Origin of the sequence: Vibrio sp. 05-20-BW147, from assembly GCF_013369385.1 — a bacterium.
In the GTDB taxonomy this organism is placed as follows: Bacteria; Pseudomonadota; Gammaproteobacteria; order Enterobacterales; family Vibrionaceae; genus Vibrio; species Vibrio floridensis.
The window spans coordinates 115,343-173,013 of the sequence record NZ_SZTO01000002.1; the positions used below are offsets into that span (position 1 = coordinate 115,343).

The 57,671-nt window shown below is 46.6% G+C and carries 52 protein-coding genes, 1 riboswitch and 1 other annotated feature; of the genes, 35 read left to right on the forward strand and 17 right to left on the reverse strand.

The annotated features are described in order from the left end of the window. Positions 1 to 8: 8 nt before the first annotated feature. Positions 9 to 680, reverse strand: a complete 672-nt coding sequence (locus FC652_RS01855; RefSeq protein ID WP_176297276.1) for a DUF2982 domain-containing protein — start codon at positions 678 to 680, stop codon at positions 9 to 11. Positions 681 to 915: 235 nt separating this feature from the next. Here FC652_RS01855 and FC652_RS01860 point away from each other — a divergent pair, with 235 nt between their 5' ends. The 6 genes from FC652_RS01860 (at position 916) to FC652_RS01885 (ending at position 6,853) form a co-directional block, all read left to right on the forward strand. Then, on the forward strand, positions 916 to 1,314 hold the full coding sequence (locus tag FC652_RS01860; protein WP_176297277.1) for a MarR family transcriptional regulator: 399 nt from the start codon (positions 916 to 918) through the stop codon (positions 1,312 to 1,314). 391 nt (positions 1,315 to 1,705) lie between these two features. After that, positions 1,706 to 2,794: a TRAP transporter substrate-binding protein gene (locus tag FC652_RS01865; RefSeq protein ID WP_176297278.1), complete on the forward strand. Its 1,089-nt coding sequence runs from the start codon at positions 1,706 to 1,708 to the stop codon at positions 2,792 to 2,794. Positions 2,795 to 2,918: 124 nt separating this feature from the next. Next, positions 2,919 to 3,458, forward strand: a complete 540-nt coding sequence (locus FC652_RS01870) for a TRAP transporter small permease subunit (protein ID WP_176297279.1) — start codon at positions 2,919 to 2,921, stop codon at positions 3,456 to 3,458. Between the two features lie 10 nt (positions 3,459 to 3,468). Beyond that, a complete protein-coding gene (locus FC652_RS01875) occupies positions 3,469 to 4,755 on the forward strand; it encodes a TRAP transporter large permease subunit (protein WP_176297280.1) in 1,287 nt (428 codons plus the stop codon). A gap of 111 nt (positions 4,756 to 4,866) precedes the next feature. After that, positions 4,867 to 6,222, forward strand: coding sequence for a cache domain-containing protein (locus tag FC652_RS01880; RefSeq protein ID WP_176297281.1), 1,356 nt, complete (start codon positions 4,867 to 4,869; stop codon positions 6,220 to 6,222). Continuing rightward, positions 6,215 to 6,853: a response regulator transcription factor gene (locus FC652_RS01885; protein WP_176297282.1), complete on the forward strand. Its 639-nt coding sequence runs from the start codon at positions 6,215 to 6,217 to the stop codon at positions 6,851 to 6,853. Before FC652_RS01880 ends, FC652_RS01885 begins: the two co-directional genes overlap by 8 nt. Positions 6,854 to 6,866: 13 nt before the next feature. Here the strand turns inward: FC652_RS01885 and FC652_RS01890 are convergent, their stop codons facing one another. Further along, positions 6,867 to 7,352: a MarR family transcriptional regulator gene (locus FC652_RS01890; protein ID WP_176297283.1), complete on the reverse strand. Its 486-nt coding sequence runs from the start codon at positions 7,350 to 7,352 to the stop codon at positions 6,867 to 6,869. Positions 7,353 to 7,760: 408 nt separating this feature from the next. Between FC652_RS01890 and FC652_RS01895 the strand changes: the two genes are divergently transcribed. Together FC652_RS01895 and FC652_RS01900 are read left to right on the forward strand one after the other, a co-directional pair. After that, positions 7,761 to 9,332: a BCCT family transporter gene (locus tag FC652_RS01895; protein ID WP_176297284.1), complete on the forward strand. Its 1,572-nt coding sequence runs from the start codon at positions 7,761 to 7,763 to the stop codon at positions 9,330 to 9,332. Positions 9,333 to 9,532: 200 nt separating this feature from the next. Next, a complete protein-coding gene (locus FC652_RS01900; protein ID WP_176297285.1) occupies positions 9,533 to 11,416 on the forward strand; it encodes a methyl-accepting chemotaxis protein in 1,884 nt (627 codons plus the stop codon). A gap of 113 nt (positions 11,417 to 11,529) precedes the next feature. Here the strand turns inward: FC652_RS01900 and FC652_RS01905 are convergent, their stop codons facing one another. Both FC652_RS01905 and FC652_RS01910 read right to left on the reverse strand, forming a co-directional pair. Then, the gene (locus tag FC652_RS01905; protein ID WP_176297286.1) at positions 11,530 to 12,246 is read right to left on the reverse strand and encodes a 3'-5' exonuclease; all 717 of its coding nucleotides are present in this window, start codon (positions 12,244 to 12,246) and stop codon (positions 11,530 to 11,532) included. 3 nt (positions 12,247 to 12,249) lie between these two features. Next, positions 12,250 to 14,127 carry a DUF294 nucleotidyltransferase-like domain-containing protein gene (locus FC652_RS01910; RefSeq protein ID WP_176297287.1) on the reverse strand — a complete coding sequence of 626 codons (1,878 nt, stop codon included), beginning with the start codon at positions 14,125 to 14,127 and terminating at the stop codon, positions 12,250 to 12,252. Between the two features lie 185 nt (positions 14,128 to 14,312). On the opposite strand from FC652_RS01910, the gene FC652_RS01915 reads away from it, so the two are divergent. Further along, complete coding sequence (locus tag FC652_RS01915; RefSeq protein WP_176297288.1) at positions 14,313 to 14,945, forward strand: outer membrane beta-barrel protein; 633 nt, start codon at positions 14,313 to 14,315, stop codon at positions 14,943 to 14,945. 60 nt (positions 14,946 to 15,005) lie between these two features. On the opposite strand, the gene FC652_RS01920 is transcribed toward FC652_RS01915, so the two are convergent. From FC652_RS01920 to mprA, 4 genes are all read right to left on the reverse strand, one after another. Continuing rightward, positions 15,006 to 16,196, reverse strand: a complete 1,191-nt coding sequence (locus FC652_RS01920; protein ID WP_176297289.1) for an amino acid aminotransferase — start codon at positions 16,194 to 16,196, stop codon at positions 15,006 to 15,008. Between the two features lie 308 nt (positions 16,197 to 16,504). Beyond that, positions 16,505 to 17,959: an HD-GYP domain-containing protein gene (locus tag FC652_RS01925; RefSeq protein WP_237286925.1), complete on the reverse strand. Its 1,455-nt coding sequence runs from the start codon at positions 17,957 to 17,959 to the stop codon at positions 16,505 to 16,507. 299 nt (positions 17,960 to 18,258) lie between these two features. After that, positions 18,259 to 18,558 carry a hypothetical protein gene (locus tag FC652_RS01930; RefSeq protein WP_026050646.1) on the reverse strand — a complete coding sequence of 100 codons (300 nt, stop codon included), beginning with the start codon at positions 18,556 to 18,558 and terminating at the stop codon, positions 18,259 to 18,261. A 235-nt stretch (positions 18,559 to 18,793) separates the two neighbouring features. Next, entirely contained in the window at positions 18,794 to 18,907 is a 114-nt protein-coding gene (gene mprA / locus FC652_RS20805; protein ID WP_108653969.1) for an MprA protease, GlyGly-CTERM protein-sorting domain-containing form, read from the reverse strand. A gap of 219 nt (positions 18,908 to 19,126) precedes the next feature. On the opposite strand from mprA, the gene FC652_RS01940 reads away from it, so the two are divergent. Then, entirely contained in the window at positions 19,127 to 20,533 is a 1,407-nt protein-coding gene (locus tag FC652_RS01940; protein WP_045618879.1) for a PLP-dependent aminotransferase family protein, read from the forward strand. Positions 20,534 to 20,615: 82 nt separating this feature from the next. Further along, positions 20,616 to 20,849 (forward strand): hypothetical protein, encoded by a 234-nt coding sequence (locus FC652_RS01945; RefSeq protein ID WP_011080124.1) that lies wholly within the window; start codon positions 20,616 to 20,618, stop codon positions 20,847 to 20,849. 67 nt (positions 20,850 to 20,916) lie between these two features. Here the strand turns inward: FC652_RS01945 and asnS are convergent, their stop codons facing one another. Together asnS and FC652_RS01955 are read right to left on the reverse strand one after the other, a co-directional pair. Next, positions 20,917 to 22,317: an asparagine--tRNA ligase gene (gene asnS, locus FC652_RS01950; RefSeq protein ID WP_039554080.1), complete on the reverse strand. Its 1,401-nt coding sequence runs from the start codon at positions 22,315 to 22,317 to the stop codon at positions 20,917 to 20,919. A 175-nt stretch (positions 22,318 to 22,492) separates the two neighbouring features. Further along, a complete protein-coding gene (locus FC652_RS01955) occupies positions 22,493 to 24,118 on the reverse strand; it encodes a methyl-accepting chemotaxis protein (protein WP_045618878.1) in 1,626 nt (541 codons plus the stop codon). Between the two features lie 299 nt (positions 24,119 to 24,417). Between FC652_RS01955 and queD the strand changes: the two genes are divergently transcribed. Continuing rightward, positions 24,418 to 24,780 carry a 6-carboxytetrahydropterin synthase QueD gene (gene queD / locus FC652_RS01960; RefSeq protein ID WP_026050647.1) on the forward strand — a complete coding sequence of 121 codons (363 nt, stop codon included), beginning with the start codon at positions 24,418 to 24,420 and terminating at the stop codon, positions 24,778 to 24,780. A 72-nt stretch (positions 24,781 to 24,852) separates the two neighbouring features. Here queD and FC652_RS01965 read toward each other — a convergent pair whose 3' ends face one another. The 4 genes from FC652_RS01965 to FC652_RS01980 form a co-directional block, all read right to left on the reverse strand. After that, the gene (locus FC652_RS01965) at positions 24,853 to 25,320 is read right to left on the reverse strand and encodes a GNAT family N-acetyltransferase (RefSeq protein ID WP_045618877.1); all 468 of its coding nucleotides are present in this window, start codon (positions 25,318 to 25,320) and stop codon (positions 24,853 to 24,855) included. Between the two features lie 235 nt (positions 25,321 to 25,555). Beyond that, on the reverse strand, positions 25,556 to 26,917 hold the full coding sequence (locus FC652_RS01970) for an L-serine ammonia-lyase (protein WP_103185759.1): 1,362 nt from the start codon (positions 26,915 to 26,917) through the stop codon (positions 25,556 to 25,558). Positions 26,918 to 27,012: 95 nt separating this feature from the next. Further along, positions 27,013 to 28,266, reverse strand: a complete 1,254-nt coding sequence (locus tag FC652_RS01975; RefSeq protein ID WP_176297291.1) for an aromatic amino acid transport family protein — start codon at positions 28,264 to 28,266, stop codon at positions 27,013 to 27,015. A 290-nt stretch (positions 28,267 to 28,556) separates the two neighbouring features. Further along, positions 28,557 to 29,183: a CoA pyrophosphatase gene (locus FC652_RS01980; protein ID WP_176297292.1), complete on the reverse strand. Its 627-nt coding sequence runs from the start codon at positions 29,181 to 29,183 to the stop codon at positions 28,557 to 28,559. 67 nt (positions 29,184 to 29,250) lie between these two features. On the opposite strand from FC652_RS01980, the gene FC652_RS01985 reads away from it, so the two are divergent. Then, positions 29,251 to 29,808 carry a heme NO-binding domain-containing protein gene (locus tag FC652_RS01985; protein ID WP_011080133.1) on the forward strand — a complete coding sequence of 186 codons (558 nt, stop codon included), beginning with the start codon at positions 29,251 to 29,253 and terminating at the stop codon, positions 29,806 to 29,808. After that, positions 29,801 to 31,516, forward strand: coding sequence for an ATP-binding protein (locus FC652_RS01990; protein ID WP_176297293.1), 1,716 nt, complete (start codon positions 29,801 to 29,803; stop codon positions 31,514 to 31,516). The genes FC652_RS01985 and FC652_RS01990 overlap by 8 nt, the downstream gene beginning before the upstream one ends. Positions 31,517 to 31,707: 191 nt before the next feature. Here the strand turns inward: FC652_RS01990 and pabB are convergent, their stop codons facing one another. Further along, a complete protein-coding gene (pabB, locus tag FC652_RS01995; RefSeq protein WP_176297294.1) occupies positions 31,708 to 33,108 on the reverse strand; it encodes an aminodeoxychorismate synthase component 1 in 1,401 nt (466 codons plus the stop codon). A gap of 160 nt (positions 33,109 to 33,268) precedes the next feature. Here pabB and FC652_RS02000 point away from each other — a divergent pair, with 160 nt between their 5' ends. From FC652_RS02000 to FC652_RS02050, 11 genes are all read left to right on the forward strand, one after another. Next, positions 33,269 to 34,792 carry a fumarate hydratase gene (locus FC652_RS02000; RefSeq protein ID WP_011150610.1) on the forward strand — a complete coding sequence of 508 codons (1,524 nt, stop codon included), beginning with the start codon at positions 33,269 to 33,271 and terminating at the stop codon, positions 34,790 to 34,792. Positions 34,793 to 34,938: 146 nt separating this feature from the next. Beyond that, complete coding sequence (locus FC652_RS02005; protein ID WP_011080137.1) at positions 34,939 to 35,124, forward strand: hypothetical protein; 186 nt, start codon at positions 34,939 to 34,941, stop codon at positions 35,122 to 35,124. 196 nt (positions 35,125 to 35,320) lie between these two features. Beyond that, entirely contained in the window at positions 35,321 to 36,697 is a 1,377-nt protein-coding gene (locus FC652_RS02010) for a YcjX family protein (protein WP_176297295.1), read from the forward strand. Continuing rightward, on the forward strand, positions 36,694 to 37,719 hold the full coding sequence (locus FC652_RS02015) for a YcjF family protein (protein ID WP_176297296.1): 1,026 nt from the start codon (positions 36,694 to 36,696) through the stop codon (positions 37,717 to 37,719). The genes FC652_RS02010 and FC652_RS02015 overlap by 4 nt, the downstream gene beginning before the upstream one ends. A gap of 86 nt (positions 37,720 to 37,805) precedes the next feature. Then, on the forward strand, positions 37,806 to 39,350 hold the full coding sequence (gene tyrR, locus FC652_RS02020; RefSeq protein ID WP_176297297.1) for a transcriptional regulator TyrR: 1,545 nt from the start codon (positions 37,806 to 37,808) through the stop codon (positions 39,348 to 39,350). 1 nt (position 39,351) lies between these two features. Beyond that, a complete protein-coding gene (gene rimJ / locus FC652_RS02025) occupies positions 39,352 to 39,927 on the forward strand; it encodes a ribosomal protein S5-alanine N-acetyltransferase (RefSeq protein WP_176297298.1) in 576 nt (191 codons plus the stop codon). Continuing rightward, a complete protein-coding gene (locus tag FC652_RS02030) occupies positions 39,927 to 40,514 on the forward strand; it encodes an HD domain-containing protein (protein WP_176297299.1) in 588 nt (195 codons plus the stop codon). Before rimJ ends, FC652_RS02030 begins: the two co-directional genes overlap by 1 nt. 9 nt (positions 40,515 to 40,523) lie before the next feature. Then, positions 40,524 to 40,997, forward strand: coding sequence for a DUF2947 domain-containing protein (locus tag FC652_RS02035; protein WP_176297300.1), 474 nt, complete (start codon positions 40,524 to 40,526; stop codon positions 40,995 to 40,997). A gap of 232 nt (positions 40,998 to 41,229) precedes the next feature. Next, complete coding sequence (locus FC652_RS02040; RefSeq protein WP_176297301.1) at positions 41,230 to 42,648, forward strand: DASS family sodium-coupled anion symporter; 1,419 nt, start codon at positions 41,230 to 41,232, stop codon at positions 42,646 to 42,648. Positions 42,649 to 42,652: 4 nt separating this feature from the next. After that, positions 42,653 to 44,008 carry an ATP-binding protein gene (locus tag FC652_RS02045; RefSeq protein ID WP_176297302.1) on the forward strand — a complete coding sequence of 452 codons (1,356 nt, stop codon included), beginning with the start codon at positions 42,653 to 42,655 and terminating at the stop codon, positions 44,006 to 44,008. Beyond that, positions 43,977 to 44,453, forward strand: a complete 477-nt coding sequence (locus FC652_RS02050; protein ID WP_176297303.1) for a response regulator — start codon at positions 43,977 to 43,979, stop codon at positions 44,451 to 44,453. The genes FC652_RS02045 and FC652_RS02050 overlap by 32 nt, the downstream gene beginning before the upstream one ends. A gap of 210 nt (positions 44,454 to 44,663) precedes the next feature. Here the strand turns inward: FC652_RS02050 and FC652_RS02055 are convergent, their stop codons facing one another. Beyond that, positions 44,664 to 45,542, reverse strand: a complete 879-nt coding sequence (locus tag FC652_RS02055) for an AEC family transporter (protein WP_176297304.1) — start codon at positions 45,540 to 45,542, stop codon at positions 44,664 to 44,666. A gap of 311 nt (positions 45,543 to 45,853) precedes the next feature. Here FC652_RS02055 and FC652_RS02060 point away from each other — a divergent pair, with 311 nt between their 5' ends. Continuing rightward, positions 45,854 to 47,065 carry an HD-GYP domain-containing protein gene (locus FC652_RS02060; RefSeq protein ID WP_176297397.1) on the forward strand — a complete coding sequence of 404 codons (1,212 nt, stop codon included), beginning with the start codon at positions 45,854 to 45,856 and terminating at the stop codon, positions 47,063 to 47,065. A gap of 166 nt (positions 47,066 to 47,231) precedes the next feature. Here the strand turns inward: FC652_RS02060 and FC652_RS02065 are convergent, their stop codons facing one another. Beyond that, positions 47,232 to 47,639 (reverse strand): H-NS family nucleoid-associated regulatory protein, encoded by a 408-nt coding sequence (locus FC652_RS02065; RefSeq protein WP_176297305.1) that lies wholly within the window; start codon positions 47,637 to 47,639, stop codon positions 47,232 to 47,234. 488 nt (positions 47,640 to 48,127) lie between these two features. Then, positions 48,128 to 48,307: riboswitch (Lysine riboswitch) on the forward strand. Positions 48,308 to 48,415: 108 nt separating this feature from the next. Between FC652_RS02065 and tet(35) the strand changes: the two genes are divergently transcribed. The 9 genes from tet(35) (at position 48,416) to hisIE (ending at position 57,548) form a co-directional block, all read left to right on the forward strand. Then, a complete protein-coding gene (gene tet(35) / locus FC652_RS02070; protein WP_039448992.1) occupies positions 48,416 to 50,017 on the forward strand; it encodes a tetracycline efflux Na+/H+ antiporter family transporter Tet(35) in 1,602 nt (533 codons plus the stop codon). Positions 50,018 to 50,197: 180 nt separating this feature from the next. Continuing rightward, positions 50,198 to 50,334: a sequence feature (His leader region), on the forward strand. Positions 50,335 to 50,377: 43 nt separating this feature from the next. Next, a complete protein-coding gene (gene hisG, locus FC652_RS02075; RefSeq protein WP_011080740.1) occupies positions 50,378 to 51,274 on the forward strand; it encodes an ATP phosphoribosyltransferase in 897 nt (298 codons plus the stop codon). A 5-nt stretch (positions 51,275 to 51,279) separates the two neighbouring features. Then, on the forward strand, positions 51,280 to 52,575 hold the full coding sequence (hisD, locus tag FC652_RS02080; RefSeq protein WP_176297306.1) for a histidinol dehydrogenase: 1,296 nt from the start codon (positions 51,280 to 51,282) through the stop codon (positions 52,573 to 52,575). An 11-nt stretch (positions 52,576 to 52,586) separates the two neighbouring features. Continuing rightward, complete coding sequence (gene hisC / locus FC652_RS02085; RefSeq protein WP_176297307.1) at positions 52,587 to 53,627, forward strand: histidinol-phosphate transaminase; 1,041 nt, start codon at positions 52,587 to 52,589, stop codon at positions 53,625 to 53,627. Between the two features lie 69 nt (positions 53,628 to 53,696). Continuing rightward, a complete protein-coding gene (hisB, locus tag FC652_RS02090; RefSeq protein ID WP_176297308.1) occupies positions 53,697 to 54,770 on the forward strand; it encodes a bifunctional histidinol-phosphatase/imidazoleglycerol-phosphate dehydratase HisB in 1,074 nt (357 codons plus the stop codon). Positions 54,771 to 54,796: 26 nt separating this feature from the next. Further along, positions 54,797 to 55,411, forward strand: coding sequence for an imidazole glycerol phosphate synthase subunit HisH (hisH, locus tag FC652_RS02095; protein ID WP_060531986.1), 615 nt, complete (start codon positions 54,797 to 54,799; stop codon positions 55,409 to 55,411). Between the two features lie 12 nt (positions 55,412 to 55,423). Further along, entirely contained in the window at positions 55,424 to 56,161 is a 738-nt protein-coding gene (hisA, locus tag FC652_RS02100; protein WP_176297309.1) for a 1-(5-phosphoribosyl)-5-[(5-phosphoribosylamino)methylideneamino]imidazole-4-carboxamide isomerase, read from the forward strand. Then, positions 56,143 to 56,916 (forward strand): imidazole glycerol phosphate synthase subunit HisF, encoded by a 774-nt coding sequence (gene hisF / locus FC652_RS02105; RefSeq protein WP_060531982.1) that lies wholly within the window; start codon positions 56,143 to 56,145, stop codon positions 56,914 to 56,916. The genes hisA and hisF overlap by 19 nt, the downstream gene beginning before the upstream one ends. Next, positions 56,913 to 57,548, forward strand: coding sequence for a bifunctional phosphoribosyl-AMP cyclohydrolase/phosphoribosyl-ATP diphosphatase HisIE (gene hisIE, locus FC652_RS02110; RefSeq protein ID WP_038964470.1), 636 nt, complete (start codon positions 56,913 to 56,915; stop codon positions 57,546 to 57,548). Before hisF ends, hisIE begins: the two co-directional genes overlap by 4 nt. The last annotated feature ends 123 nt before the right edge of the window (positions 57,549 to 57,671 follow it).

Below are 57,671 nucleotides of genomic sequence, written 5' to 3' on the forward strand. Positions count from 1 at the left end.
TAAACGCGCTATGGTTGGTCTGGCTCTGCCGCGGCAAGATAGCGTCGTGTCAGGCCAACAAACTCTTCCGCAGGGCGATCTAAGTCCTGAGCCGATATAAAAATATCGTAATCAAAAAAAACTCGCTGATAGCGCATTCGGTTGGCCAGCATGGCTTGTAATCCGGTATGCTCGCGGCCTTCCTCATCAATAAATGGTGTTGCATCTAATACCATTTCTTCGAAGCGGCTTTCACATTGATGTTGTCTTGCACCTAAATACAAAAGTGCACGTTGGCTCAAAAGAACCTCTGTCGCGACGCGTGGGCACACCGCATTGAGGTAAGGAGAATAGCGCTGAAGCTTAATCCCGATCCATGGCAGTGGTTGATGCCAACCTTCGCTCTCGTAAGTACAAATGCCGATGCGCTCAACGTTGCGCCATTTCACTACCCAACCTCCCCGAAATAGATGTTGCTGGAAATGGGTTGAGGTCAGGGTGTAGGCAACGGTACTTCGTTTAATTAAGTAAAGGGCAAAAAGCGCTATGGTGATAATCAAACCGAGTGAAAGTAGGGCTTGTTGCCAGCCGGGAGACAAGATGAGCAGTAGCACGGCAACGAAGACAAAAATCACCCATAACCCTTTTACAAAGGCTGAGTTAGTGGTCAGATAGCTATTGCTGAGTTGCAGTGTTTGCATTGTGATTGATTTACCTACTTTTTGTGTTGTGTCCAGCCTGCTGGCGAAAAGTTGTACGTTGGCATAGCCAATTAAGTTCATTATCTTATTGATTAAAGAATAGTCTCTCTCCGTTCATAACGCATTTTTCGCCACTGTTCACTGCTTAAGCCTACAAATCGAGCTGAAATTTTGGTATAAAACGCGCTTCAAATTTTCATCCCTGCTGATAAGCAGTGAACTGGAGACACATTCAATGAGACTTGCTCATAAGCGTAAAGTGCAGATGAAACTGCAAAAACGCATTAAAGCAGCTGTAGCGAATTTGGCTACTGCATCAAAAACAGTTAAGCCAGCTGCAGAAAAAACCGTCATCTCTAAGTCAGTGGCTGAGAAAAAAGTCGTTGCAACTCAAGTAGCAGTACCTTCAGCAGTGAAAGCAGACATTGCACTGACGCCGAAGCAACAGCAGGTGCTGGATATCGTTGCGGCTAACGCAGAAGGTATCAATCCAAAAAGCATTGGTTTAGCTGCGGGTCAAGAAGACGCGAAAGCCGCATCTTGGGCGACGGGAGCATTGAAAAAGTTACTTGACGATAATCTCGTGAAGAAAGAGCAACTCGCGGGTAACAAAGTTCTCTACAAGCTCATTTAATTTTATTCGCGAGTAAATTGATTCAAACCCTCAGCATCGCTGAGGGTTTTTTATATCGGGTGATATGTCCTTTCACTCGTTATCCATTTTGTATCGACCTGGTCACATTTTGGACAAAGTTTGTTAAATATTACTGTTAATAATACTTAGTTGTAACTGCGTACTGCTAGCTTTCTTTCGTAGATATTAATTTCGTGTATTTCAAATGAATAGTTTGCATGTGGCGATCTGGCTACGTATTTATACTTATTTAAAGTAAGTGGCTGACCTTCTTTTCTATCGAGCGATTGCGTGTTCCTGCCGATTAACAAGTTTCGTTTTTTGTTACATGTTTAACATGAATTTCAAGTGTCAATAGAAGTGACATGAATTAAAACAAAGGACGTGAAACATGAGTCTTATCCAAAGAACGATAAAACGAGTGCTAAAAACCACTGCAGTTGCCGCTGCTCTTGCTTTCGTGGCGACATCGGCACACGCAGCTGAAAAGGTATACCGATTGAAACTGGCAGAAACTTGGGGGCCAAACTTCCCAATTTTCGGCGATGCAACAAAAAACATGGCCAAAATGGCAGAAGAGATGTCAAACGGCCGTTTGCAAATCCGGATTGATTCCGCCAACAAACACAAAGCGCCACTTGGTGTATTTGATATGGTGAAATCTGGTCAGTACGACTTGGGGCATTCTGCATCCTACTACTGGAAAGGCAAGGTCCCAAACACACTTTACTTCACGTCAATGCCTTTTGGCATGTTACCTGCCGAGCAGTATGCCTGGTTCTATCAAGGTGGCGGTATGGAGCTCATGGAAAAAGTGTATGCACCTCATAACCTGCTGTCGTTCCCAGGTGGTAACACCGATACTCAGATGGGCGGCTGGTTCCAAAAAGAAATCAACTCGGTCGATGACTTACAAGGCCTGAAAATGCGCATTCCAGGTTTTGCCGGTGAAATCCTAGCCGAACTTGGTGCAAAACCAACCAACATTGCCCCTGGTGAGCTTTATACCTCGCTTGAGCGCCGTACCATCGATGCGTTGGAATGGGTTGGCCCGTCACTTGACCTGCGTATGGGCTTCCACAAAATTGCCCCATACTACTACACCGGTTGGCATGAGCCAGGCACAGAACTCCAATTCTTGGTGAACAAACGCACTTGGGATGGTCTGCCTGATGATTTGAAAGCGATTCTGAAAGTCGCAATGAAGACTGCAGCTTATGACATGTATGTTCAATCTGTGCATGAGAGTGGTAAAAACTGGGCATCGATTAAATCTGAATACCCGAATGTTCAGGTGAAAGATTTCCCTGCATCGGTAATGACGGCGCTACGCAGTGCTAACGACAAACTGCTGAAAGAACACGCAGCGCAAGATGCACTAGCAAAAGAAATTCAAGAATCCCAAGCGGCTTACATCAAGCAAGTTCGTCCTTGGACAGACATTTCTGCACGTGCTTATCTAAATAGCCAAGCACAGTAAGAAATTCGTCAGTTCCCCCTGACGAGAAGCCCAAGATAGCTCTAGCTGAAAGGTGACGAGCATACTAAAAAGCTCCGCTGGTACTGCCAAGCGGAGCATCTTTCAAAGTTCCATGGAGTAGGGAATGAGAAACCTAATTTATATTGAGCGTCTCTTTAACCGCTTTGGCGATCTTCTAGGATGGGTTTCCAGCGTGCTGTTTATTTTGCTGCTGGCCAACGTTGTCTACGATGTCGTTATGCGTTATGTGTTCAATGACGTATCCATCGCCTTCCAAGAAATGGAGTGGCACCTGTTTTCGGCGGTCTTTCTGCTCGGTATTCCTTTTGCGTTAAAAGCGGGTGGTCATGTGCGTGTCGACCTCTTTTACGAACGTCTTTCCCACCGTGCTCAAGCGATAATCGATTTGCTCGGAACCGTATTCTTTTTATTTCCTTTCTGCCTGTTAGTGGCGTGGTTTGGTATTGATTTCGCGAAAGAGAGCTATGCGCTTGGCGAAACGTCGGGCGATCCCGGTGGCTTGCCCTATCGCTGGGTAATTAAAGCGATTATTCCACTTTCGTTTGTTTTTATGGCAGTGAGCGGTGTGGGTTTGCTGTTGCATTCACTTAATAAAATCGTTAACCCGCATCTTATGCATCACTCTTCATCAGATAAGTCGTAAGGAAATCAAGATGATCGGTATAGTAATGTTTTTTGTAGCGCTCTTTGCGTTACTGCTTGGTTTCCCTGTGGCATTTACCTTTGGTGGTATTGCGCTGTTATTTGGTGTGTGGGCAGAAGGGGTAGAAATGTTTGCCTTCATGCCGTATCGCATTCAATCCATCATGGAAAACACCGTATTGATGGCGGTGCCTCTGTTTGTGTTTATGGGCTTGGTGCTGCAGAAAACCCGTCTTGCAGAACAGCTGCTTGAATCTATGGGCAAGCTGTTTGGCAGTGTGCGTGGCGGTTTGGCGATTTCAACCGTGTTGGTGGGCGCTCTTTTGGCGGCTTCAACCGGCGTTGTGGGTGCTTCTGTCGTAGCGATGGGATTGATCTCATTGCCAGTCATGTTGAAGTACAACTACGACAAAGGGCTAGCGTGCGGCACTATTTGTGCGTCAGGTACCTTAGGGCAAATTATTCCGCCTTCGATTGTCTTGATCCTATTGGGTGATGTGCTCGGCGTGCCAGTGGGCGATCTGTTCCAAGCGGCCGTGTGGCCGGGAATTGTGCTTGTGGGTGTGTATGTTATCTATATTTTGATTTATGCAAAACTGAATCCAGAAGCTGCTCAGCCGATGGAGCGCGATGATACCATCAGCCGCAAGCAAGAAGTTGTCAAAGCGTTGAAAGCGGTGATCCCGCCATTGGCTTTGATTGTGGTGGTGCTTGGTTCCATCTTTGCCGGTGTTGCGACACCAACTGAGTCTGCTGCGTTAGGTGGTGCGGGTGCGATTGTGCTGGCTGTTTTGTATAAGCAGTTCAGTTGGGGAATGGTGTACGACTCAGCAAAAGAAACCGTGAAAGTCACCGCAATGGTGTTCGCTATTTTGCTAGGCGCGACAGCATTCTCAATGGCCTTCACTTACACTGGGGGGGATGAGCTGGTTGAAGAATGGATGTTATCAATCCCGGGTGAAAAATGGGGATTCTTGATTATTACAATGTTGGTGATACTGATCCTCGGTTTCTTTATCGATTTTGTCGAAATCTGTTTCATCATTGTGCCAATTCTTGCGCCTGTCGCTGAGATTTTGGGTATCAATATGACTTGGTTTGCCATTCTAATCGCGATGAACTTGCAGACATCATTCTTGACGCCTCCCTTTGGTTTCAGTCTCTTCTACCTCAAAGGCGTGGCTCCTGCAGGAGTAACGACGCGAGATATCTATCGTGGCGTCATGCCATTTATCGGCCTGCAGATACTGGTTTTGATTTCATTGCTGGTTTTCCCATCGTTTTATGGGATGGGTTAAAGCGAGTCAATTAACGGATTTGTGACCTAAAGGTTTCTTTATTAGTGCCGTAGTTGATAGAGTGAAACTGCTTCCAGGAAAGGAAGCAGTTTCTTTATCAGGGACTTGAATATGCCGCTGAAAGTTAAATTAATTTTGCTAACGCTTCTGCCGCTGCTGTTGGTTTCTGCTAGCATTAGTTGGATTTCTATTTATCAAGCGAGAACGCTAGGGCACAAAGAAGTGGCCATTTTTCAACAGAGCTTGATCAAATCACGAGAAAGCGCATTGAAAGACAGCGTTGATCAGGCGCTCGATGCGATTTCTTATCTCTATAACAATCCCGACCTTCCTGAGCACGAAGCGCAGAACCGTGTCAAAGCGCTGCTAACACAAATCCGCTATGGCGCAGATGGCTATTTTTTTGCTTATGATAAAAGTGGTACTAATCTCGTTCACCCAATCTTACCTGAGTTGGTGGGTCAAAACTTACTTCAACTACAAGATCAAAACGGCGACCATCTTATTGAAGCATTGCTCTATCAAGCGCAAAGTGGCGGGGGATTTCACCAGTATCTTTGGCAAAAACCATCAACAGGGGAAACGGTACCCAAACTGAGTTATGCAGCGTGGTTAGATAAATGGGATTGGATGATTGGCACTGGCCTCTACATCGAAGACATCAGTCAAGAAGTGGCCAATATGCAAGAAGCGATAAACAAGAACATTGAGACAACGTTCTTTTCGGTGGTGGTGATTCTGTCGGTCACCGTCTCTGTTATTGTCGTGCTGACTTTGGCGATTAACTTACACGAGCATCGACTCGCTGACAAAAATCTTAAGGAACTTGCCCACAAAACCGTGATGTTTCAAGAGGACGAGAAGAAGCATCTTGCGAGGGAGCTTCATGATGGTATCAATCAGCTTTTAGTCTCAAGCAAGTGTCATTTAGAGCTCCTTGCACACAAAGTTCAAGATCCAACACTGCGTGTTCATCTTGATAAATCGCAGAACTCTTTGACGACTGCGATCAATGAAGTACGACACATCTCGCATCAACTGCGCCCGAGTGCTCTCGACGACATCGGCTTGGAAGCTGCGTTATCGCGATTAATGCAAGATTTTCGAGCTCACTCAGGCATAGAAATTGACATTCTATTTGATACCCAAGATCAGCGTTTGAAGTCGGAAGTGGCGACGACTTTGTATCGCGTGGTACAAGAATCATTAAACAATATTGAAAAGCATTCTGGCGCTAAAAAAGTAACGGTGAGTTTGCAGCAACTGGGCAATGTTTTACAGTTGTTGATTCGAGATGATGGCTATGGATTTAATGTCAATGACGCTTTGCGAAAAAGAGGCATTGGCCTACGTAATATGCGCGAGCGGGTGGAATTTATTGGTGGTGACTTTGAGCTAATGAGCGAGCCCGGCTTTGGCACAGAAATTACCGTGTTGTTGAATTTAAATGGATTGATTTATGGATAAGCCAATTCGAGTGGTGATAGTGGATGATCATCAAGTGGTTTTAGATGGCTTTATGGCTCGTCTAGAAATGGAGCGTGAAATCAATGTAGTGGGTACAGCCAGCAATGGATTAGAAGCCTTGGATGTGGTGAAAAAACAGAAACCCGATGTTGTACTTATGGACATCAGTATGCCCATTATGAACGGAATTGAAGCAACTCGAATCATTAAAGCCGATTGGCCAGAGGCAAAAATCTTGATGCTGACGATGCATGACAACCGCGAGTACATTGTGAAAGTGATGCAAGAAGGGGCGGTTGGCTACATGTTGAAAGAGATTTCAGCAGAAAAAATGGTGCAAGCGATCAAGACCGTCAACCAAGGCTCGACCTACTTCTGTGAATCAGCCACGCAAACGTTGTTTACTCAAGCGATCATTCCCGCGTCTCAGCGGCCAAGTCCCTTGAGCCGTCGAGAAGAAGCGGTGCTTAAGCTCGTGGCTCAGGGCCATAGCAGCAAAAAAATTGCGACTTTGCTGAATATTAGTTATCGGACGGTCGAGACTCATCGGCATAACATCAAACATAAATTGGATGTCAGCTCGACAGCAGAGCTAGCCAAATATGCGTTAGAACAAGGCTTAATCGATTAACGCGATAGCGTGACTAAGAATCTTGTTCCGTTTTGGCGATGTTGCCAATTTCAAGGATAGGGGCAACCTCAATTTGTTCGGCACTCATCATGCTAGAAATGCGTTGCACGGAAGAAAGCAGCAAGGTCTGTTCCCACTCCTGCAGCTTTTGAAACTCTGAAATAAAGTTTTCTTGCAGTGGCATGGGAGCTTGCTGGAGCAACGCCGTACCTGACTCAGTTAAGGTCGCATGCACTTTTCGTTTATCTTCTAGGCTACGTACACGTTGTACATGGCCATTTCTCTCTAATCGGTCGAGTATGGTCGTTGCTGTTGCTTGGCTCATATTCGTATGGTTTGACAACTGACGAATTGTAACTTCCCCCAACTCATTGATGGCCCTCATTAAGATCAGTTGTGGCGCCGTTAGCCCTGACACTTTGTTGAGTTTTTTTGAATGGAGATCGATCGCTCGAATAATTTGTCGAATTGCGATCAGGACTTCTTCATGTTTTTCCACTTGCCGCCTACCAGATATTTTACTGACGTGATCTTGGACGATTTAAGCGCAGTTATCGCTTAATTTTATACTTGGCCGCTCTCATTAACTTAACAGTAGAGATTGTCTAACATTCTAATGTTGAGAGAGGAACCAAAAGTTGCCAGATTCTATCGCATAATTGAGTAAATTTCACTTCGTTGTGTAATATTTAGATGTCGAATTAATTTCCTGTATTTGCTTTCTGATTTAATGCTGTATATAGCCATTAAATCTGCTAATCATGCCGAGAATTTGCTTTCTGTACTGATTTTCTGTTAGGGTATTACTCGTTTTAAAAATATAAATGTGTTGTTCTCTAACTAATTTTTGGCTGTATTTTCAAAATTAGTTAGTGTCTTTTGAAAAGTTATCGTTAAGTGAGTGAGAATGACAAAAGGTATAGATAAGTACAGTATTGACAGTACGGACTACACCGTTGGACAAGATAATGTTCAGCGTTGGGGGTTCGATGTTCACAACCCAGTTTTCGGCATCAGTGCTGGATTAGTAGGTCTTTTTTTAGTTGCTGCATTAGTGTTGGATGCGCACACGATGAAAACCGCTTTAGACGGTATTAAATGGCAAATCATCGGCGCGTTTGACTGGTTGTTTATTTGGTCAGGTAACCTCTTTGTTGTGTTTTGTTTGGCGCTGATTGTTTCGCCACTTGGTAAAATTCGCTTAGGTGGCCGAGATGCGGTTGCGGATTACTCCTTTCTATCTTGGATCGCGATGCTATTTGCTGCAGGCATGGGTATTGGTCTGATGTTCTGGAGTGTAGCGGAACCTGTGGCCTACTTTACGGGTTGGTATGAAACACCACTCAATGTAGCACCGAACACACCAGAAGCGGCCAAATTAGCGCTAGGCGCGACCATGTTCCACTGGGGATTGCATCCTTGGGCGATTTACGGTGTTGTTGCACTCTCGTTGGCCTTTTTTACTTACAACAAAGGCCTGCCGCTTTCGATGCGCTCTATTTTTTACCCTTTGCTGGGTGATCGTGCATGGGGTTGGGCAGGGCACCTAGTTGATATTTTAGCTGTGGTCGCCACCTTATTTGGTCTTGCCACTTCCTTGGGATTGGGCGCACAGCAAGCCGCCAGCGGTATCCACCATGTGTTTGGTGTGGAAGCGGGTCTTGGCCTACAAATTGCGGTGATCACCGTGGTGACTTTGCTGGCTGTGGTTTCGGTTGTCCGTGGTATTGATGGTGGTGTAAAAGTCATTAGTAACATCAATATGCTGGTGGCGTTTGCTCTGTTAGCGTTGGTTGGCTTGATTGGTTGGGCGGTCAGTGTTGGTTCCGTTTCTACCACCTTAAGTGCCTATATTGAAAACATCATTCCTTTGAGTAATCCAATTGGTCGAGAAGACGAAGCTTGGTTCCAAGGTTGGACTGTCTTCTACTGGGCATGGTGGATTTCATGGTCACCATTCGTAGGCATGTTTATCGCTCGTGTATCAAAAGGTCGCACCGTTCGTGAGTTTATGACCGCGGTGTTGCTTGTGCCGACCGCAGTAACATTACTTTGGATGTCGGTCTTCGGTGGTTTAGCGATTGACCAAGTGATCAACGGTATTGGTGAGTTAGGTACGCAAGGGCTAACCGATGTGCCACTGGCGATGTTCCAGATGTTTGATCAGCTTCCATATGGCACTTTACTGTCGGTTATTGCTGTGGTGTTGGTGTTGGTGTTCTTTATTACCTCGTCGGATTCAGGTTCATTGGTGATCGATTCCATTACCGCGGGCGGTAAAGTGGATGCACCTGTGCTGCAGCGTGTATTCTGGGCCTTTATGGAAGGCGCGATTGCCGTTGCTTTGCTCTGGGTCGGTGGCACCGAAGCGATACAAGCACTGCAAGCGGGGGCGATTTCTACCGCGCTACCGTTTACGGTGATCCTATTAGCAATGTGTGTTAGTTTGCTTATGGGGATGCGTACTGAAAAGCAGTAATGATTCATACTGAGTTCGTTTTAAAAGCCAGTCTTTGTTGACTGGCTTTTTATTTGTCGTACGGTATAAAAATGACACTGATAAATGCATGGATAACAAAGGCTTAACGTACTCTGTTTGCTGTAATAATTAGTGCATCAATAAGGGATTCTGTGTAATATCGCAGGCGAAAATTTGTTCCCCCAACAAGACCTTACGACATGAAATTAACCCTGAAACAAAAGCTCATAGGCGCAAGCCTATCGGCGGTAGTGATCATGGCTACCGTTTTGACTTGGCTGTCTGCTGGACAGCTGTTTGATCAAACCCGTAATGGCGTTTACGCTCGAGCAGAAAGCTTGGGTGTGGCGGCTTCACAAGGCATTTCTGACTGGATTGCGATTCGTAAAGACATTGCTCGCGCGTTTAACGATTACAGTGAAGAAAGCGATGTGGTGCCGTTTTTGCAGCAAGCGCGTAAAGCCGGCGGATTTGACGACATCTTTTTAGGTACGCCAGCTGGTGATATGTACCGCTCTCATCCAGAGCGTAATCGCCCTGATTATGATCCTCGTGTTCGCCCTTGGTACAAGGATGCCACAGTCGCAGGCAAACAAATCATTACTACTGCTTATCAAGATGCGATCACCAATGCGCTACTGGTGACCATCGCAGAACCGGTCAACCGCGGTGGTAAAATGGTGGGCGTTGTCGGTGCCGACGTTTTGATCGACCAGTTGATCAGTGACGTGATTAACCTAGACGCAGGCACCAATGCTTATGCTATGTTGATCGATACCCAAGATGGTACTTTCCTGGCTCATCCGGATAAGAAGCTTGCACTCAAACCTATCAATACTTTATTGAAACAATTTACATTGCAAGATATCGAGCGCTCTGCGTCTCAAGGCCATATTGAAGAGGCGACCATCAACGGCAAAGCTAAGCTTTTCTACTTCACTAAAGTACCTGAAACACCTTGGATGTTCGCGATTGAAATGGACAGAGCAACTGAAGAAGCAAGCCATAGCCAATTATTGCGTGAAATGATGATCACCGCAGTGTTGATCACCATCGTGGTGATTGTTGCGGTTTCTTGGTTGGTGGGCTTCTTGTTCCGTGACCTAGGCCGCGTATCTAAAGCACTCGAAGAGATCGCTTCAGGTGAAGGCGACCTAACGCAACGTCTTGAGCCTCGCAGCGATGACGAAGTGGGCAAGCTGGCGGAAAACTTCAACCGTTTTGTCGGCAACATGCACACAATGGTGAGCAAGTTGAGTGCCGTGTCAGCTTCGTTGTCTGAGCAGGCGAAAACCACAGCAATGCGTGCAGAAGAGCGCAGTCAGCGCATTTCTCATCAGCAAGATGAGATCAACATGGTCGCGACGGCAGTGAATGAAATGGCAGCCGCAACCCAAGAGATCGCGGGCAATGCCGACCACACGGCGCAAAATGCGGAAGAAGCGGTTTCTGCCTGTGTTCATGGCTCTGAGCAAGTGACACAGACACAAGGTTCGATCCAAAACTTGGCAAAAGAAGTGCAAGTGGCGACCAATGTTATCCAAGAGTTGGAAGCACACGGTAATGCCATCAACACCATTCTTTCTACCATTCAAGGGATTGCTGAGCAGACCAACTTACTTGCACTGAACGCAGCGATTGAAGCGGCGCGTGCGGGTGAGCAAGGTCGTGGTTTCGCCGTGGTGGCCGATGAAGTTCGCGTGCTAAGTCAACGTACCCATGCGTCGACCAAAGAAATCCAACACACGATTGAAATGCTGCAAGGTACAACCGTTCAAGCGGTGGGCATTATGGACGACAGCCGTCAGCTTGCGGGCACCAGCGTTGATGATGCGAACTCTGCAGCGGTAAGCTTGACGCAAATCCACACCGCCGTTGAGCGTATCAGTGATATGGCAACGCAAATCGCGTCAGCAGCAGAAGAGCAGGCCTCTGTTACCACCGAGATCACGCGTAATACCGAAGGGATCCGCGACGTCTCAAACGAGCTCGCGTACGAAGCGCAGCAAGCGGCTTCTCAAGCTGCGATGCTTTCTGAGCTCTCACACGAGCTGGAACAGGAAATCCGACGCTTCAAACTGTAAGCCCTGTTTTTTACACACCAAAAAGGAGCTGGTCATTCAGCTCCTTTTTTATGCTCGAAACTTGAGGATTGTTCTACGCTCTTGGCAATCGCTGTTCTTGGTTTTTGCCTTGGCTATCGCCACAGCTCCGAAACAGGCGTTTGCAAGGAAAAATGATGGGCGATCTGTGCCTGGAATAGCTCGGCGGTGGCAATGGCATCGGTGAGTGCATGGTGCGCGGAATAATCGGGTAGGCCATAGCGACGACGACTTTGGGCTAAACGGACTGAAGGAAGCGATTTCCCTTTGAGTCGATTCAGCCAGCCACCAAATTGCTGTTTTGCCCACTGGCTTTCAATTTCCATGGTGTCGATCAGGGGAAATTCAATGCCTTCATTGATTCGCTTACGTAACGCGCTATCAAAAAATGGTCGCTCAATATGTTGGTAGTGGACCACCACCACTTTACCCGCAAGGCAATCAAGCACTTCATCCAATACGTCGATTAAGTCAGGCGCGCGCTGAACTTTGCTGTGCGTAATACCATGAATGACGACGGACTCTTCATGCAACTGGTTTTCCGGTTTGACTGTCCAATAGCGTGCTTGTTGCAGCCGTATTCGGTGTAAATCAAAGGGTACCAGCCCAATGGAAAGAATATCGTGTTGATTGGGATTTAAGCCGGTGGTTTCAAAGTCTAAGGCCACCAGTGGTGTTGAGCGTATCACTGTCTCGCCCGAGACGGGCGGTGATTGATAAAATCGGCGCAAGCGCGCATCGGCAACTCGCTGCTGCTTTTGCAGGAATTTGTGCTGCCATTCAAGCTTGGTGGGTTTGAGTAAAGAGATCATAAGCTACTTAAAATGGCTGGAGGCTTGGTAACGAAACTTCAGGAAATTCTGCGCGTTACTCAAAATCTGAAACGCATCTTTTAACGTTCGGCGTTCAAAGTCGGACAGATTTTCAGGCTCAATGTTGTTGTCGGGTTCATTGTCATTTGCCACATCAATAGCTTGATGGCGGATCCGAACCATGGAGATAAACTCCAAGGCATCTTTAAGATTTTGTGCTCGGCCAGTTGGCAAGATCCCTGACTCGATAATGTCATCAAGACGTTCAAAGGAGTTTTTCGCCGTTGAACCAACGGCGAGCGCGTGCACACGAATCAAATCGGCCAAAGGTGCGGTACCTCGACGTTTTAAGTTGATCGAGTTGTTATGTCGACCGTCTTTTTCCATCACAAAATCTTTGAAAAATCCCAACGGCGGTGTGCGATTCAAGGCGTTTCTGGCTAAACAAGCCAGAAAGCGTGGATTGCCTTTGGCACGTTTGACGACAAATTCGGTCAGTTGGTCTGCCCATGCGACTTGGCCGGACACACCATCAAGATCAAAGAAAATCGACGCGTTGAGCAGCGCTTTAGGATTAGGGGCGTCAATCCAATCGGCAAAGCAATCTCGCCATTGCGCCTTGGTCATACGCCAGATCGGGTTGGTGGCCATAATATCGCCGGTGCAATATTGATAACCGCATTCATTGAGCGCATCGCAGACGATATGAGCCAGTTGTTCAAAGTATGGGCCGTGCACGCTTTCTTGATAGCTGTTATCCAAAATAATCGCGTTATCTTGATCGGTCACCAGCAGTTGCTCGTCCCGTCCCATCGAACCCAACGCCAAAAAACAGTACCGGATGGGAGGGGGGCCCAGTTCTTCTTCGGCGAGTTCGATAATGCGCTGCTTAAAACTGCGGCCAATTACCGACATCGCACTGCCGACCATGTGAGAGTTGGCATCCTCGTTGACCAAGCGAACAAAGCTGGCTTTGACCTCTTGAGCGAGTTGTGCCAACTCATCAAAGCTTTGCTGTTGAAATATCCGGCTGACGAGCAGCAAAGAGTTTTGCGATTCATAACGGACAATGTCAGTCGCTTCAATAACGCCCAGCAGTGTCGTACCTTGCACAATCGGTAAGTGGTGGACATTGTGGCGTAGCATGGTCAACATCGCTTCATAGACGTAGGCATTGTGATCCAATCGAATCACCTGTGGTGTCATGACTGATGCCACGGGCTCGTTGGGGGATTTACCTTGAGCCAAAACACGAGTGCACAAATCTCGGTCAGTCACAATGCCTGCGATAGGATCTTGGTTTTCTTCATCGGGTGTTTGCAACACCAAAAGCGAAGAGACTTGTTCATCGGCCATTCTTTGCGCAGCGGTTTGAATGGTGGCACGGGCGTGAATGGTTTGGGCGGTCCGAGTGAGCAGGGTGCGCACTTTGGAGGTAGTAAGATCATTGGCCTCATTTACCCCTTTCACTGCTTGGCGAAGCCGTGTGGTTTGTTCCACTTCCACAAAGTCAGCAAAGCAATCGTGCTGTTCATACAACTGCTGAAATATCGCTTCAGGAATGGTGTACACCAAGCAATCTTTGATTGCCGTTACGGGGAAGCGCACGCGGTTGTTGGTCAGCAGACCCATTTGTCCAAACAGCGCCCCTTCATCGAGTCGGTTATAGAGTTCACCATTTCTTCGATACACTTCCACTATACCGCTTCTGACTAGAAACAGTTCGTGGATCTCGTCACCCGCGTTAATGATGGGGGTTTGGCTGCGGTAGTAGCCAATCTCGATGTGATGGGCGACGTGCTCCAATGTTTCATGAGGCAGTTCGCTGAAGGGCGAGTGAAGGGAAAGAAAGTGAAGAATATCGCTTAGTTCTGCTTCCATAATCAAACCTTTTGGGTTTTGAGCCTATGGTGACCCGTTGTTCGCGTAAGCGCACCATGGTAACGCAATTGTGCTTTGAGCTAAATGCGAGAGACGAAATTTATCGGAAAATGAGCCACTTCGCGTATTTCACTCCAGTTTTCGTCTACCCTTATCTTAGGATAAACGCCACAGGAAGAGGTCTCATGCTAAGACGCAGTTGTTTTTTGTTGCCATTGCTCGTTTCAATGCCGTGTTTAGCTGAAAAGATGGAAGCCCCATCCCCAATTGATGCGGCCTATAAGAGTGTGGCATTGTGGGTTGGTTCTGGAACCACGAATCAAGATTGGCTCGAAGGTTCAAACGCCTCTTTTTTTGAAGTGGAAGGTCTGCATCGTTACTCTTCAAATGTGCTGGTAAGCATCAATTACTCGGCACAATTTTTTCATCCAGAGAGTTACACCATCAGGTTGGATCGGGCGCTGATCTCAGCAGGATATCGTTATGCTCTGCATGAACAGCTTGATATTTATGCTTTTTATGGCTTGGGCGGCTTTCGCGAAGAGGAGCGACAAAATAAGACCGATACCAAACTTAACTCGGAAAAGGGCATGTTAACGGGCGGCAAAGTGGGTTTTTATTATTTCGCGACGGATAAACTCAGTGTTCAGGTCGAAGGCGAGTTTACACGGACAGATTGGGTCGATGAAGATAATGCCAAGTTATCGGTTGCTTATCAGTGGGGCAAGCGATTCGGCTGTAGCGCCTTTTACAAGTATCGGGATGCAGGCAAAAACTACATCAATGAAGCGGGCATTTCCCTTAAGTGGGTCTATTAGCGTAAGCGTTCACAAACAAAAAAGGCCGTTTGAACGGCCTTTTTATCATCATCTTGCGAATTACAGTACCGCAGCGATGGCTTTGCAAAGCGGACCCATGTTGGATTTGGTCATGCCCGCAACGCTGATGCGACCCGAACCGACGATGTAGATCGCAAACTCTTCTTTTAGACGAGCTACCTGATCTTTGTTCAAACCAGAGAAAGAGAACATGCCGTTTTGACGCTCGATAAAGCTAAAGTCAGCAGCAACGCCTTCTTCTTTCAGTGTCGCAACAAAAAGCTCGCGCATCTCTTGGATGCGATCACGCATCTCAGCCACTTCCGCTTCCCATTCCGCGCGAAGCGCTTCATCGTTGAGAATGTATGTAACCACAGCACTACCGTGCGCTGGTGGGTTTGAGTAGATAGAGCGAATGATCGCTTTCACTTGTGAGAATGCCGTTTCGGCAACGCCTTGGCTTTCTGCCACTAATGTGAATGCACCGACACGCTCGTTGTACAGACCAAAGTTTTTCGAGAATGAGCTTGCTACAAGGATCTCTTTGTTGAATTTAGCGAAGGTACGTAGACCTTGTGCATCTTCTTCAACACCTTTCGCGAAACCTTGGTAGGCAAAGTCAAATAGCGGCAGTAGGCCTTTGTCGGCAACCAATTTAGCGAGCGCTTCCCACTCTTGTGCCGTTGGGTCGATGCCTGTTGGGTTATGGCAACATCCGTGCAGCAGTACCACATCACCAGCGGCAGCTTTTTCAAGGTCGGCCAGCATAGCGGCAAAGTCTTTGTCTTTGGTTTCTGGGTTATAGTAAGCGTACTCAACCGTTTCTAGGCCTGCTGCGCGGAACACACCATGGTGGTTAGCCCAAGTTGGGTTGCTGATCCAGATTTTTACATCGCCAAGTTGGCGTTTGATGAATTCGCCTGCAACGCGCAGTGCGCCAGTACCGCCAGGTGCTTGTGCTGTTTTTGCACGTTGCGCATTGATTAGCTCAGCATCTGCACCAAACAGCAGTTTTTGAACCGCTAATGCGTATTCTGCTGTTCCTTCGATGGTTAGGTAAGATTTGGTTTTTTCGGTTTCAACAAGCGCTGCTTCCGCTTTCTTTACCGTAGCAAGAACAGGCGTTTCACCTTGTTCTGTTTTGTAGATACCCACGCCAAGGTTAATTTTCTCTGCGCGAGGGTCTTTTTTGAATTCTTCAGTTAGGCCAAGAATCGGGTCCGCGGGAGCGGCAACTACTTTTTCAAACATAATCTTCATCCATGTTAAATCGAAGGGGGTAGGTCTGTTTATGTTTCAGGGCCCAGCGAGACCATGAAACATAATCAGGCATTCACACAACAGCATTAAGCCTAACCGATAAATGTCGCGTGCGTCCGATTCTCACTCGTCGCAACCGTCTATTTATACCTTTCACACATAGTAGACACAACAGTTTGTAAGTAGAAAAGTTAAAAAAAATTTGATTTGAAACAGAAGTGCTAATGAATTGCGAGTTTTGCTAATAAAACACCCCAAAACCGCGTAGGAAATTGGGGTGTTAACATGATGTTAGAGGTCTAATGAGTTGTGGAGTCTTGATATTGTGCTGCAATACGACAAAACTGTGCTTCTACCGCTAAAAAGGCGTCGACCACCTGAGGGTCAAAATGCTTTCCTTTGCCATCAAGAATGATCTCTTTGGCTTTATCATGACTAAATGCAGGTTTGTATACACGCTTAGAAATCAGCGCATCGTAGACGTCGGCGAGCGCCATTAATCGCCCAGATAATGGAATCGCTTCGCCAGCCAGTTGATTGGGATAACCAGAACCGTCCCATTTTTCATGGTGAGAGAGGGATATCTCTTTAGCCACTCGTAAAAAAGAACTAGAGCCCATGCGTTTTTCAGCAATCGAGAGGGCATCAGCGCCAATTTGCGGGTGACCTTTCATGATGTCGAATTCTTCGTCAGTTAATTTGCCAGGCTTGAGTAGCACACTGTCTGGGATACCGACTTTTCCTACATCGTGAAGGGGGGCGGATTTATAGAGTAAATCGATGTAAGTTGGCGTCAGCAGAGAAACGTGTTGTGGGTCTTGGGCTAAATGCTCTGCCAATGCCTTAACGTATTCCTGCGTGCGAATAATGTGGGCACCCGTTTCGTTGTCGCGCGATTCGGCGAGCGCAGCGAGACTGACGATGGCCACATCTCGAGTGGTTTTTACCTCATCTTGCGACGCTTGTAAGCTATCCAACATTTTGTTGGTGAGCGCCGCCATTGAACCCAATTCATCATGCTCGAAAACGGCAAGGCGGCATCCTATTGCACCATTGGTCACTTCTTGTAGGGAATGCTCTTGTCGCAACAAAATCTTTTTCATGAGTTTCGACCACAAGAGAAGAATGGCTAGGACATACCCACCAAGTACTACGCCTAAATAGATGAACTCTTTAATGATGCTGATCTTGCCACTGCCATCGAGTAATCTCTCTGGGTTGTGCTCCAGCCAAAAAATGTCTTTCACCGCCACCATGGTCAGCATGGTGGTCAACGCGATGATAAGTAGCGTCATCATCAAAATGAGCTGTTTGATAATCGATTGTCGCTCGCCACTCAGGGTATCTTGGCGGGTGGTATTTTCCTCAAGAAGCTCAAAGCGAAGTAATTTGGCTTTGAGTTGCAGGATCAGTCCAGTAAAAAAGCCAAACAACGTCATACCAAACAGCACTTTTAAGTTGCTATCAATGGTGAAGTCATATTGGCTGTTGTAGTAGTAGGCAAGAGGTAAGCTGCCGATAAAAAACAACACGGTATCGAGCTGCGCGTGTTTTTGCTCGCGGATCCATCGGTGTTGAGCAAAGAAAAAGTGTCGTACTGCAAAGACAGCAAGAAAAGTAATAGAAACGTGCACCAGCACTTCTAGCGGTGACAGCGTTGCCAGCATAGGACAAACGCGACCGCCATAAGTACCAAAAACGATGGCAGCAAGCGCATAGAGTTTGAAAGTTAATGGCGCGTTGTAATGAGACATTGTGTAAGCCCTTGTTATTATCATTCGCAGCAAATGCGACTTGGCCAATTCTCTGCTTGATTGAACCTTCAGCATTACGCTGATTGTTCTAAGAAAAGAACCTTCTTCTCACTTTAGTGTAGAAGAGTGCCTCGCATCAGCTTGGAATATTCAAGCAAGCAAAAGCATTCTTGTTGCAAATAAAAGACCGAGCATTCTATGTTCTCATTGCAATAAAGGATACATTTTTACAACGAAAAATAAAAAAAGCACCGACGATCATTCGGTGCTTTATTCATTAGGTGATGTATCGAAAGCGTTTATTTCTTCAGGTTGATTTCTGATTCGATTGCGTTGGTTTCGATGTCAGGATTGTTTGCTAGTTTTTTCGCTGCCCAATCGTTCATATGTTTAAGAATCGCTTTCATCGCGTGTTTCTCAGTTGGCTGAGAACCCTCTTCTACGTCTAGCTCTTGTTTTGGGTGTGAGCCAGTCGCGTCTTCCGCAATGTGCAACCAATCTGGATGCCAATAGTAAGGTTGGCCAGATGGGGCAGTCCAGCTATGGACGCCATTGGTTTCGCCTTTGTATTGAATGTCATCTGAGTTGTATTTTTTCATTTTTATCATCTCTTGTTTTGCGACAGCTGTGCGCATAATCACTATAAGCTGCGTAAATGTAACAGATGCGCGCAAAAATAACGTGAAGTGAATCTCGTTGCTATCGTGCGTCTTTTTGACAATCTGTTCTAGTTCTCATTTTGAACGATTGGCAAGCTCATTGCGATGGTAAGTAAGCTATTCACCGTTGAGATGTTTGACAATCGCTTCAGCGGCGTGTTGCTCTGTGGCGGTTTCACCAGCAGGCACGTCTAATTCGCGTTTGGGATACATTCCTGTCGCGTCTTCTGCAATATGGAGCCAGTCCGGATGCCAGTAGTAGGGGTTGTCGCCTTGAGGGTGATCCCAGCTATGAACACCTTGATGCACGCCGTTATATGAAAGATCGTCTAATGTAAAAACTTTCATTGTTCCTCCTAAGAGATGCATGATTTCACTGACAGTATGGGACAAAAATGGCCAATTTGTAGCAAGAAATGTGACAACTAACTTTGAACAATTGCTCATTGCGCAAATTCAGCTCAACAAACTGTGATATGGTTGCTCGGCTTCGTTTTATGAGGGATGTATGAATCGTTATCGCCAACTGGCACAGTCGTTTAGACAGCAGATCGAAAGTAAAACTTGGAGAGCGGGAGAAAAACTGCCTTCAGTGCGAATGGCTTGCAAGCATCATGGTGTCAGTGCGGGTACCGTGTTACAGGCGTATCAATTGCTTGAAGCGCAAGGGTGGGTTATTGCAAAGCCGCAATCGGGTTATTTTGTCACCTCTGATTTGCAACGACTCACGGCACCACGAGAACCGTCCGTGAGTGCGCCACCGTCATTTAGTGACGAGTTGTATGACTTTCTGAAAGATCAAAGTGAGAGTCAGGCGGTGAAACTGGGTTCGGCTTTCCCCGATGTTCATCTTTTCCCCTTAGAAGCCCTCAATCGCAATTTAGCGAGTGCGGGGCGTAAGATGTCTGCGAATGATCTGCTCAACAACTTACCGCCAGGCAATGAAGCATTGAGACGCTTGATTGCACAGCGATATATCCAGCAAGGGATGGATTTGACCCATCACGATATCGTTATGACCTCGGGCGCAATGGAAGCGCTAAATCTGAGTTTGCAAGTGGTCACAAAGCCAGGAGATACCATCGTCGTCGAATCTCCGTGTTTTTATGGCGCACTGCAAGCGGCTCAGCGGCTTGGGCTCAACGTCATTGAAGTTGATGTTGATGAGCGTGATGGCCTGAATCTTGAGCAGTTCGAGCACGTGCTTGCTAACAATGAAGTCAAAGCGTGTTGGTTGATGAGTAACTTCCAAAATCCAACAGGCGTGACATTGAGCGAGCAAAAGAAGCAAGCGGTGGTCGAGCTCGTTCATCGTTATCAGCTTTACTTAATTGAGGACGATGTTTACTCCGAGCTCTACTATTCACAAGACAAGCCCAGCTCATTTAAAACCTATGATCGGGAAGATCGCGTATTGCATTGTGGTTCACTGTCGAAAAGCTTGTGCCCCGGTTATCGGCTTGGTTGGGTCGTGACAAGGCGTTTTAACCATGCAATCCAAAAGTTGCAGCTGACTTCTACGTTATCGGGCAGTGCACCGATACAACAAGGCGTTGCGTATTACTTGCAAAACGATGGCTATGATAAACATCTGCGCAAGTTGCGTAGCACGCTAAAACAACGACAGCAATGGATGATGAACGAACTCAGGCGACAATTGCCTGATACGGTGCAATTTTCATCGCCGACGGGCGGCTATTTTTTATGGCTTAAACTGCCTGAACCTATTCAAGCGCGTCTGGTGTACACACAACTGAAGCAGCAGGGTGTGCTATCGGCTTATGGCGGTTTATTTAGCCAAACAAAGCGGTTTGACCATTATTTACGTATCAATTGCTCATTGCCGGAAAGTGATGACCTTGTGCAAGCAATCCGATGTTTGGCGGTGACGATTAATCGTCTCGCAACTGATTAGGGATTTTTCCACACAACTGTGCCTGTAGAGAGAAGCGACGGTGTGATTCAATAAAACTCCCTGACAAAAGGAGTGATGATGGATGGCAACTGAGCGGAGCAAACAACCGGCAAAACAAGAAATTAAACTGATGATTGTCGCTATTTTTAGTGCCTTTTTATTGGTGTTTGCACACCTGATACTAGCGAAATCTTTTTCACAGCTATTTTGGACTGAATACACTGCGGCAATCATTCCCTTTTTCATGCTTGGCTTGTGCTTACTAGGCGTGAGGTATGCCTTGAATGCGGATATCGAAAATGATGCACAAGAGTAATATTGCCTTAAAAAACAAAAGCCTCCGACTTGGGAGGCTTTTTCATTTCAACGACAATTCTAAAAGATTAGAAGTTTGCGTTACGTGGTGTACGTGGGAATGGGATCACGTCACGTACGTTGCCCATGCCTGTTACGTAAGAAACAAGACGCTCGAAGCCTAAACCGAAACCAGCGTGCGGTACGGTGCCGTAACGGCGCAGATCGCGATACCAGTTCATGTGTTCTGGATCGATGCCCATTTCAACCATACGAGCATCCAGCACGTCTAAACGCTCTTCACGTTGTGAACCACCGATGATTTCGCCGATGCCCGGTGCGAGAACGTCCATCGCCGCAACCGTTTTGCCATCTTCATTCATACGCATGTAGAACGCTTTGATGTCTTTCGGGTAGTTTTTCACGATAACCGGAGCTTTAAAGTGCTCTTCTGCCAAGAAACGCTCGTGCTCAGAAGACATGTCGATACCCCATTCAACTGGGAACTCGAACTCACGGCCAGAATCCAACAGGATTTGAATCGCGTCTGTGTAATCCACTTGTGCGAAATCAGAATTCACGAACTGTTCTAAGCGATTGATGACATCTTTGTCGATGCGGCTAGCAAAGAACTCGAGATCATCACGACGCTCTTCAAGTACGGCGGCGAATACGTATTTCAGCATGTCTTCAGCCAATTTCGCGATGTCATTCAGATCAGCAAACGCGACTTCTGGCTCAACCATCCAGAACTCAGCTAGGTGGCGGCTGGTGTTTGAGTTTTCAGCACGGAAAGTCGGACCGAATGTGTAGATTTTGCTTAATGCACACGCGTATGCTTCGCCGTTTAGCTGACCAGAAACGGTTAGGAATGTCTCTTTACCGAAGAAATCTTCGTTGAAATCAACGTCACCGCTCTCAGTACGAGGTAGGTTCGCAAGATCCAATGTTGACACACGGAACATTTCACCAGCGCCTTCACAGTCAGAGGCTGTGATTAGTGGAGCCGATAGCCAGTAGTAGCCTTGCTCGTGGTAGAAACGGTGGATCGCTTGAGACAACGAGTGACGAACACGTGCAACTGCACCGATCACGTTAGTACGTGGACGTAGGTGAGCCACTTCGCGTAGGTACTCGATAGAGTGACGTGTTTTCGCCATTGGGTAGGTATCTGCATCTTCAACCCAACCCACCACTTTCACGTCAGTCGCTGCAAGCTCAAACGCTTGGCCAGCGGCAGGCGAAGCCACAATCTTACCCGTTACTTCAACAGAGCAACCCGTTGTTAGCTTGAGTACTTCGTCGTTGTAATTATTAAGATTATTTGGGACCACGGCCTGAATCGGGTCGAAACAAGAGCCGTCGTAGATGGCAAGGAAAGAGATTCCAGCTTTGGAATCACGACGTGTACGGATCCAGCCGCGTACAGTGACTTCACTGTCCACTGCCAGCTTACCGCTTAATACGTCTTTTACAGGCGCGTAAGTCATGTTTTAAATAATCTCCATTGAGGTAAACATACAACCCAATGTTTGCCAAAAACGTAAGCGTTCAAAAATTAAGCGAAACATTGGGTTGGATAGAATTTTACAGATTCATCGGAACATATTACCTGTCAATTCGTCAGCTTCAACCTTTAATGTTCATTCCAGCCAAGAAATTCTTTCATTTCGACTGAAACGAACGGTTGTTGAGGGTGAATTGGTTGATTAATTGCTCTAGATGCTCTGAAAGCTGTTCTAACTCGACGGAGATATCACGCGTATGACTCGCGGAATGCGAGGTGTCATCGGCGTGTTGGGTGATGGTGCCAATCTTGGCTTGAATCGCAAGGCTGGATTGGCTGGTTGCTTGCGTTTGCGATTGAATGTGCTTGGTGTGCGAGAGGACTTGATGCATCTCCTCAACCACTTTGCGCATGGTGTCAGACAAGGCTTCTACTTCAAGAGAGCGCTGGTGGGCATGTTCGGAGACTTGCGCCGCCGCGCGCAGAGAGTCGGAACTGCCTTGTTGGAATTGAGCGATGATCGAGCCGATATCGCCTGTGGCGACGGCAGTGCGGGAGGCTAGGCTGCGTACTTCATCGGCAACCACGGCAAAGCCTCGGCCTTGTTCTCCGGCGCGAGCGGCTTCAATGGCAGCATTCAATGCCAGCAGGTTCGTTTGATCGGCAATGGCGTGAATCACACTTAAAATTGATGAGACTTCGTCGGTTTGCGCATTCAACTGTGAAATCCGGTCTCGCACTTTATCAATATCACCGACGAGATTTTTGATCTCTTCACTGGCATTGTGCGCTTGGTTGGAGCTGGTGGTTGCCACTTCCACGGTGTGATTCACCAACTCGGTTGCATTGACGGTGGCTTGTTCGACTTCGAGCTGCTGATGTTGCATCGCTTCGATGGCGTTTTGTACATCGCTGGTTTCTTGTTGTTGGTTGTTTGCCGCAGAGTCGGTGCGTTGGGCCACATGCGTTAGGCGGGTCGCTGAGTTAGCGAGCGAGTGAGAGGTTGATTGTACTTGATTAAGGCTCTCTGTGACCGTGTCCATAAAGGAGTTAATTGATGTGGCAAGCACACCCACCTCGTCATTTTGAGCGATAGTAACGCGTTGGGCGAGATCCTTGCTTTTACTCACTTTGGTCATAAAGTGCGAGGTGGCTTGAATAGGGCGTACGATGATCTTGCGGATCAGCGTCATGGTGATCAAAAAACCCACAAAAGCAATGGAAGACATAATCGCAATGGCAAACATCGCTTGCTTATTAATCATCGAGTTGACATGGCTTAAGTTGTATTCCAAACGAATTGCACCCAAGACTTCGCCTTCTGCAGCCATATGACAGGCCACACAGTTGGTGCCTCGGTAATTCTCGCTGGATTTCATTGGCAGAGCGACGACCAAACCTTTGCCCCAATCGGCTTCCACAGGCTCGATCACCAACTCACCATTTAACGCTCTCTGATCGATGTCATCTTGTGGGGCTTGATTCGCTTGACCTGGACCATACAACTTACTCACCAACTCACTGCGTAATACACGGACTTGCTCAATACCATCTTGGGCGAGGGCTTTTTGTCGCAATGTCTCTTTCTGTGCCATCGTGCCCGTGAGCATCATCATATTTAGACTGTCGAAATAGTTACTGGCTTTGTCGTGCAGTTGTTCACTTAAAACAGAGTTAATAAGCTGTTTCTGTTGATAATATTGATAGGCAGTCGATACCGTGAGGACAAAAGTAAAGACAGTGATAAGGGCGACAAGTAATTTGAACGTAATGGTTGAGCGCATAGTTTTTATAATTGAGTTTTGGAATAGACCTCAATATTTTAAGCTGATGGATAAAGTGTCGCGATCATGAGATTTCTGCAGTGTGACCATAGACAAAATATGGTTTTTGTAAATGTGATGTGAGCACGTTGTGAACGTATTATTGACGTAATGGTCATTATTCCGACATGCAACTTAGGTCTAACCCATAGGGCTAAACGTTTGGCTGCAGATTATTGTTCGATATTCACAGCCAACGCTTGTCACTCCTATAATTAATCCTTAGTATTGCCACTCTTTGAAAAAGCCTGAGTATCGTGATGAGAACCGAATTGTATAAAGAGTTCATGTTTGAAGCTGCCCATCATCTTCCACATGTTCCTGAAGGTCATAAATGTGGTCGCCTACATGGCCATTCATTCTTAGTTCGTTTATATGTTGAAGGTGAAGTGGATCCGCATACGGGCTGGGTAGTGGACTTTGCTGAAATCAAAGCGGCGTTTAAACCGATTTATAACCGCTTAGATCACTATTACTTAAATGATATTGAAGGCCTAGAAAACCCAACCAGCGAAGTACTGGCAAAATGGATTTGGCAACAACTTAAGCCAAATTTGCCGCTACTGAGCAAAGTGGAAATCAAGGAAACCTGCACCGCAGGCTGCATCTACAAAGGTGAGTAATCTCCCTTAGCAAATTGAAACAAAGGCAAGCATAAAGCTTGCCTTTGTTGTTTCTGAGCTGGGTTAAAACGTTTATCCCAGTGGGTGGCGTAAAATCCACTCTTTTTCTACTTCGCCATAGATGACTTTATCGGTATTGGTAAAGCCAGCAGAGAGGAAAAACTGATTGGCCGTTTTGTGGCTGTTTGGCACAGTCAGGCAGAGAGAATTGCTCTCTGGATTAATGGTGTACGCATACACAAACAGCTTTTTCAGTGCCTCAGTCCCTATACCTTGACGTTGGTATTGACGATCAATCATCAGGTAGTTCAACCCCAGCTCATGGCGTTTGGCAAATGGCGCGTGCTGAGAAAACCCTTTATCAATGACCAAATAACCAACCGTCGAACTGTCCGAATAAATCGTAAAAAACGCTTCGGACTTATGGCGTTTTTGATAAGCCTGCTCAAAAGGCTTAAAAAATCCTTTTTGTTCTTCATGCACATCCAATTGCATCAAGCTGGCGAAATCTCGTAGCTTAGTAGGTTTTATTGCAATCATGACAGTAAATATCGAAACGATAAGTGCGAGGCGGCATTATAAATTCCAATCAATGCTATCGTCTAGGTGTTTGATTATATTCGTAAATATATCGATAAGATGTGAGTTTTATTTCGCGTAAATTTTATTCACGACGACAAACAAAAGGTAACCGAAGGTTTGGATAAATGGGTAGAGAAAAGCACAAAAAAGCCTAAGCGATGCTTAGGCTTGAAACTCATTGCGCTGTGAGTAGTTAGCAAATCACTTTAATGGCCAGGCCACCTTGTGATGTTTCACGGTATTTCGCGTTCATGTCTTTGCCCGTTTCCAGCATCGTCTCAATCACTTTATCCAAAGAGACACGAGGTGCAGAAGAGCGACGAAGTGCCATACGCGTTGAGTTAATCGCTTTCACCGCCGCAATACCATTACGCTCGATACATGGAACCTGTACCTGACCTGCAACAGGGTCACACGTTAGGCCAAGGTTGTGCTCCATAGCGATTTCTGCTGCCATACACACTTGCTCTGGGCTACCGCCCATAAGCTCAGCAAGGCCAGCTGCTGCCATAGAACACGCTACGCCTACTTCGCCTTGGCAGCCGACTTCGGCGCCAGAGATAGAAGCGTTACGTTTGTACAGACCGCCAATCGCACCCGATGCAGCAAAGTAACGGATGTAATCTTTCTCTGTCACTGTTTGGATGAACTTGTCGTAGTAAGCCAGTACCGCAGGAATGATGCCACATGCGCCGTTAGTTGGTGCAGTCACAACACGACCACCTGCTGCGTTCTCTTCGTTTACCGCAAAAGCGAACATGTTTACCCAGTCAACCACGGCCATAGGATCGTTCGAGGTTTTTTCTGAGGTCAGCAGCAATTGGCGAAGTGCAGCGGCACGACGAGGAACACGCAGTGGACCAGGCAGAATGCCTTCTTCGTTCATACCACGTTCCATACACTCGCGCATGGTGCGCCAGATGTTAGCAAAGTAAGTACGCGTTTCTTCATCTGAGTGCAGAGCGTGTTCGTTTTTCATCACAAGTGCGCTGATAGACAAACCGTGCTCTTTACATTGATTAACCAACTCTTCCGCTGAGGTGTACTCGTAAGGAACTTTGATAGAGCTGCTGTTGTCTTTGCCAAAGTTCTCTTCATCCACGATGAAACCACCGCCGATCGAGTAATAGGTTTTTGAATACACTTTTTCGTCATCAATCCACGCGTGGATTTGCATGCCGTTCTCGTGCAACTCAAGGTTTGTTTTGTGGAAGTTCATCCCGCCTTCGCGAGGGAATGAAACAGTATGACAGTGCATGCCAACTGGCAAACGTTCTGTCTCTTCTACACGAGCAATGAAACCTGGAATTGACTCGATATCCACCTTCTCTGGTGTATTACCAGCAAGGCCCATGATGATGGCGATGTCGGTGTGGTGACCTTTCCCTGTCAGTGATAATGAACCATAAACATCGACGGTGATTTTAGTGATGTCACGCAATTTACCCATTGCGCGGAGATCATCAATAAACTCTTTACCCGCCTTCATTGGACCTACAGTGTGTGAACTTGAAGGGCCAACGCCGATCTTATAGATATCAAATACACTAATCATTTTGATTACCTCAAAAGTAAGCCCCCCTAGAGGTGGGAGGCTTTATCTTATCGTTATGCTTTTGTCTTTATTCTCATCTTACAGGGGGAGTGAGATTAAAGAGCGCCGTAGATTACAGAAGTAATAGAAGCAAGACCACAGATAACTGTGAAAATCTGCACAGCTGCTGAAGTTTTGTACTTCGCCATCGCTGGCACTTTTTGCATTGCAAATACAGGCATTAGGAACAGGATTGCCGCAATCATTGGCGCGCCCATTGTTTCAATCATGCCTAGGATACTTGGGTTAACGATAGCCACAATCCAAGTAGTGATAACGATGAACAGTAGCGACGCTTTCTCGATCTTGCTGATAGGGCTGTTTGAACGAGATTTGATCAGACCAACTAGACCTTCATGCGCACCAAGGAAGTGACCGAAGTAGCTAGAAGTGATCGCTGCAAACGCAACCAGTGGACCAAGGTAAGAGATCAGTGGAGACTCATGCACGTTCGCTAGGTAAGAAAGTACAGAGATGTTTTGCTCTTTCGCAGAAGCCAGTTGCTCTGGAGACATAGACAGTACAACTGAGAAAACGAAGAACATCACAAAGCCCATTAGCATCATCGCTGCACCGCCAGTGATCGCATCGGTTTTCTGAACCGCTTTGTCACCATGCTGTAGGCGCTGTTCTTTAGAGAACTGAGAGATGATTGGGCTGTGGTTGAATGAGAACACGATGATCGGGATCGCTAGCCATACGACAACAGGCATAGAAGACCAATCAGGTGCCACTTGCATCATTGACGTGTTCCAATCTGGGATCAGGTAGACAGAAAGTGCAAGCAGTACAAGTACAAGTGGGTAAACCATTGCAGACGTTGCTTTTAGCATCAGTTCTTTACCAAATACCACACCAGCGGTCATTGCAAGGATCAATGCGCCAGACAGTAGCGGACGTGGAATGGATTCCATACCCATTTGGTTAACAAGGAAAGAGTCTACTGTGTTTGTGATACCAACACCGTAAATCAGAACGATTGGGTAGATAGCGAAGAAATAGGCAAAAGTAATAAGGTTTGCGCCAGTCTTACCAAAGTGCTCTTCTACAGTGTCAGTGATGTCCGCTTCAGGGTTCTTAGCAGAAAGAACGAAACGAGCGAGAGATTTGTGAGCGAACCAAGTCATTGGTGCTGCAAGTAGCGCTAGCATAACTAATGGCCAGAAGCCGCCAGCACCCGCTTTAATTGGAAGGAAAAGTACACCAGCACCTACCGCTGTACCGAAAAGGGACAGACACCAAGTGAAATCTTTGTAAGTAAACTTACTAGAAGATTGTACGGCAGGAGCCGCAGTTGAAGTTGTTTTCATTTTTGATTACTCATTTTGGGAACAGGAAATAAGTCGGCCGCAATTCTGCACTTTTTTGTTGCAAGAAAATTAGATCTAAATCATGTATTGCTCGTGCTTATTGAATGATATGTCAAAAACCTGTTTATTATCACGAAAATGATGTGCTACACGTGATTATTGCTAATGTTTGGCATTAGAAAAAATAATCTGAAGGGGTGTTTGTACAAAATATTCTCATGCCAAACGTTTGCTTTATCGGAGATTAAAATAACTAACCTGATGCTTGGCAACGAGGCCGTTAATAACTCTTAACCTCGTTTCATAATTTGTTGCTGCATGGCTTGGATTATCTGGGCAGTCATCCCCCAGATAAAATGATGCTGATAGGGAATGGCAAAGACTCGATGATGAGATTGATTCACGCGAAACTGGGCACTTTTCAGTTTCTGCGTATCAAGTAGGTGATTGGCGGGAACTTCGAACACCTCATCGACCTCATTTCTATCAATGACGATTTGATAATTTGGTTCGACAAACGCCAATATTGGTGTGACTTTGAACCGACTGACGGTAACCAATTCCGGCATTTGGCCAAAAATGGAGATCGCATCTGGTGCAATTCCTATCTCTTCGCGGGTCTCGCGCAACGCCGTTGCTTGTAAAGAACTATCACTCTCTTCGTACTTGCCACCCGGAAAGCTGATTTGCCCCGGATGATGTTTCAGATGAGAGGCGCGTTTAGTCAGAATCACATTCAAGCCTTGTTCTCGTTCAACAAAGCCAATTAACACGGCGGCATCGCGAAGCTTACTGCCTTTCAAGTGTGCAACACGTGCGGTGGACTCTGCGTGATAACCGCGAGGCAGATTGAACTGAAAAGATTGTAATAGTTGATTTTTATTAAGCTCAAACAAGGTATTACCTCTGCCCGTCATTTGATCAAACCTACTTTATACACCATGCTTATTTGGCATAGCGTCTGATTACAGGGTAGCGCAAAAAATGAAGGGCATCATTTTCACTGAATTTTTGGAATTGGTCGAAGAGAAATTTGGTTTGACTGTACTGGACGATATTTTGGACAGGGCAGGAGATGAGGGTGTCTACACCGCAGTAGGGAGCTACGACCACCGAAAACTGGTCAGTTTGATTGTGCATCTTAGCCAAGTGACGGGGCTGTCTGTTGAGCAGTTGCAAGAGGTCTTCGGTGAAGCCGTGTTCGACAACTTATTGGCGTCCATTTCTAATCGTTCAAGCCTGCATCAATGTCACTCAACCTTTCAGTTTATTCGCCATGTGGAAGAGTATATCCATGTTGAGGTGAAGAAACTCTACCCCGATGCCAAGCCACCGGAATTTATCTTCATCGAACAAGATCGAATGAAGATGGTGTTTGACTACAAAAGCGCGCGTTGCATGGGGCATGTTTGCCTTGGATTGATGAGAGGGTGTGCCAAGCATTTTGGCGAAGAACTGGCGATACAGATGGAGACACTCAACCCAACAGGTAGTCACGTTCGTTTCAATGTTGCTTTGGTAAAGGGTAAACAAGATGGATGATTCTTTGCATCTCAATCGCAAACTCCAACGCGCCATCGCCTCAAGAAAAGAAGCGGAAAGGCTGTTGGAAGAAAAAAGCTTGGAGCTTTACCAATCCAATCAACAACTCAAACTGGCGTTGAAGCAGTTAGAGTTAAAATCGGAACAACAGCTTTTCAAGTTTGAGTTTGAGCAGCAAATTGATGACACCTTAATCACGTTTGGTCGAGTCTTCATTGTCGATGGTATCGACGACTTACTATTGGCCAATCTATTGGAGCGTCTTTCTCGTGCGTCAGTGATTCGTCAAGCGTGGTTGAAGCTGGATAAGCCCATCCTAACAACGCTAAAAAGCCTTGAATATGGGCTGAAGCCGACGGGGTTTCTCTATCGAGCTGACGATACCCGAACGCGTGCTGAGTGGTTTGGCGACGCGCTTTGCATTCCCATCATTTTAGAAAGTGAACATGTTGGCAGCATGGTTTTCACCATTGATCACTTCGATATCGATCTCGATTTTATTTCCAACCAGCTTTGCCTGATCGCTGATTTGGTCAGCAATGCACTCAATCGTCAGCTCTGGATGGAGCGAGAAACGGAGCTACGCAAGCGAGCAGAAGAGTCAGAGAAAGCGACCAAAGAGTTCGTCGCGATGATCAATCATGAGCTACGCACCCCGTTAAATGGTGTATTAGGCAGCGCAGAACTGCTGGGTAACACCTACCTCAATGATGAGCAGCAACTCTATTTAAGAAACCTACGTCAGGGGGGAGAGCTGCTGCGAGTCATCATCAATGATCTGCTCGATTTCAGCAAAATGAATGCTGGCATGATGGAAATTGTGCCGAAAGTGTTTCGTTGGCGAGAGGTAGAGGAGTCCATCGTAGGGATATTTGCCGCCAAAGCGAGCGAGAAACAGATTGGCTTTCACATTGAGAAACAGGTTGGCATGCCTCGCTGCGTATGCGGAGATGTTGAGCGAATCAAACAAATTTTGGTGAACTTGATTGGCAACGCGATCAAGTTTACTCAACATGGGGCCGTTACGTTTCGCACTCATTGGCAAGACGATGTGTTGTCAGTGGAAATCGAAGATACCGGTATTGGCATCGCCGAGCAGGCCAAAAGCACCTTGTTTAACCCGTTTGTCCAAGCAGACCGCAGTAGCAAACGCAACTATGAAGGATCCGGTTTGGGTTTGGCCATATGTCAAAACCTGTGTCGCCTTATGGGGGGGGAGATAGGGTTTGAAAGCGAGTTAGGGAAAGGCTCCTGCTTCCATTTTGCCATCCCACTGCCAGCAAGTGATGAGCCGTTACTCGAACCACACACTGAACAGGTTGAGCGCCAAAAGTTGGATTGGGCAGCACTGAAAGTGCTGGTGGTGGATGACATACGCATGAATCAGGTCATCATCAATCAAATGTTGAAAAAGCTACACGTCACACCGGACGTGAGAAACAACGGTGTGGAGGCGCTTCAGGCGGTCAGTCAGCAAGATTATGATCTAATATTCATGGATTGTCGCATGCCGGAAATGGATGGTTATGAAGCGACCCACTATTTGCGAGAGCAGGGATTGGCGATTCCCATTGTGGCACTTACTGCCGGTACGACATTGGAGGAGCGGGAAAAGTGCTTAGTGAGTGGCATGAACGACATTTTGACCAAGCCCTATACCGCAGACGATGTGGAACGGATCATGCTGAAGTGGCTAGTGAGCGGATAAGCAATAGCGGAATGCATAATAAATGAAAGGGCAGTAAAGGAAAGCGTGAGGAAGACGCAAAGAATTTAATAAAGAAGAGAGAAGGCGTACCGTCTCTCTTCTTTGCATTGTTTGAAATCGCACTGTCGAACAAAGCGATACAGAACAAAAGGGCGACTTCGCGCTAATTATCCAATGTGCTGTGACGGTGATTATTGCAATGTTGGTAGAATTTTCGACAGTTTATCTAACGTCTCTTGATATTCCGCATCGCATTGACTGTCAGCCACTACACCGCCCCCAGCCCAAGCGAACAACTTACCTTGCTCCGCCACTAAGGTACGAATTGTAATGCTGGTATCCATGCGACCATGGCGACTGATGTAACCGATACTACCGCAATAGGCTGAGCGTCGATGAGGCTCAAGCTCTTCAATGATTTCCATTGCACGCACTTTCGGCGCACCGGTAATCGAGCCTCCCGGGAAACACGCTCGCAGTAAGTCAGCGGCAGTATACTGCGCTGCCAACTCAGCTCGAATCGTGCTGACTAAGTGATGCACGGCGGGAAAGCTTTCGATGTCAAACAGTTTAGGAACATGCACACTGCCCGGCTTAGCGACACGGCCAATATCGTTGCGCAGCAGATCGACGATCATCAGATTTTCCGCTTGATCTTTTTCGGCATTGGCAAGTTCCATTGCCGCCTGTTTGTCCTGTCGTTCATCATTATGACGAGGACGAGTCCCTTTGATCGGCTTGGTTTCAATGACACGTTTTTTGAGCTCGAGAAAACGCTCGGGCGATACACTTAAAATCGCCGCATCCTCCAAACGAATGAAAGCAGAAAAAGGTGCTTGGTTGCTCTGCTCTAGCTTCTGATAAGCTTGCCATTCGCTGCCTTGGTAATTGGCATGAAAGCGCTGCGCTAAGTTAATTTGGTAGCAGTCACCACTGAGCAAGTACTCTTGTACGCAATCGAACTTACTTTGGTAACCGTGACGAGTCATGTTGGATTGCCAATCACTGGTAAGGGCAAACGTCACTTCGTTTGCCTTTGTTTGCGTGCTCAGCCATCGATAAGCTTGTTCTACGTCTTGGCCAACCAGTTGCGCGGTCTGCGTCTGATGATCGACAATCAACGCCCATGTGTAGATGCCCACAGCCATGTCGGGCGCAGCAATATCTTGCGTTGCAATCTCAGGCAGTTTTTCAACGCGACGACCTAAATCGTAGCTAAAGTAACCCAGAGCGCCACCCATAAAAGGAATCTCTTCATCACAGGATAGAGATGGGGTAAAACGCTGTTGATAATGCGCAAGAAGCGTGAAAGGATCATCTTTACTTTCAATGACTTCGTCATTGGTGTTGATCTCAGTCACCGCACCACGTGTTTCTAATGTCGCAACGGGCTTTGCGACGAGAATGTCAAAACGGCTGTCAACATGTGTTGGTGATGCCGAACGCAACAGCATTGCCCAAGGTTGATGTTGGATGGCGTCAAACCACTGTTGGGCAAGGTCCGTTTGATAAGGCAGTGTTTTTGAAGAAATGGCCGTATTTATGCTGTTATTCATTTGTTTAATTTGTGACAAAGAGTTCGATTGCTGCATAGCGCGTGATGGAAAGCAAGAGTATCATAAAACGAAACAATTTCGCTTACTTAGTTCAGTCGGGAACTCATAAAAAATCGGATGGATTCTTTCGATCACTCGCTCAACAATCGATACCACTAAGTAAGTTTATGGAAGCATAACTATAACGAGGCATGCAATGACTGTAATTCGCACGCAAGATGTCATCAGCAGCGTAGCTGATGCACTTCAGTACATCTCTTACTACCACCCACTCGATTTTGTTCAAGCCCTAGAAAAAGCCTACCATCGTGAGCAGAGCCAAGCGGCCAAAGATGCCATTGCGCAGATTTTGATCAACTCACGTATGTCGGCGGAAGGGCATCGCCCAATTTGCCAAGATACCGGTATCGTGACGTGTTTTGTCAATATTGGTATGGGCGTTCAGTGGGATTCAACGGACCTCACCGTACAACAGATGATTGATGAAGGCGTGCGTCAGGCTTACACCAATCCTGACAACCCATTGCGTGCGTCGGTATTGATGGACCCTGCAGGTAAACGTATTAACACCAAAGACAATACGCCTGCGGTTGTTCACATCAATATGGTGCCGGGCAATACCGTAGAAATTCAGATCGCGGCAAAAGGCGGCGGCTCTGAAAACAAAACCAAGATGGTGATGCTCAACCCTTCAGACGATATTGCTGAGTGGGTAGAAAAAACGTTGCCTTTGATGGGCGCGGGCTGGTGTCCTCCGGGCATGCTTGGCATTGGCATTGGCGGCACAGCAGAAAAAGCGGCGGTACTGGCTAAAGAGTCGTTGATGGAGCACATCGACATCCACGAACTGATTGAGCGTGGCCCGCAAAATGCGGAAGAAGAGCTGCGTTTGGACATTTTCAATCGTGTTAACCGTTTAGGTATTGGTGCTCAAGGGCTCGGTGGGGTGACAACGGTGGTGGATGTGAAAATCAAAACCGCCCCTACGCACGCAGCGTCCAAGCCAGTGTGTATGATCCCGAACTGTGCGGCGACTCGTCACGTTCACTTCACGCTTGACGGCTCTGGCCCAGCGGAGCTGACGCCACCGAAGCTAGAAGATTGGCCAAACATCACTTGGGATGCGGGTGCAAGCGCGCGCCGTGTTAACCTCGATACCGTGACAAAAGAAGATGTTCAGCAATGGAAAACCGGTGAGACACTCTTGCTCTCAGGTAAGATTCTGACCGGTCGCGATGCAGCGCATAAACGCATTCAAACCATGTTGCAAAATGGCGAAGGCCTACCTGAAGGCGTTGACCTTAAAGGGAAGTTTATCTACTACGTTGGCCCTGTGGATGCAGTGGGTGACGAAGTGGTTGGCCCAGCAGGCCCAACCACTTCAACACGTATGGATAAGTTCACCGACATGATGCTGGATGAAACGGGCATTATGGGCATGATCGGTAAAGCGGAGCGTGGTCCAGCCACTGTTGAGTCAATCAAGAACCATAAAGCGGTGTATCTGATGGCGGTCGGTGGTGCGGCGTACTTGGTAGCGAAAGCCATCAAGAAAGCGCGTGTTGTTGCTTTTGAAGATCTCGGTATGGAAGCGATTTACGAATTTGAAGTCGAAGATATGCCAGTGACGGTCGCGGTGGATTCGAGCGGTGCCAATGCTCACCAAATTGGTCCTGATACTTGGAAAGTTAAAATCCAAGAAATGGAATCACAAAAATAAGAATGTGACAAAGTGCTGATTTAGTTAGCAAACATTTGACATAAGTGCAGCGAAAGCTGCACTTTGTTTTTGTATAATACCAACCAGTTCCATATCATCTGGTCGTTTGCTCAACACTCACTACTCAAAGCAAAAAGGAGTGCTCAATGCCTCGCTTTATTCAAATATTACAAATTATTCTCGCTGTGGTTGTCGGTAGTTTTGTCGGTTATGACTTGATCCTGCACGGCATCAGCATTTTTGATGAGAAATACGTCACCATCACTTGCGTATTGTGGCTCATTCTGGAAATCGCTCTGTTTGTTATCTACAAACTGATTGAGGACGATTAATCTCGGCATCCCTCGCGTTCTTATACTAAGCCTCTGATTTATATCAGAGGCTTTTTGTTCATCTGCGATTAATATTACTAGAGTTATGGTTCGCCCCACGCTAAAGAAGAAAATGAGATGCGCCGAGAAATCCCTTTGATTGTTGGTGTACTTTGGCGCACAGTGAATGGTGTTGTTTGACAGTAAGAGAAGGGCTATGAAGAAGATTACCCGAGAAGTGAATGATTTTATCCACCGCAGTATGGATTCCCACGTTCGTGTGGCGGTAACGGGGCTCTCCCGAGCCGGGAAGACCGCGTTCATCACTTCGCTTGTCAACCAACTCCTCCATACTTCAACGCACGACAATATGCCCCTACTGAGCAGTGCGCGAGATAAACGTCTCGTTGGAGCGAAGCGAGAGCCGCAAAGTAACATGATGGTGCCAAGATTCGCTTACGATGAAGCGATGGAGCAGCTTTGCAATGTGCCGCCTATGTGGCCTGAACCGACGCGAGATGTCAGTGAAATCCGCCTTGCCATTAAGTATCGACCAAAGAAAAAAACCAAGAAATTACTGGGCCAAACCGCGATCTTGCATCTGGATATCATCGATTATCCGGGGGAGTGGCTGTTGGACTTACCTTTGTTGGAGCTCGATTTTGCCACTTGGAGTCAGACGCAGTTTGATGCACTAAAAGGCGAGCGTTTGAATTTGGCGAGTGAATGGCTCAGTCAACTCGACAGTTTAGATCTCAATGCGGAACTGAATGAAAAACAGCTGCAAAGCATCTCTCAGGCATACACTGACTATTTGCACCGCTGTAAAGAAAAGGGGTTGCATTGGGTGCAGCCGGGACGATTTGTTTTACCGGGTGAGCTTGCTGGTGCGCCAGTGCTGCAATTTTTCCCTTGCCGCTTTGATGATGCGGACAAAACCGGCAAACACAGCAATCTGGCGATGTTGAAAAAGCGCTATCAGGAATATCAACAAAAAGTGGTGAAAGCATTTTATAAGCATCACTTTTCAACCTTCGATCGCCAAATAGTGTTGGTCGATTGTTTGCAGCCGCTCAATGCTGGCCGTGAGTCGTTCTATGATATGCGTGATGCCTTAGAGCAAATCATGCACAGCTTTCGTTATGGGCGCTCAGGACTGCTTAAGCGTCTGTTTGCACCCAAAATAGACAAAGTATTGTTTGCCGCGACCAAAGCGGATCACGTGACGCCTGAGCAGCATCCTAATTTGGTTGCCTTGCTGCAACAGATGATCCACCCCGCATGGCAAACCGCAGCATATGAAAATATCGAAATGGGTTGTTTATCGATGGCATCGGTACAAGCGACTCAGGCCGGTTTTATTGCCAATGGTGATAAGAGCACACCGGCCATTCAGGGGATGACTTTAGAAGGGCAAGCGTTAACCCTCTTTCCTGGCGAAGTGCCTCGCAAAGTGCCTGATGAGCACTATTGGCAAGAGCGAGGGTTTGAATTTACCGCTTTTAGGCCAATGCAAGGCAAGCGTGAAGAGCCTTTACCGCACATTCGAGTTGATAAAGCCCTAGAGTTTTTATTGGGAGATAAGTTGCTATGAGCGATCTAAAACCAAAACAAGTGTTTGAAGAGACGATTTTCTCTCAGCAAGACAAACCAGAGCTCACTGCGCAGCAGCAATTTGATCAGCAGCAGACGTTCATTCCAACCACGATTGAAGAGAGTGAACCTGAACTTGAAGACGCTTTGGCGCAGGTGATACGTCCATCAGGTCGTCGCAAGTGGCTAGCGGGAGGGCTGTTTGCTGCTTTCGCCGGATTGGTTGGCTGGCAAGCCGTTGATAGTGTACTCAGTGCGATGCAAAATGGCGATTGGCTTACACTCGGCTGGTCTGGGTTTATTTCCGTATTTGCTGGCTTGGGGCTTGGGGCCATGGGCAAAGAACTGTGGAAGCTGCGTCAATTGAGACACTTATTTTCCGTGCAGGAGCAAGGGGAAAAATTGTTGCAAAGTGACAGTGTTGGGCAAGGTAAAGCGTTTTGCCAGCTAGTGGCGAAACAAAGTGGTGTTGCAGAAGAGAATCCTGCTTATGACCGCTGGAAAAACAGCGTCAATACGGCACACAGTGATGCAGAAATCTTGCAGATGTACGATGCGATGGTCGTGACTCAACAAGACAAACAAGCAACCAAAGTGATCTCGCGCTTTGCGACAGAGTCTGCGGCTCTGGTGGCTATTAGCCCACTCGCCATCGCGGACATGCTGCTGGTGGCTTGGCGCAACTTCAAGATGATTGACACGCTCTCAACGATCTATGGTATCGAGCTTGGCTATGCCTCTCGTATTCGTTTGCTGCGTTTGGTGTTGGCAAACATGGCGGTGGCGGGCGCCAGCGAGCTGGTGATTGATGCGGGTATGGATTTGCTGTCGATGGATCTCGCTGGCAAGCTTTCCGCCAGGGCAGGGCAGGGGGTCGGTGTGGGGATTTTGACTGCGAGACTGGGTTTGAAAGCGATGGCATTGCTAAGGCCGATTCCTTGGCAAACCGAAACACAGGTTAAGTTATCAGCAATTCGCAAAGAAATTGTGTCGAAAGTCGCTTCTATCACGCTAAAACCATAGAGTTTCAGCGGGCGCATCTTGACGCTAACGCGGGCATAGTAGAAACTACTGTCAACTTTTCGTGACAGTGTGAATTAGGATTTTCCGTGCGCCTAGAAGTCTTTTGCGAAGACAGACTCGGCTTAACCCGAGAGCTGCTCGATATATTAGCCTCCAAAAATATCGATTTACGAGGTATCGAAATTGATATCAGTGGCATCATTTATCTCAATTGCCCTGATATAGACTTTGATACCTTCAGTCTACTGATGGCAGAAATTCGTCGAATCTCTGGCGTGAAAGACGTGCGTAAAATCCAATTTATGCCGATGGAACGCCATAACACCGAGCTGATTTCACTCGTCAACAACTTGCCCGATCCCGTCTTGGCGATAGACCTAAAGGGCGCGGTGGACATGGCGAACCGAGCCGCGTTGGCGCTGATTGGTAAAACTGAAAAAGAGGTGATTGGTGCGCCGATAGCCGCGCTCCTGCCCAGTTTGAAGTTTAGTCGTTGGTCAGAAGGCGAACAGCACCGTCAGCGAGAAAGCATGGTGATCGATGGCCTCGATTATCTGCTTGAGTTCATGCCCGTCTATATTCAAGATGAATCCAAACAATCCACGTTTGCCAGTACGGTTGTGATGGTGCGCGGCGCCAAAGCAAATTCCGTTGATAGTCATCAACTCTCCCCGCACAGTGAACTGGGTTTTGAGCATTTTGTTGGCGTTTCCAATCGTCATAAAGCCCTCATTGGTCAAGCTAAAAAACTGGCTTTACTCGATCAGCCTTTGCTTATTGAAGGGGAAACAGGAACGGGTAAGGAGATGCTGGCAAAAGCGTGTCACAACCGTTCTCATCGTGCGGGTAAGCCCTTCTTGGTGTTGAGTTGCGCATCCATGCCCGACGATGTGGCAGAAACCGAGTTGTTTGGTCATGCTCCGGGTTCTTTTAATCATCAGCAAGGCCACAAAGGTATTTTCGAGCAGGCCAATGGTGGCACCGTTTTCCTCGATGAGATCGGTGAAATGAGCCCCCATTTGCAGATTAAGTTGCTGCGTTTCTTGCAGGATGGCAATTTCCGCCGCGTTGGCGCAGAAGAAGAGATGCACGTTGATGTGAGAATCATCGCATCCACCAAGCATAATCTGGCTGCGTTGGCAGAAGCGGGATCGTTTCGAGAAGATCTTTTCTACCGACTCAATGTGTTGACCTTGTCGATCCCATCTTTGCGTTCTCGCTCCAGTGATATCGGCCCTCTACTCGATCTTTTTGTTGCCAAGCATTGCCAAAAACTGGCGATTGCTAAGCCTGCGTATCAAGAGCAATTGGTTGATGAATTAAGCACTTATCAATGGCCGGGCAACATGCGACAGTTGGACAACATGGTGTTGCGTGCGCTTACTGAGATGGATGACGATGTATTGAAAGCAGAGCATTTCCATTTGCCACAACCAGCGGCGGTGGCCACAACAAACACACTCGTGAATCTTGATGGTTCACTGGATGAGATTATGAGCGATTATGAATCTCAGGTGTTGGAGCGTCTTTACCAGTCATTCCCATCGAGCCGTAAGTTGGCGAAGCGCTTAAATGTCTCGCACACCTCGATTGCCAATAAGCTAAGAGACTACGGGATTAAGAAGCACTAATATGGGCGCTGACCAACATATCATTTATCAAGTTGACGAAGGTTTGGTGCTAAGAACCGTTAATGTGAGCGACGCTGCGATGGTTTCTCAGTACTTTCAACGCAATCAGGCCTTTTTAAAACCGTGGGAGCCGACACGTGAAGCGTCGTTTTTCACCGAAGCGGGTTGGGCGCAAAAGCTGATCAAGCTCCATGAGCTACATCGCATGAAATTGGGCTTTTACTGTGTTTTGATTGAAGAGCAAACGAATGAGATGGTCGGGACCATCTCATTTAGCAATTTGTCGAAGTTTCCTTTTTACGCCTGTAACGTGGGGTATTCGTTAGCGCAAGAGGCTCAAGGAAAAGGGTACATGCGCCGTGGATTAAAAATGGCGTGTGACTATATGTTTGAGCAGCTAAATTTGCACCGTATTCAAGCCGCGTATATGCCGCATAATCACCGTAGCGCTGGTGTTTTAGAGCATCTCGGTTTTTGCAAAGAGGGCTTTGCGTATTCCTATCTTTTGATTGATGGGCAGTGGCAAGACCACGTATTGACCTCCTTAATCAACCCTAACTGGCGAGTTGAAAAGTAATGGAACGATTGAACAAGCAACTGGCATTGCTGATGGAGTTGGACAAGCTGAAATCGGTACTGCGTCGCACGCGAGTGAAAAGCGCAGATAAACGTTTGGAAAACAGTGCAGAGCACAGTTGGCATGTCGCTTTGATGGCGTTATTGATGGAAGAGCATGCTAATGAGCCTGTCAACATCGGCCGCGTAGTGAAAATGTTGCTGCTGCATGACGTAGTAGAAATTGATGCTGGCGATACCTTTGTGTACGATGCGGTCGCGTCAGAACAGCAAGCAGAGAAAGAGCTTGCTGCCGCTCTGCGTTTATTTGGCATGTTGCCGGCTGACCAAGGAGAAGAATTACTTCAACTTTGGTTAGAGTTTGAAGCCGCGCAAACGGCAGATGCCAAGTTTGGCAAGGCGCTAGATCGAATCATTCCTATGCTGCTTAACTACCACAACCAAGGACAAAGTTGGCAAGAGCATGGCGTGACTCGTCAGCAAGCGTTGACGGTGAATCAGAAAATCGACCTTGGTTCCCATGTGTTATGGGATAAGGCGCAAGAAATTATTGAACAGGCAACCCAAAATGGGTGGCTGAAAGCTTAAGGAACCTGAATGTCTTATTTAACTTTGGATCAATACCAAAGAAAATGGATTTTTACGCATCCGTCGATGCCAGTGCCACAAGAAGATCTCGCGCACATTCGCCCGATGGATCAGGCACGCTCTGCGCAGTTTTGGAAAGAGAACATCAGCGCCCATAGCCCAGATGCAGAACGTCTTGGTAGCGATGATTGGCCAACGAAACAGAGTAATTGGTTAGCTGAAATTGACTGGATGGCGTCTTGGGAAGCCGATGAACCAGATATGCCAGAGGAAATTCTTCAGCATATTGATTGGCAAGATGATGTGACGGTCTATTTCTGTTACGAAAAATACAACGTGATTGAAACCAAGTGGGTTGTTTTCCGCAAACATTGGAAAAACTTCTTATTCTACGATGACGGCCCGATTTTGCTGGGTCGACGTCGTCAGCAGGCACTGTGGTTTGCTACCGATGGAACAGTGAAACTGGGGCAAAGAAACTGATCAGCCTAATGAACGGCTAATCATTGGCTTAGTCACTAGAAGCAGCGTGTTTACGCTGCTTTTTTTATGAGCGTTTAGTGAGGTAAGACACAGTTCAGTAAGTTTTTTCCTGTGACTTCAGTTTCATTGATCTAACGCCAAATTTTGTTTTGAAACACGCGCGCATAATTTCTTGTCTATCCCCGTAGAGCCAAAGCTCTAAGGTGTCTATCTCAGGAAGAGAAGTTGTATTATGCGCCCGTATCTGAAGTTTATTATCCCTATTATCATTCCGTTGATTGTGCTGTTGTTGCCATTGTCCGCCTTTCCGTTTGAAGCCATGACCATCGTGCAGCAACGTGTGATTGCCATTTTCTTATTGGCGGCACTGTGCTGGGTGTTTGAGCCAATTCCCATCTATGCCACGTCCGTCGTCATTATTGTTTTAGAGCTTTTATTGGTTTCCGATAAAGGTCTGTATCTATTCCGATTGAACGAGGGCAGTGAAAGCTTTGGGCAATTGCTCTCTTACAGTGAAATCATGGCAACCTTTGCCAGCCCAATCATCATGCTTTTCTTAGGTGGATTTTTCCTTGCAATGGCGGCCACCAAATACCGCTTGGATGTGAACTTGGCACGCGTGCTGCTCAAGCCATTTGGCCAAGACCCTAAATTCGTTATGTTGGGGCTGATGCTGATCACTGCGATTTTCTCGATGTTTATGTCTAACACCGCGACAACCGCGATGATGCTCTCCATCTTAACGCCAGTGATCGCGGTGTTTGGCCCCAAAGACCCAGGGCGAGTTGCCTTTGCGCTTTGTATTCCGGTTGCGGCCAACATTGGTGGCATTGGCACACCGATTGGTACGCCACCCAATGCCATCGCGCTAAAATATCTGGTGGGTGACAACCTGATCACATTTGGGGAATGGATGGCGTTTGGTGTTCCTTTTGTTGTGGTGATGATGGCGTTAGCGTGGTTTTTGATCACGGCGATGTATCGAGCAGACATTCCTAAGATAGAACTTTCTATAAAAGGTAAGTTTCTGAAAACACCGAAGGCGATTGTGGTGTATGTGACGTTTGGTTTGACCATTTTGCTTTGGCTGATGGGGTCTGCACATGGCATGAATTCCTATACAGTCGCCCTGATTCCTGTCGCGATCTTTTCCATCACTGGCATCATTAACAAAGAAGATTTGAAGAAAATTTCCTGGGATGTGCTTTGGTTGGTTTCAGGCGGTATCGCCCTTGGTTTGGCTCTGGATAAAACAGGACTTGCCAAGCTGGTGGTGCACAGCATTCCATTTGATGAGTTTTCGCCTTATATCGTCTTGTTTGGTGCGGCGTTCCTCTGCTTAGTGATGGCGAACTTTATGTCGCATACTGCGACGGCGAACTTGCTGATGCCAATTATGGCCGCATTGGGGATGTCAATGACTTCTCTGGCTCCATTGGGCGGAGAAGTGACACTGATTTTAGTGGTGACGATGGCCGCTTCCTTAGGCATGTCGCTGCCTATCAGTACTCCGCCGAATGCATTGGCACATGCAACGGGTCATGTCCAAAGTAATCAAATGGCGCGTGTGGGCGTGATTTTGGGCGTTGTCGGCGTATTGCTCAGCTTTGTGATGGTTTGGATCCTTCATATGGTTGGACACATCGGGTAGCCCCATGTATTTGAGCAAATTAGAAGCACTGATTGAGCGTTACTTCTGTAATCCAGAGCGTCAAATTACGTTGGAAGCGGGATCGGTCGTCATTGTGCAGCAAGGCTACAACGACCGTCTGTTTTTCGTTCTTCAAGGTGAGCTGGAAGGTTACTTTTCTGAACATGAGGAGAAACAAGTACGCGTTTTTTCAGCCTCACAAGGGGCATTTATTGGCGTGCACAGTTTCTTTTCTGGTACTTGGACAGCATCGTCGACGGTGATGGCCAAGACCGAAGTGACACTGGCTTGGATTGATCGCAGCACGCCTGCCGTTGAAGTCGAAGAGTTCGGCCCGCTGACTACACAATTTATGCCGGTGATTGTGAATGAGCTTTCCCGCCGTCAAAGGCGAGCAACGCAAGAGGCGGTGGCCAAAGAGAAGGTGTTACAGAGGCTACATAACGCAGAGCAAATGACAACCTTAGGTCAACTTGCGGCGGGGCTGGCTCACGAGCTTAATAACGCCATCGGGGTGGTCAGTAGCAAAGCCGAAAGACTCGAAACCATTATTCTGGAGCTGCTTGAAGAACGGCACCCAGAAGCCAGCCAATTCTTCGATATTGGACTGCTTGCGGGACAAAATGTGCCAACAAGCACCGCAAGACAAAATGCCAAGTTGTTGGAGCAGAAATATGGTTTGGAGAAAAAACAGGCCAAAGCATTAGCGAAAGCGATACCTGATGGTTTGGTTAGCCCGCACTGGTTGAACAACCCAGATCAAGCCATTCGTTATTGGGCAATGGGGTGTGATTTACACGACCTGCGTTTAGCAGCCAAACACACGGTTGGTATTGTGAAATCGGTCAAACAGCTCGGTAGGGCGGATTCGGATCGCATTAGCAAAGTTAATATTGGCGACACCATCAATCAAGCCATCGCGCTTTTGCAAAGTGAGCTGCGCCGTGTCGAAGTGCGTCTTCGTCCATCACCTGTCGAATCGATTTGGGCTTCGGAGACCGAATTGGTGCAAGTTTGGGTCAATATCATCAAGAACGCCTGTGACGCGATGCAAAACACACTATCGCCGCAGTTGGAGATACGTGTTCATCAAGAAGGCAAGCGCATTTTGGTTACGATCGCCAACAATGGGCCTGCCTTAGATGAGGCAACAAGACGCAAAATTTTTCAGCCTAACTTCACCACCAAAAAAGGCGGGCTGTCATTTGGACTGGGTTTAGGGTTATCGATTGTGAAGCGAATCGTCACCGGGCTAGGAGGCTCGATTGTGGTGAAAAGCGATGACCAAGCCACTATTTTTAGAATCAAATTGCCAACAGAGGGAAATCATGGAGAAACTGAACCTAATATGCGTGGATGATCAGCGCGAAGTGCTTAATGCGGTGGTGCAGGATCTAGACGGTTTAGCTGACTGGCTAAATATTGAAGAGTGTGAATCTGGCCATGAAGCGTTGGAGCTGATCGATGAGCTTGATGCGGATGGCGAGTTTATCGCTGTGGTGATTTCAGACCACGTGATGCCGGGAATGACCGGTGTCGAGCTTTTACGAACATTGCACACGGATGCTCGATTCTTCAAAACACGCAAGGTATTGCTCACAGGGCAAGCCACGCATAGCGATACCATCGAAGCGATCAATTCCGCTGGTATTGTGCGCTATTTCGAAAAACCTTGGAAAAAACAAGAACTCGTACAGTGCATTCGCGAATTGATGACCGATTTTATTTTCGATCAGGGACTGGATTACCAGATTTGGCATGATGAACTGGATCAAGCGGGCGTGCTGAAACATCTGCATCCATAATCAATAGGCATCGAGTGCCCTAAGTCTCATGATGCTAATGTCATTTAGGGCCGCGCCTAAGAAGAGAAAACGGGGAGCGGAAGGCTAACATTCCCCAAGAAGCGCGATGTTGGCGCAGGTCGTAAAAACCGGAAAAAGCGCCATCCTCCTAACCGCGCCAATATGCTTATACCTATTTGTTCAAGGAACGCTTTGTTCTGGTACGAATGTTTAGTTCAGACTTAGGGCACACCAAAGTAAGAGTGGTAGCGTTAACACGCTAAAGAAGTTGCCAAATAGCACCATCGAGGCCACTTTTTCTGGCTCAATATGAAAACGTTCAGCAAAAAGATAATTCATTACCGCTGCTGGCAGCATGGTGAACAGCACCATCATTTTCATTTGTAGCGGAGGAAGAGGAATAAAGAAATAAATCACAGCAAATGCTATCAATCCTGTTGCGATGGATTGGAGCGTTGAATAGAGTCCAATGCTGAGGCCGGACCATTTCAAATGGGTCATTTGCGCCCCTAGGGAGAGGAGCATAACAGGCACTGCGGCCTGACCTAGCAAAGAGGTGGCTTCAATCAGCGGTGACCAAACGGCAACATGGTTGAGATTGAAAACCACAGCCAAAGACGCGGCAATAAACACAGGCATTTTGACCATTTGTAACAGTGATCCGCCTCGGCTCAACAACGCGATGCCTAAGCTAATGTGAATGCAAGACGACATGACAAAAAGCAGCACGGCGCTTGATTGTGCGGCGTCACCAAATGCGTAGGCAAAGAGAGGAATGGCAAGATTGCCACTGTTGCGAAACATATGCGGTGGTGCCCAAGTCTTAAAAGAAAGCCCAGTCAGTTTGCAAACGGGCATCATCAGTAGACCCGGCAGTAACACGGCCACAAGCGATGCCCAAATCAAAGGAAGCTGCTGGGTGTCTAGCGGCATGGTAGCGAGAGATGAAAACACCAAAGCAGGGAGGAAAACGTCGATATTGATCCGATTAATTGGCTTAAAGTCGGGTTTTAAATAATGCCCAACCAAAAAGCCGACGCCAGCCAACGCAAAAACAGGGAATAAAATGTTAACGACTTTGATGAGCATATGGACGTTCCAGATAGGGTGGACTGTTTTTACGCTATCAGGTGGTGTGTTTTTCGTCACCTAAACTGGTTGAAAAACATGAGCTCACCACTATGATATTGTCTTTGTTGCTTATTAAACTCGTCGATTATTGCCACTTCAAAGTGTTGTAAATTAGAGTTTGCAAATATATTTTAAATTTGTATTCTCTGGGCAAATGAAACGCTTGTAAACAAATGTAAATTATTCGATGTTCTCAGCAGGTCGTATGAGTAAGACTGCCATATACTTGAGTTAGTCGAGAATAGTTTGTGTTGGAAAATGTCTTGAATATGCAGTATGACCCTGAAAAATCGATAAAAGTAGATATTTCAAACTTAACGATTGGCATGTTTGTCACCGCTATTGAAAATAGTGAACGGGTTAATTTGGCTAACGCTGGGCGTGTTCAGTCAGAAAAAGCCATTACCCGCTTATTTGAAAGTGGGGTGAAGTTTGTGTGGGTAGACGCAGGCTTATCGGCTAAAAATTGTGTGATTAAACCAGCGCCAAAGGTTGATAACACTGAGTGGCAAGCCGTGACAGAATCCCATTCACCAACGCCACGTAAGCAGCCAAAGAGTCGCGCCTCTAACCAAAAGAAAGCTAAAAAACTTATCGCAGAAGCTAAAGGCCTAGCTCAGAAGCTCCTTAATCAAACTTTTGAAGGCAAAGTGATTCTGGTTGATGAGATTGAGGACTGGGCTGAGGATATGATAGAAGCTGCCTTGGTGGATTCAGATGCCTTGCAGTGTGTTTCTGCCTTACGCCAAAAGGACACCTATTTGCTTGAACATTCGGTGAATGTCGCTTGTTTGTTAGTGACTTTCGGCAAGCATTTGGGCTTAGAGCGCGAAACGCTCAAACAGATGGCGATAGGTGGGATCATTCACGATATCGGCAAGATCAAAGTAAATGATGAAGTGTTGCATAAACCAGCGCGATTAACGCCTGAAGAGTTTGAACACATGAAGCTCCATCAGGTGTTTGCCGAAGAGATCATTGTGCATGTTGAAGGGCTAAGCGATGTGAGCCGTGACGTCTGTTTAATGCACCATGAAAAGCTTGATGGAAATGGTTACCCCAAAGGGCTAAAAGGGGATGAAATACCACTCCATGGTCGTATGAGTTGTATCGTTGATATCTATGATGCGCTCACGGCAGACCGATGCTACAAGCAAGGCATGAGCTCTGCCGAAGCCTTTAAAATCATACTCGGCTTAACCCCATTTCACTTAGATCCTGATCTGGTTTACAAATTCATTAACTGCATTGGCGTGTATCCAGTTGGTTCTATTGTCGAATTGAACGATGGTCGAGTGGGAATCGTCTGGACCTCTAACCCGACTCAACCATTGAAGCCGGAAGTGAAGTGTTTCTACTCGCGTAAATACAAACGTTTTGTCGATGTGGCAATGGTAGATTTAAAACACAACGCGCTAAAGATTGAAAAAGCGGTGGCACCTGCATGCTTAGATGTCGATGCTAGGCCGTTTTATGATTAGGTTAGAAGGCTGGTGTGAATTTCTATGGTTACCGGAATAGACAATCAACGCTTGTGAGCTAATGTTCATGTTTATCGGTAGGGGAAATTAAATTGCATCAATAAAAAAGACCACCAGCACTGAGTGTTAGTGGTCTTTTTGAATTTTATCTCTATCTCAAAATCAATTAGATTTCGAAGTCTTCTAGAGATTTACCCGCATCTAATTGAGCTTGGATTGCAGAAGGTGTACGACCTTGGCCAGTCCAAGTTTTCTCTTCGCCATTTGTGTCAACATATTTGTATTTTGCTGGGCGAGGAGCTCGTTTACCTTTGTTCTTTGTTTTAGTCTCACCAGCAAGTGCGCTGATAAGTGCTTCAAGATCAATTCCGTCTTTAGCAATTTGTTCTGCAATCGCAGCTAGTTTAGCTTCTTGCTCGGCTTTTGCTGCACGCTCTTCCGCTTCTGCTTCTTGACGTTCTGCTACAACGGTCGTCAATTTATCTAGAGCTTCTTCTAGTTGTTCCAGAGTCAGTTCACGGGAAAAAGCACGCAGGCTGCGAATGTTTAACAGAGTTTTAGTGAGTTCAGACATAACCTTTCCTATATATTTGTTAAGTCAATTGTCTAATTTATACCGAGAATTAGATTGCACAAGCTTAATTAATTCTTAGATTACTAATATTAACGTTATGTACGATATAAGCAATAATTAAAATGAAAAAATAGCAATAATGTTTATAAAAAGGTAGTTTCGTTACGTCTTGCGTTTGTTCAGGTTAAACTTCCCGCAATCAAGTAAGCTAAGATAAAGACTGATCTTATATATAAAACTTAAATAAACTATTTTGTATGTGTGCTCGTTGAATTCATGTCTGGTTATCAGGCCTGTTATTGTATTTCCACTAGAAAATGGTTGGAGTAAATACATAGAAAACTGGTCTCATAAAGGTGGCGTCAAATTTCGTTGTAAGAAGATAGATCTGTTGCAAATAGGTTCACTCTGAGTACAATAGACGATACCTGATGCGATAACTTAGATTATTTGTTGTTTTTTTGGACAGTAATTGGTTAAGAGTTTGTTATCGCCGTAGAGGCGCAATGGTAAAGAGTAGCTATTATTGGGGTGATGCCAATGAATAATAGTGAAAGGTGTCCATTGCCGAAGTGAGTTGCATATCAAAGCTTCTTGCTGGGGTTGCATCCGAAAGGAACAACACTGCCATAGTATTTAACTTATAACTATGGAGCGCTACTGTAGGTTGGGTGAAGTGTCCACTTCCCTGTCGCTTAGTTCAACATAAGTATCGAAATAAGTTCGTATACTTTGTCTGCAGTAGATCTCTAGCCAAACTTTGGTTTTTGAAGATCATGAATTTAATAGATTTTGCTACATCTCCCATTTCACTTTTGCCGCCGATAGTGGCACTGACGCTAGCCATTTTAACGCGTAAAGTGCTTGTATCGCTCGGTGTCGGTATTCTTCTAGGTGCAGTGTTACTGAATGATTATTCGGTAGGCTCTGCGGCAGCTTATATTACAGATAAAGTTTCAGCTGTTTTTATTGAAGATGGTGGCATCAATACTTGGAATATGAGTATTGTTGGTTTCTTGTTGTTATTGGGTATGACCACCGCTCTACTGACTCTTTCTGGAGGCACTCGAGCTTTTGCTGAATGGGCACAGACTCGAGTGAAAAGTAAGCGAGGTTCGAAATTACTAGCAGCGTTTTTAGGCGTATTCATTTTTGTAGACGACTATTTCAATAGCCTAGCTGTAGGTGCGATTTCTCGCCCAGTAACGGACCGCTTTTATGTTTCACGCGCCAAACTTGCTTATATTCTAGACTCAACAGCAGCACCAATGTGTGTGGTGATGCCTGCATCGAGTTGGGGTGCGTACATCATGACCATTATCGGCGGTATTTTGGTGTCACATGGCATCACTGAATATTCCGCATTAGGCGCATATCTACGTTTAGTACCGATGAACTTCTACGCGATTTTCGCCTTGTTAATGGTGTTTGCGGTCGCTTGGTTTGGTTTAGACATTGGTAAAATGCGTGAACATGAAATTGCTGCCTCACAAGGCCGTGGCTTTGACAATGACGCTGATACTGACCTAAAAGAAGCGCATGAAATTGACGAAGAGCTTGATATCCGTGAAAGCGATAAAGGTAAAGTAACCGATCTTGTTATGCCGATCATTGCTTTGATTATTGCAACGGTCGCTTCAATGCTCTATACCGGTGGCCAAGCACTTGCGGCCGATGGTAAAGCGTTCGACTTGCTTGGTGCATTCGAAAATACCAACGTAGGTACATCGCTGATTTATGGTGGTCTGGTTGGTTTGGCTGTGGCCTTGTTCACCGTGTTCAAACAAGGTCTTCCAGTTGCAGAAATTGCTCGTACTTTATGGATCGGTGCTAAATCGATGTTTGGTGCAATCCTTATTCTGATTTTCGCCTGGACTATCGGTTCGGTTATTGGCGACATGAAAACAGGTAGCTACTTGTCTTCTATGGCACAAGGCAATATTAACCCTCATTGGTTACCCGTAATTTTATTCTTGCTTTCAGGTTTGATGGCGTTTTCTACCGGAACATCGTGGGGCACGTTTGGGATTATGCTACCTATCGCGGGTGATATGGCGGGTGCGACAGATATCGCTCTTATGCTTCCTATGCTAAGTGCAGTATTAGCGGGTTCTGTTTTTGGTGATCACTGTTCACCGATTTCTGATACGACGATTCTTTCTTCAACGGGCGCACGTTGTCATCATATTGACCACGTAGCGACTCAGTTGCCTTATGCACTTGCAGTGGCATTGGTTTCTTGTATTGGTTTCGTGGTATTGGGTATGACCGCTTCCGTTATGTTCTCACTGGCGGCTGCAACCATGGCATTCATCATCGTTTGTGCAATCCTCTCTTGGTTGTCAAAAGCAAAGATTGAGTCTTGCCAACAAGCGTAACCTATTTATTTATATGAACTTTGAAAGGGTAGCTTCGGCTGCCCTTTTTATTTGTCTTATACAAATTGATATTTTTTAAAATAAAGTGTTGCAAAATAAGAGAAGCTTAGTTAGTGTGGATATCAACGAAGCAATCAAGCTAAGAGCCTATATAAGTATGCGTAATTTTGTAATGAACATTCATCACCATCATCACCCAGTCTAGTCTTTCGGGAGATGTACGCATACCCGGGAGATAGGAAACTCCCGGAGGTGAAAATCATCAAATTCAGATTTTAAACCCTCGGGAGACCAACATCTCTCGAGGGTTTTTTAGTTTTCACTTTCATCATTTTCAAATTGAAGCACAGGGACAATGTCATGCAAACACAACGCTTAAGAATTGCAATTCAGAAAAAAGGCCGACTGAGTGAAGAGTGCCAAGGGCTCTTAAAAAAGTGTGGCGTTAAATTCAATATTATGGGTGAGCGTTTAGTCGTTCACTCAGAAAATATGCCAATTGATCTGTTATTAGTTCGTGATGATGACATCCCAGGGCTGATCATGGATGGCGTTGTTGACCTTGGTTTTATCGGTGAAAACGTGTTGGAAGAAGTGCGTCTAGAGCGCAAAGCCACTGGTGATGCTTGTCAATTTGAAACCTTGAGTCGTCTAGATTTTGGTGGATGTCGTTTGTCCATCGCGATTGATAAAGATGAAAAATACAATGGCCCACAAGATCTTGCTGGGAAACGTATTGCGACGACTTACCCACAACTGCTCAAAGCGTATATGGATCGACAAGGTGTGCCTTTCTCAACCTGTATGCTGACAGGCTCAGTTGAAGTGGCGCCTCGTGCTGGTTTAGCGGATGCAATCGCTGATTTGGTTTCAACAGGCGCAACACTTGAAGCCAATGGCCTAAAAGAGGCTGAGGTTATTTTCCAATCGAAAGCAACACTTATTCAACGTTCAGGTGAGTTTGCCCAAGACAAGCAAGCGCTTATCGAGAAGCTGTTAACGCGTATGCAAGGCGTTCAGCAAGCCAAAGAATCCAAATACATCATGCTACATGCTCCAGTTGATAAGCTAGAACAGATCAAAGCACTGTTGCCAGGGGCGGAAGATCCAACCGTGTTACCACTGTCTGCAGAGAAACAACGAGTGGCCGTCCATTTGGTGAGTACAGAAAACCTATTCTGGGAAACGATGGAACAGCTCAAAGAACTTGGCGCGAGCTCTATTCTTGTTCTACCAATTGAAAAAATGATGGAGTAAGGCTCATGAGAACGGTTGTTTGGCAATCTCTTAGTGAGACGCAACAAGACGCTATTTTGGAACGTCCAGCGATAACAGAAGGTGCGAATATTACCGCTGCAGTAGCAGAAGTGATTGCGAAAGTCAGAGCAGAAGGCGATGCGGCGCTGTTCGAACTGACGGAAAAGTTTGATCGCGTTAAACCAGAATCGATTCGAGTGACTGAACAAGAAATCGAGGAGGCTTCTGCTCGCTTAACTGCAAAAATGAAGCAAGCGCTTGAGCAGGCTTACGCCAATATCGCGAAGTTCCACAATGCCCAGAAACCGACGCCAATTAAAGTCGAAACACAACCGGGTGTGGTGTGTGAACAAGTCACTCGCCCGATACAAAAAGTGGGTTTATACATTCCTGGTGGCAGTGCACCGCTGCCTTCAACGGTATTGATGTTGGGTGTTCCTGCGCAAATCGCGGGTTGCCGTAAAGTAGTGTTATGTTCACCACCACCGATTGCCGATGAAATTCTCTATGTGGCAAAGCTTTGTAATATAGATGAAGTTTACAATGTTGGTGGTGGGCAAGCGGTAGCGGCGATGGCCTATGGGACAGAAAGTGTCACTAAGGTGGATAAAATATTTGGTCCTGGCAACGCGTATGTCACAGAAGCAAAACGCCAAGTGAGCAATGACTTTCGTGGTGCCGCCATTGATATGCCCGCTGGGCCATCAGAAGTGTTGGTGATTGCTGATGAAAATGCAGATGCCGATTTTATCGCCGCCGATTTACTTAGCCAAGCCGAGCACGGACCAGACTCGCAAGTGGTTTTAGTGACGCCATCTGTCTTGATTGCAGATCAAGTAACGGATGCTGTACAGAAACAGTTGAAGCAGTTATCACGCGCCTCTATTGCTGAAAAAGCACTGGCGTCGAGCTTGATTATTATTGCTGACTCCTTAACCCAAGCGGTTTCTATTTCAAATTATTACGGCCCCGAGCACTTAATTGTTCAAACCAAAACTCCTCGAGAGTTGTTGCCATTGCTGGATAACGCGGGTTCCATTTTCTTAGGTGATTGGTCGCCTGAATCGGCGGGCGATTATGCGTCAGGAACCAACCACGTATTGCCGACGTATGGGTACACCCGTACGTATTCAAGTTTAGGTTTGGCTGACTTTTCAAAACGCATGACGATTCAAGAACTATCGGCTGAAGGTTTAAAAACACTGGCACCGACGGTTGTGACAATGGCAGAAGCAGAAGGGTTGGATGCACACAAACGTGCGGTGACCATTCGCGTCGAAAAGCTGAACGCACGTAGATAAGGAGAGAGAAAATGGAAAAACTTGCTCGAAAAAGTGTACAGAAACTGACTCCTTACCTTTCGGCGCGCCGCATCGGTGGAACCGGTGATGTTTGGTTGAATGCCAATGAATCGCCATTTGACAATGAATACCGCACAAACTTTGCGCGCTTGAACCGTTACAGTGATTGTCAGCCGAAAGCATTGATTGCAGCCTACGCTGCCTATGCAGGTGTTAAACCTGAACAAACTCTCACATCGCGTGGCGCGGATGAGGGTATCGAACTGCTGATTCGCGCTTTCTGCGAACCAAATGAAGATGCCATTCTTTACTGTCCTCCTACGTATGGCATGTATTCTGTGAGCGCTGAAACCATTGGCGTTGAGCGTAAAACCGTACCGCTAACAGAGGATTGGCAATTAGACCTTGCAGGTATTGAAGCCAATTTGGACAAGGTTAAATTGGTGTTTGTTTGTTCACCAAACAATCCAACAGGCAATTTAGTGAAGCGAGAAGACATCATCGCCTTGCTAGAGATGACAAAAGACAGAGCCATCGTTGTGATGGATGAAGCGTATATCGATTTTTGTCCAGAGGCCTCAACCGTCGATTTACTTGCGCAGTACTCAAACCTTGCGATTTTGCGTACTTTGTCGAAAGCCTTTGCATTAGCTGGCTTGCGTTGCGGATTCACACTTGCGAATGAAGAGCTGATTAATGTCCTTCTCAAAGTTATCGCGCCCTATCCGGTACCAGTGCCTGTTGCGGAAATTGCGACACAAGCATTGTCAGAAGCCGGCTTGGCTCGTGCCAAGTTCCAAGTGCTCGACCTCAATGCAAACCGTGCCTATTTGCAAGTGGGATTATCAATGATCGCAGGTCTCGAAGTGTTTGAAGGGTGGGGCAATTATCTGCTGGTGAAATTCCCTAATGGTGACGAGCTATTTAAGGCGGCTTGGGAGTACGGCATTATCTTACGAAACTCGCCAATCGAAGATTGCGTAAGAATCAGTGTTGGCAGCCGAGACGAGTGTGAAAAAACCCTCAGTTTCATCAGAAACTACTACTCATAAGTAGAAAAAGAATGAATCGCTCTCGCTAAACAGCGAGAGTGCCAAAAGAATAGCAATAAGGAAGTTCGAGTGAGCAAACAACAAAAAATCCTTTTTATCGACCGTGACGGCACTTTGATCGTGGAACCACCAGTCGATTTTCAAGTAGACCGTCTCGACAAATTGAAACTGGAACCGTTTGTGATTCCAAGCCTGTTGTCGTTGCAGGAAGCGGGATACCGTCTAGTGATGGTCACCAACCAAGACGGCCTTGGAACAGACAGCTATCCGCAAGAAGATTTTGATGCGCCACACAATATGATGATGGAGATTTTCGAATCTCAAGGGGTGAAATTTGATGATGTACTGATCTGCCCTCATTTTGAAAAAGACAATTGCTCTTGTCGCAAACCGAAATTGGGCTTGGTAAAAGAGTACCTTCAAGCGGGTAAAGTGGATTTCCAGAACTCGTTCGTGATTGGCGATCGTCAAACCGATCTTCAACTTGCAGAGAACATGGCCATTCGTGGCATTCAATACAACCCAGAAACCATGGGTTGGAAACGGATCCTGAAAGATCTGACGGTGAAAGCGCGTGTTGCTGAAGTCATTCGTACTACGAAAGAAACCGACATCAAAGTTGCAGTTAACCTTGATGAACAAGGCGGCAATGACATCTCTACAGGTCTTGGTTTCTTCGACCACATGTTGGATCAAATCGCGACGCACGGTGGATTCCAGATGGTGTGCAAAGTAGAAGGTGACCTGCACATCGATGATCACCACACGGTAGAAGATACCGCTCTTGCTTTGGGTCAGGCGTTGAAAGAAGCACTGGGTGACAAACGTGGTATTGGTCGCTTTGGCTTCAGCCTGCCAATGGATGAGTGCTTGGCACAATGTGCACTGGACCTATCTGGTCGTCCTTACCTTAAGTTCGACGCGCAATTCAGCCGTGAGCAAGTGGGTGACCTTTCAACAGAGATGGTGGTTCACTTCTTCCGCTCTCTGACTGACACCCTAGCGTGTACGCTGCACCTTTCTTCTGCGGGCAACAATGATCACCACATCATTGAGAGCCTATTTAAAGCGTTTGGTCGTACTCTGCGCCAAGCAATCAAAGTAGAAGGCACTGAGCTACCAAGTAGTAAAGGCGTGCTTTAAGGCTCACGTTAGCAAGGAGAAAAACAGTGACAGAACAGAAAGTTGTCATTATCGATACTGGCTGTGCCAACGTCTCTTCGGTGAAGTTTGCCATTGAACGCCTAGGCTATGACGTAACGATTTCAAAAGATCCACAAGTGGTATTGGCAGCTGACAAGCTATTTCTACCGGGCGTGGGAACCGCCAGTGAAGCGATGAAGAACCTAGAAGAGCGCGATCTGATCAGCTTGGTAAAACAGGTAGAAAAGCCGCTGCTCGGTATCTGTTTAGGCATGCAACTGTTGGGCAAAGTATCTCAAGAGAAAGGGCAGAAAGCCAACGAGTTAGTTGAGTGTCTTGGACTTTGTGACGGTGAAGTGAAACTGCTACAAACTGGCGACTTACCGCTGCCGCATATGGGCTGGAACACGGTGTCTGCAAAAGCAGGTAACCCACTGTTCAAAGGTATTGAAGAAGGTGAGTACTTCTACTTCGTGCACAGCTTTGCAATGCCAGTTGGGGACTACACCATTGCTGAATGTGAATACGGCAACTCGTTCACAGCGGCAGTACAAAGTGGCAACTACTACGGTGTGCAGTTCCATCCTGAGCGTTCTTCAAAAGCGGGCGCGAAGCTTATTCAAAACTTCTTAGAATTATAAAAGGGATTTAGTGTGATTATTCCAGCTCTTGATTTAATTGAAGGACAGGTGGTTCGCCTTTATCAAGGTGATTACGGCCAAGTAACCGAATACAAAGTCGACCCAGCAGAGCAGTTTAATTTGTACCACCAAGCAGGTGCCAACTGGCTGCACTTAGTGGATTTAACTGGTGCGAAAGACACAACAGCGCGTCAACTTGATTTGATTGCAAAGTTATTAGCAAGTACGCCAGCGAACATCCAAATCGGTGGTGGTGTGCGTACAGAGCAAGACGTGATTGATCTGTTAGAAGCCGGTGCTCAACGTGTCGTTGTTGGTTCGACCGCAGTAAAACAGCCAGAGCTTGTGAAAGGTTGGATGGAAAAATATGGCGCGGAGAAAATCGTTCTCGCGCTAGACATCAACATCGACCAAGACGGCACACGTAAAGTGGCGATTTCTGGCTGGCAGGAAGATTCAGGCGTAACCATTGAAGCGCTGATCAACGATTACCTAACGGTAGGTCTACAGCACGTGCTGTGTACGGACATTTCTCGTGACGGTACGCTAGAAGGCTCAAACGTCGAGCTTTATGTCGACCTATGTAAGCAGTACCCACAAGTGCAGTTCCAATCTTCAGGCGGCATCGGCTCATTAGCGGATATCGAAGCACTAAAAGGCAGCGGTGTGGCGGGTGTGATTGTTGGTCGTGCACTGTTAGATGGCAAGTTCACAGCAGAGGAGGCATTTGTATGCTGGCAAAGCGAATAATTCCATGTCTTGATGTTCGTGATGGACAAGTGGTGAAGGGCGTTCAGTTTCGTAACCATGAAATCATTGGTGATATCGTTCCTCTTGCGAAACGCTATGCGGAAGAAGGCGCTGACGAGCTTGTATTCTACGATATTACCGCTTCAAGTGATGGTCGTGTTGTCGATAAAAGTTGGGTCGCTCGCGTTGCAGAAGTGATTGATATTCCGTTCTGTGTCGCTGGTGGCATTAAGTCAGCAGAAGACGCAGCGCGCATTCTTGAATTTGGCGCAGACAAGGTGTCTATAAACTCACCTGCATTGGCAAACCCGCAGTTGATTACTGACCTTGCCGATAAGTTTGGTGTGCAATGTATCGTCGTTGGTATTGATTCATACTACGATAAAGAGACCGGTAAGTATCAGGTTTACCAGTTTACTGGTGACGAAGAACGCACCAAAGCGACCCAATGGGAAACACGTGATTGGGTGCAAGAAGTTCAAAAACGTGGCGCTGGTGAAATTGTATTGAACATGATGAACCAAGACGGCGTACGTAACGGCTACGACATCGAACAACTGAATATGGTACGCGAAGTGTGTAAGGTGCCATTGATTGCCTCTGGTGGTGCCGGTGCCATGGAGCACTTCGCGGAAGCCTACCAAAAAGCCAATGTGGATGGTGCGCTGGCTGCATCGGTGTTCCACAAACAAGTCATCAATATTGGTGATTTAAAGCAGTATTTAAAGCAACAAGGCATTGAGGTACGACTATGAGTTTTAAAACCGCCGAAGTCAGCTCGCTCGCTGAGCGAATCAACTGGGAAAAGGTGGACGGTCTGGTACCTGCCATCGTACAAGATTTCCAATCGAGCCAAGTGCTGATGATGGGTTACATGAACCAAGAAGCCTTGGTGAAAACGGGGGAAACAGGCCAAGTAACGTTTTTCTCTCGTACCAAAGAACGCCTTTGGACCAAAGGTGAAACGTCAGGTAACGTGCTGCAATTGGTGAACATGTCGTTGGATTGTGATAACGACACACTGCTAGTGAAAGTCAATCCAATTGGGCCAACGTGTCATACGGGCACGACCACTTGCTGGGATGGTGATCCACAGGAAGAATCACAAATGGTGTGGCTTCATCAACTTGAGCAGCTACTGGCTGCCCGCAAGAGTGCCGATCCAGATTCCTCTTATACTGCCAGTCTGTATGCTCGTGGTACCAAGCGTATTTCGCAGAAAGTGGGCGAAGAAGGCGTTGAAGTCGCGCTTGCGGCGACGTCGGGCGATAAGGCGGAGTTAGTGTGTGAATCGGCAGACTTGATTTACCATCTAATGGTATTGCTGCAAGACCAAGGCCTATCGATGAATGATGTGATCAATAAGCTTAAAGAGCGTCATAAGTAAGATAGAGACAAGGTCAAGGTTGATAGGGACTAGGGCCCTAGTAGAGAGTGCGCAGGGACTCTGCGCACTTCGTTTTTTAGAAAGAGTTATGGAATTCAGGGCGCTTTACTTACGGAAAGGAAA

Bases quoted from the DNA above. Each gene is read 5' to 3' on its own strand.
- FC652_RS01855 (WP_176297276.1), bottom strand. From the start codon at position 680: ATGCAAACACTGCAACTCAGCAATAGCTATCTGACCACTAACTCAGCC.
- FC652_RS01860 (WP_176297277.1), top strand. From the start codon at position 916: ATGAGACTTGCTCATAAGCGTAAAGTGCAGATGAAACTGCAAAAACGC.
- FC652_RS01865 (WP_176297278.1), top strand. From the start codon at position 1,706: ATGAGTCTTATCCAAAGAACGATAAAACGAGTGCTAAAAACCACTGCA.
- FC652_RS01870 (WP_176297279.1), top strand. From the start codon at position 2,919: ATGAGAAACCTAATTTATATTGAGCGTCTCTTTAACCGCTTTGGCGAT.
- FC652_RS01875 (WP_176297280.1), top strand. From the start codon at position 3,469: ATGATCGGTATAGTAATGTTTTTTGTAGCGCTCTTTGCGTTACTGCTT.
- FC652_RS01880 (WP_176297281.1), top strand. From the start codon at position 4,867: ATGCCGCTGAAAGTTAAATTAATTTTGCTAACGCTTCTGCCGCTGCTG.
- FC652_RS01885 (WP_176297282.1), top strand. From the start codon at position 6,215: ATGGATAAGCCAATTCGAGTGGTGATAGTGGATGATCATCAAGTGGTT.
- FC652_RS01895 (WP_176297284.1), top strand. From the start codon at position 7,761: ATGACAAAAGGTATAGATAAGTACAGTATTGACAGTACGGACTACACC.
- FC652_RS01900 (WP_176297285.1), top strand. From the start codon at position 9,533: ATGAAATTAACCCTGAAACAAAAGCTCATAGGCGCAAGCCTATCGGCG.
- FC652_RS01905 (WP_176297286.1), bottom strand. From the start codon at position 12,246: ATGATCTCTTTACTCAAACCCACCAAGCTTGAATGGCAGCACAAATTC.
- FC652_RS01910 (WP_176297287.1), bottom strand. From the start codon at position 14,127: ATGGAAGCAGAACTAAGCGATATTCTTCACTTTCTTTCCCTTCACTCG.
- FC652_RS01915 (WP_176297288.1), top strand. From the start codon at position 14,313: ATGCTAAGACGCAGTTGTTTTTTGTTGCCATTGCTCGTTTCAATGCCG.
- FC652_RS01920 (WP_176297289.1), bottom strand. From the start codon at position 16,196: ATGTTTGAAAAAGTAGTTGCCGCTCCCGCGGACCCGATTCTTGGCCTA.
- FC652_RS01925 (WP_237286925.1), bottom strand. From the start codon at position 17,959: ATGTCTCATTACAACGCGCCATTAACTTTCAAACTCTATGCGCTTGCT.
- FC652_RS01930 (WP_026050646.1), bottom strand. From the start codon at position 18,558: ATGAAAAAATACAACTCAGATGACATTCAATACAAAGGCGAAACCAAT.
- FC652_RS01940 (WP_045618879.1), top strand. From the start codon at position 19,127: ATGAATCGTTATCGCCAACTGGCACAGTCGTTTAGACAGCAGATCGAA.
- FC652_RS01945 (WP_011080124.1), top strand. From the start codon at position 20,616: ATGGCAACTGAGCGGAGCAAACAACCGGCAAAACAAGAAATTAAACTG.
- asnS (WP_039554080.1), bottom strand. From the start codon at position 22,317: ATGACTTACGCGCCTGTAAAAGACGTATTAAGCGGTAAGCTGGCAGTG.
- FC652_RS01955 (WP_045618878.1), bottom strand. From the start codon at position 24,118: ATGCGCTCAACCATTACGTTCAAATTACTTGTCGCCCTTATCACTGTC.
- queD (WP_026050647.1), top strand. From the start codon at position 24,418: ATGAGAACCGAATTGTATAAAGAGTTCATGTTTGAAGCTGCCCATCAT.
- FC652_RS01965 (WP_045618877.1), bottom strand. From the start codon at position 25,320: ATGATTGCAATAAAACCTACTAAGCTACGAGATTTCGCCAGCTTGATG.
- FC652_RS01970 (WP_103185759.1), bottom strand. From the start codon at position 26,917: ATGATTAGTGTATTTGATATCTATAAGATCGGCGTTGGCCCTTCAAGT.
- FC652_RS01975 (WP_176297291.1), bottom strand. From the start codon at position 28,266: ATGAAAACAACTTCAACTGCGGCTCCTGCCGTACAATCTTCTAGTAAG.
- FC652_RS01980 (WP_176297292.1), bottom strand. From the start codon at position 29,183: ATGACGGGCAGAGGTAATACCTTGTTTGAGCTTAATAAAAATCAACTA.
- FC652_RS01985 (WP_011080133.1), top strand. From the start codon at position 29,251: ATGAAGGGCATCATTTTCACTGAATTTTTGGAATTGGTCGAAGAGAAA.
- FC652_RS01990 (WP_176297293.1), top strand. From the start codon at position 29,801: ATGGATGATTCTTTGCATCTCAATCGCAAACTCCAACGCGCCATCGCC.
- pabB (WP_176297294.1), bottom strand. From the start codon at position 33,108: ATGCAGCAATCGAACTCTTTGTCACAAATTAAACAAATGAATAACAGC.
- FC652_RS02000 (WP_011150610.1), top strand. From the start codon at position 33,269: ATGACTGTAATTCGCACGCAAGATGTCATCAGCAGCGTAGCTGATGCA.
- FC652_RS02005 (WP_011080137.1), top strand. From the start codon at position 34,939: ATGCCTCGCTTTATTCAAATATTACAAATTATTCTCGCTGTGGTTGTC.
- FC652_RS02010 (WP_176297295.1), top strand. From the start codon at position 35,321: ATGAAGAAGATTACCCGAGAAGTGAATGATTTTATCCACCGCAGTATG.
- FC652_RS02015 (WP_176297296.1), top strand. From the start codon at position 36,694: ATGAGCGATCTAAAACCAAAACAAGTGTTTGAAGAGACGATTTTCTCT.
- rimJ (WP_176297298.1), top strand. From the start codon at position 39,352: ATGGGCGCTGACCAACATATCATTTATCAAGTTGACGAAGGTTTGGTG.
- FC652_RS02030 (WP_176297299.1), top strand. From the start codon at position 39,927: ATGGAACGATTGAACAAGCAACTGGCATTGCTGATGGAGTTGGACAAG.
- FC652_RS02035 (WP_176297300.1), top strand. From the start codon at position 40,524: ATGTCTTATTTAACTTTGGATCAATACCAAAGAAAATGGATTTTTACG.
- FC652_RS02040 (WP_176297301.1), top strand. From the start codon at position 41,230: ATGCGCCCGTATCTGAAGTTTATTATCCCTATTATCATTCCGTTGATT.
- FC652_RS02045 (WP_176297302.1), top strand. From the start codon at position 42,653: ATGTATTTGAGCAAATTAGAAGCACTGATTGAGCGTTACTTCTGTAAT.
- FC652_RS02050 (WP_176297303.1), top strand. From the start codon at position 43,977: ATGGAGAAACTGAACCTAATATGCGTGGATGATCAGCGCGAAGTGCTT.
- FC652_RS02055 (WP_176297304.1), bottom strand. From the start codon at position 45,542: ATGCTCATCAAAGTCGTTAACATTTTATTCCCTGTTTTTGCGTTGGCT.
- FC652_RS02060 (WP_176297397.1), top strand. From the start codon at position 45,854: ATGCAGTATGACCCTGAAAAATCGATAAAAGTAGATATTTCAAACTTA.
- FC652_RS02065 (WP_176297305.1), bottom strand. From the start codon at position 47,639: ATGTCTGAACTCACTAAAACTCTGTTAAACATTCGCAGCCTGCGTGCT.
- hisG (WP_011080740.1), top strand. From the start codon at position 50,378: ATGCAAACACAACGCTTAAGAATTGCAATTCAGAAAAAAGGCCGACTG.
- hisD (WP_176297306.1), top strand. From the start codon at position 51,280: ATGAGAACGGTTGTTTGGCAATCTCTTAGTGAGACGCAACAAGACGCT.
- hisC (WP_176297307.1), top strand. From the start codon at position 52,587: ATGGAAAAACTTGCTCGAAAAAGTGTACAGAAACTGACTCCTTACCTT.
- hisF (WP_060531982.1), top strand. From the start codon at position 56,143: ATGCTGGCAAAGCGAATAATTCCATGTCTTGATGTTCGTGATGGACAA.
- hisIE (WP_038964470.1), top strand. From the start codon at position 56,913: ATGAGTTTTAAAACCGCCGAAGTCAGCTCGCTCGCTGAGCGAATCAAC.